Genomic DNA, 57,671 nt, shown 5'->3' on the forward strand with positions numbered 1-57,671 from the left:
GGATTGGGCTTCCTCCAGACCCCACCTCGCGATGACGCCCTTGCCCTTCTCCTAGCCTTCGGCTCTGCGAACACCTGGCAGGAGGACTTTCACCTCCCTAGTTCTGTGCCATGCCCGGCACACACGCAGAAGGCAGCGGCGCGCTTTAGCGCGTCCGCTGGCCTGACTTGTTAGCAGAGATATCCTTGAGGCCGCCAGACACGTACTTGTGTAGGACACTAGAAACCAGGGACTGGTAAGGAAGTCCCTCTTCCAGTGCTCGGCGTTGAAGCGCCTCCAGGTCGCGACTGGAGATGCGAATATTGATCCGCTTATCTTTCTTGAACGTTTCTTCTGCTGCCTTCGTCAGGTACTCCCGACGATCGGCATCCAGATCTGACTCGAACTCCCCGGATTCGTATGCCTCCAGAAGCTCTTGCTCTTCGAGATCTAATTTGGTCTTGGCCATGCTACCCCCCTAGAAATGTCTTGGTGGCCTTGCGACTGGGAATGACCGTCTTGAGAAAGATTTCTCCATCATTCTCGACGTACGGCACCAGCCAGGCGTAATCGTCAATCCGAACTACAAGCAGGCGTTGATTCGGATACTTGTCCCTGTTGGGGTGAGGTCCATCATCAAGTAAACCACCAGACTGAAGAGCAAACAGAACATCTTCGAAGGAGACTCCGCGTTCGCTCATCAACCGCTGGTTCTTTTCAGCATTCCAGTTAATTTGCTTCATGGGACGAGTCTAGCAGAGTGTGTGCCTATTGGCATCTTGCTAACGCCGAAGCACAGCGGCGACCTTGGAATTGCGACGAAGGAGCCATGGAAAGGGCGTCCGGCGGCCATAGGCCGCGTACTGCTGCGCCTTGTTATGAGTTTTACGGGATTGGAGCATGCTTAATCCAATAAGGGGCCGTATAACCCAGTACACCCCCAATAAGCGCGCCCACGACAACGGACTCTCCGCTGCCAACAAAAATCAGCCCAATTAAGGCTCCGGCCATTGCTCCTGACGAAAGCTCGTAGGCCCATGCATGCTTGAAAGCCTTTGGCTCAATAGAGGGCGCCGCTAACAATCCCAAAAAGATCCCCACTACAGCAACTGCAAGCAATCGAGCCCAATCCCCAAAGAAGAACATTAGCGAGAGAACTGAGGCGAAACCCGCGAAGAGCAAGACGGAAATTGAAATCACTTTTAGCTTAGACATAGGACTCGTCTTTACTCATAACAGTGATTAGACCGCGTTCCGTAATATTGAATATACGAGAATTCTTCATAACATCGCCCTTCCGCATATCAGGACGCGATCAGTTTTCCATTTCAAACAGCAGCTTAGCCCGCGATTGGCGATCTTGCCATGCAATCGTTTGGATTCTTCTTTTTGTGATTTCAATATAACGGTATAGGTACAGCACAACAGGCTGGGTGAATACAGCACCGGATTCGCCATCCCTGCAATTTCGTAGTCACTCAAACCACCCTCACCAACTCCCCTTTCTCCCAACCCAACCGTCCAACCTCAGCCACCTGCCGCCGCATCCCCGGTACGGGTCGGATCATGAACAGATCCCCATTGCGCCCCAGCAGGGATTTGGGTACGCCGCAGTCCCGGGCCAGGCCGGCGTGGACGTCCATGTGTTCGGCTTCGCCGTGGACGGGGATGGCGACTTCCGGCTGCACCCACTGGTACATGGCGCGCAGTTCGTCCTGGGCCGGGTGGCCGGAGGCGTGGATGGGGAGGTCGGCGGCTTCGGCGGTGATGACTTCGACGCCCTGCTCTTTAAGGCTGGTGATCAGGGCATCGATGGCCTCCTCGTTGCCGGGGATGGCGCGGGCGCTGAAGATGACGCGGTCGCCGGGTTCCAGCTCCACGTCGGGGTGAGTGCTCATGGCCATGCGGCGCAGGGCGGTGCGGGGTTCGCCCTGGCTGCCGGTGGCGACGGCCAGCACTTCTTCCCGGGGCAGGTAGCCCAGGTGGGCGGGGTTGATGAGGTGGTCGTCGGCGTTCCAGACGCCCGCGGCCTTGGCGGCGCCGCTCATGTTGATCAGCGACCGGCCCAGCAGGCCCATGTAGCGGCCGGTGGCGCGGGCGACGTTGGCGAGGGTGTGCAGGCGGGCAATGTTGCTGCCGAAGCAGGCGACGATGACGCGGCCCGGCGCGTCCTGGGTGGCGGCCAGCAGGCCTTTTTCCAGCACGGATTCGGAGGTGGAATGGCCAGCGACGGTGGCGTTGGTGGAGTCGCAGACCATGGCGGCCACGCCCTCGTCCGCCAGCGCTTTGAACGTGCCCGGCGTGTAGCCGTGGCCCACCAGCGGCTCGTCGTCCAGTTTCCAGTCGCCGCTGTGGAAGAGGTTGCCCGCCGGGGTGCGGATCATCAGGGCGCTGGGATCGGGGATGGAATGGGTCAGGGCCAGCCATTCCACCTGGAACGGGCCGATGGTGCGGCGCTCTTCCACGTCCACCACGTGGATCGGCACCCGGTGCAGCAGGTCGAATTCCGCCAGTTTGCGGCGCAGGATCTCGGCGGTGAAGCGGCTGGTGTAGACGGGGCACTGCAACAGCGGCCACAGGTACGGCACCGCGCCCACGTGATCCTCGTGGGCGTGGGTGATGATCAGGCCCGCGAGCTGGTCCCGGCGGTCGGCGATGAACGCGGGATCGGCCATCTGCACCGGCGGTTCGCCGCGCTGGTGCACCGTGCCGTCCGCCACCACCCGCCCGGGCCGGGGAAAGGTCACCCCGCAATCCACCATCAGCCACTGGCCGTCGTGGCCGTAGAGGTTGAGGTTCATGCCGATTTCGCCGGTGCCGCCGAGCGGCAGGAACCAGAGGTCGTTGTGGTCGGGGGTCATGGCATCCTTGTGGTGGTTGTGGGTGAGCGGGCGGTGCAAGCCTGCAGTGTAACGCAGATTCCGGGTGGCACCGCGGCCTCGACTGGCCGGTCAGTGCGGGGTGCGTTACCATCACCGTTTTGGTGCAGAGCCATTTATGGCCTCGCAAATAGCTGACTTTGTTAAGTTTATCAGCCGATGTCCGCGCGTTTTGCGACAGCCGTTCCGATCTGCACGACGGCTGCGCCCGTATCACGGAGACGAATCCTGACCGGTCTCCACGTGCCGTGATCCCGATGATCGCCGATCACCCGAACCCATCTGAAGCAGAAGCCTCCTATGACCGAAGCCGCTGTAAAATCCCGGGCGCCGTCCGCCGTGCTGACGCTGACTGGCATCCTGTTTGTAGCACTCAACCTGCGCCCGGCCCTGACCAGCGTGTCGCCGGTGCTGAAACGCATCGGTGAAACCCTGGCGCTGGGCTCGTTCGGTCAGGGGATTCTCACCACGCTGCCGGTTCTGTTCCTGGGGTTGTGTGCACCGCTGGCGCCGCGGCTGGCCCAGCGCATCGGGGTGGATCGGGCCGTGCTGGTGGCCACGGCGGTGCTGGGGGCGGTGCTGGTGCTCCGGCCCTACAGCGGCACTGTGGGTCTGTTCGCCGGTACGCTGATCGCCGGTGGCTGCATCGGGGTGATGGGCGTTCTGCTGCCGGGCGTGGTGAAGCGGGACTTCCCGTCGTCCGCCAGCATCCTGACCGGGTTCTACACCGCGGTGCTCTGCCTGGGCGCGTCGGCGGCCGCGGGGACGACGGAACCCATGCGCCTGGCGTTCGGCGGCGATTGGCAGGCGGCGCTGGCAATCTGGACGATCCCGGCCTGGGTGGCGGTGGTGCTCTGGTGGCTGCAGCTCGACGGCAAGCACATTCCCAAACGCCCGACGAAACCGGCCCGCTCGCTGTTCCGGGATCCGCTGGCCTGGCAGGTGACGCTCTACATGGGCCTGCAATCGTCGCTGGCCTATTCGGTGTTTGGCTGGCTGCCGACGATTCTGCAGGATCGCGGGATGTCGGCGGTGAACGCCGGGATCGGCCTGTCGGTCTCGATCATGATCCAGATCGGCTCCGCCATCGCTGCGCCCTGGATCAGCAGCCGCATGCGGGACCAGCGGGCGATGATCGCGCTGGCCGTGCTGTTCACCGGCGCCGGGCTGATGGGCTGCATCTACGCGCCGATCGGCGGCATCTGGTTCTGGGCGGTGATCCTCGGCGTCGGCCAGGGCGGGACGTTCAGCATGGCGCTGACCCTGCTGGCCGTGCGCGCCCGGGATCACGAGACCGCCGCGCGCCTATCCGGCATGGCCCAGGGCGTCGGCTACACTATGGCGGCGGTCGGCCCGCTGGTGCTGGGATTGCTGCACGGGGCTTTTGACGACTGGCAGGTGGCCGGTGTGTTCCTGGCGGTGATTGCCCTCGCGGCGCTCGGGTTCGGTCTGGCGGCGGGCCGTCCGCTTTACGTGGGCGAAGAACGCTGATGCAATGCCTCTGACACTTTTGACCGATACGTAGACAACCGGAGCAGCGATGGAACTGACTTTTCTCGGCACCTCCGCCGGCACGCCCACCCGCCACCGCAACGTGACTGGTCTGGCCCTGCAGCACGGCGGCCCGAAAGGCTGGTACCTGATCGATTGCGGCGAAGGCACCCAGCATCAGGTGCAGAAAACCCACCACACGCTGAGCCAGTTGCGGGCGATCTTCATCACCCACGTGCACGGCGATCACACCTTTGGTCTGCCGGGGCTGCTGGCCAGTGCCTCCATGGCCGGGCGGACCGAGCCATTGCCGCTGATCGCGCCGCCTTCGATCCGCACCTTCGTGGAAACCACGCTGGGCGCAACCGACTCCAACCTGGGTTATGAGATCGAGTTTATCGAGGTGCATGCGGACGGGTTCCACTGGCAGGACGAGCACATCGACGTGACAACCGCCGCCCTGTCCCACCGCGTGCCGACGGTGGCGTATCAGGTGACCGAGCGACACCTGGAGCGGCATCTGCTGACGGAGAAACTGCAGGAAGACGGCGTACCCGCCGGGCCCGCCTGGGGCGAGCTGCAACGGGGTCAGGACGTGACGCTGGAAGACGGCCGGGTGCTGCGCAGCGCAGACTATGTAACGGTCAACCGGTCGCCCCGCCGGATTGTGGTGGGGGGCGACAACGACACCCCCGAGCTGCTGACGGACGCCTGCCGCGGGGCGCAGGTTCTGGTCCACGAATCCACCTACACCCAGGAAGTCTCCGACCGGGTCGGCCCCTGGCCGCAGCACAGTTCGGCGGAACAGGTGGCGCGCTTTGCCGAGGCGGCGGGCCTGCCCAATCTGGTGCTGACGCATTTCAGTTCCCGCTACCAGTTCAACCACCCGTCCGCACCGCTGATCGACGAAATCGAGCAGGAGGCCCGTCGATTCTACTCGGGCAACCTCAACCTGGCGCGGGATCTGGCGACCTACGTGCTGGACCGGGACGGCCGGCTGGCGCCGGTCCCGTCCGGTGAATGACCCAGGTTGGCTGGCCTCGCAGACATGCCATCAGGCCCGTGTTAGGGTCGAAAATCGATCCGCATGAACACGACGACTGCCGGGGTTAACGATGGAAGAATTTATTGACGGCTTCCGCCGCTACGGCGACTTTACCGGTCGCGCCACACGCCGACAGTACTGGATGTTCTTCCTCTACTATTTCCTCTTCTCGATTGCCGCAAACCTGATCGATCTGGCGATGGGTTCCTTCGTGGTGTCGCTGCTGTTCAGCGTGGTGACGATCATCCCCACCATCAGCCTGGGCACACGCCGGCTGCACGACATCGGCCGCTCCGGCTGGTGGCAGTTGCTGATGTTCCTGATCCTGATCGGCTGGATTATTCTGGCGGTGATGTTTGCGCGGGAAGGTGAAGGGGATAACGCATTCGGGCCCGAACCTGCGCGCCCCTGAGCGTTAGCGCCAACCACCCAGCACAATCCGCCGACGGCCTTTGACCCCGGGGTTATAGAGGTACACCCAGGCGGGTCCAAGCGGCGTGGCCAGCCAGCGCCGGTCGTAGGTGCCGCTGGCCGGATCTTGCGGGTTGTATTCCTCCAGCCAGTCGACCCGGCGCAGGCCGGCGTCCGTGACCGCAAAGAGTTCCACCTCTACACCCCGCGAGGGCTCCAGTTTGGCGCCCGGATAGGCGCCCAGATCGTAGAGCGCAATGGTGTTTAATCGGGTCCGGCCCAGGAAGCGGGCGCCCCGCAGGAACCGGTGATTGCTGCGGCCCCGCTTGAGCGTGCCGTAGACCGCCACACAATGGGGGTGTAGACGGGTGGTTCTTGCGTGGGTCGGTTCGTCGGGCATCGATGCCTCCGGGTCGGTTCAAGGGTCCGGGGGAGATTCCCCGGACCATTGAAACATCACTCGCGGACTAAGAGCGACTCGCCGCCGGCTCCGGCGCACCGATGAGTCCCTGCTGCCGGGCCATCGCTGCAGCCGCCTGGGGACCGGTCCACAGGGACGGCAGGATCACCAGCGACACCGGGATCGCCGTCAGCACGATGAACTGCTGCAACACGCCGATCTGGCCGGCGCCCATGTACAGCAGCAGCGCCGCCATCACCGACATGGCACCGCCCCAGAACACGCGGGAGCCGGGGCTCGGCTCGTCGTGGCCTGCGCCGACCATGGCGATGGCGTAGCTCATGGAGTCGCCAGTGGTGGCCACAAAGATCGTCGTCAGCACCAGGATCGCCGCCGCCATGAATGAGCCACCGGGCAAGGCCTGCGCCACGGTCAGGGTCGCGACGTCGAACTGGAAGTTGTTGAGCGCTTCGGTCAGGTCGAAGGTGCCCGCCAGCTGGTGGTAGATGCCGGTGCCGCCCAGCAGGGTGAACCAGATGGTGGTGGCGATGGGCGCCAGTACGGACACTGCCAGCACCATTTCACGCACCGTCCGACCGCGGGAGATGCGCGCCACGAAGATCGCCATCAGCGGCGTGTAACCGATGAACCAGGCGAAGAAGAACACGGTCCACCACTTCATCCACCAGGCCGGTGCGGTCTGGGCCGTCTGGGTCGCCATGGTAAAGAACGAGGTGACGTATTCGCCCATGGACTGCAGGTAGGTGTCGACCAGGAACAGCGTCGGGCCGAACACGACAATCACGGCGGCGATGGCCAGTGCCAGTACCACGTTGAAGCGGCTCAGCAGCTGGATGCCCTTGTGCAGGCCGGTCAGCGCGGAGGTCATGTAGACCGCGGCCAGGATCGCCAGGATCACCAGTTGGGTGCCGAAGCCATCGGGCAGGCCGAACAGTTCGTGCAGGCCGAAGCTCATCTGGGTGGCCAGGAAGCCGATGGGGCCGACCGTGCCGGCGACGACCGCGATGACACAGACGGCGTCCACCACGCTGCCCAGCCAGCCGCTGACCACTTTTTCACCCAGTACCGGGTACAGCAGAGTGCGGGGCTGGAGCGGTTTGCCCAGGGAATAGTGGGCGTAGGCCAGGACCAGCGCCGTCAGAGAACCCAGCACCGCCCAGGCCAGGAAGCCCCAGTGCATGAAGGCCTGCGCCAGTGCGGGCGCCACCGCTTCCGGCGTGGCCGCAGCGGCATCGAACGCCGGCGGCGAGACGACAAAGTGATAGACCGGCTCACCGGCAGCAAAGAACACGCCGCCGCCGGCCAGCAGAGTACAGAGAATCATCGACAGCCAGCGGAAAGTGCTGATTTCCGGCTTGTCCAGGTTGCCGATACGGGCTTCGCCGCTGCGGGTGAACGCGACGCCCAGGGCAATGAAGAACGTCAGCAGAAGCAGCAGCTGGAAAAAGCTGCCCATGGTGCGCGCGGTCCAGGCGAAACCGTCGCCGATCCAGGCGGTCATGGCGTCGGCGTCGAACAGCGACAGGGCGACAAACGCGACGATAAACGTCATGGTCAGGGCGGCCACGAGCGGATCGCCCAGCCGGTTGGAACGGGGGGAAGAAGCCTCGCTTACAGCTTCTTGGGACAATTCAGGAGGCATAGGATCCACATCGTTAAGGACTTTAAAGGGCCGCGCACCCTACAGGACTGTCGCCGTTGTGGCCATCCGTTCTACCCGAGTCGCGGGAAAGCTTTGGGCTGGTGTCCCATTCGCTTTAGACTGACCGCCTGAAACCCATCTGCCGGAGCCTCATGAACGGTCGCATCACCACCGCATCACTGGATGATCCGCTGTACTACCTGGCCAACTTCGAGACCGTCGTCCACTGGGTCGCCACCCACCACGGTGACCTGCTGACCTACGACGAGCGGACCCGACTGGATCGGCTGCAGTCACTGTCGCAGGCCGCCCGTGCGCTACTGGTCCGGCTGGTGATGCGCAGCGGCGAGCTGTTTCGCCTGAGCAAGCTCAACTACCCGGAGCTGGGCGTCCCCGAGAGCGAAGCGCTGGACGAACTGGCCGCCGACGGCTGGACTGAAGACGATCCGGAACTGGCGATCGACGAGCTGTTCCGCCTGCTGACGGTGGCCGAATGTCGCCACGCCCTCGCGCCGATCCTCGCCGACTGCGGCCTGCCCCGCGCCGCCAGCAAAAAGGCCATGCTCACCGATTGCCTGGAGCTGGCCCCGGCGCCACGCCGGTTCACCGACTGGTGGCCCGACACCGACGACCGCCTGGTCGCCCTCCACCACATGGCCCTGTTCGATCGCATCCGCCTGATGTTCTTCGGCAACCTGCGCCAGAGCTGGTCGGACTTTGTTCTGGTGGAGCTGGGCCATCACCAGTACGAGACGGTCCCGTTCACGCCGGACTCCCGGGCTTTCCAGCAGCGGGAGGCGGTGGACCGGTATCTGTTGATGCAGGCCTGCCGGGACCGGCTGGAGGGCGGCGAACCGCCCGCGGACATCTGGCCGGACATCCCCGCCCGGGACGACAGCAACCCCTGGCTGGAAAGCCGTCGCGGCCGGCTTTTGATGGAGTTGGGGCGTCAGGCGGACCGGCAGGGGGACGCCGAGTTGGCTCTGGCCGCCTGGTCCGATAGCGGCCACCGGGAAGCGCGGCTGCGCCACTTACGCCTGCTGGAACGACAGGGACGACACCAGGAGGCCTGGGACATTGCCCTGTCGGCGCAGGCAGAACCCCGCGGCGACGGCGAGGCCCAGGGCCTGGAACGGCTGATGCGTCGCCTCGCCCGCAAGGTGGACCAGGCGCCTCCGGAACGTCCGAAACGGCCGTCGATCCCGGAAATGCATCTGACGCTGCCCCAGCCCGCAGCCGCGTCGGTGGAGTGGGCGGTGTTGCAGGATCTCGACAGCGAGCAGACGCCCGTCTGCTACGTGGAGAACACGCTGATCAACGGCCTGTTCGGCCTGCTCTGCTGGCCGGCCCTGTTTGCCCCGCTGCCAGGGGCGTTCTTTCACCCGTTCCACATCGCGCCGGCGGACCTGCACCGGGAGGATTTCGTCAGCCGCCGGCAAGCGTTGTTCGATGACTGTCTGGCGGCCCTCGACAGTGACGAGTACAAAGACCGGATCCGCCGGACCTGGGGCGAAAAGCACGGTATCACCTCTGCCTTCGTCGCCTGGCCGGCGCTGAGCGAGCCGGTGCTGGAACTGGCGCTGCACTGCATCCCCGCCGCGGATCTCAAGCTCATTTTCCAGCGCCTGCTGCGGGACCTGCGGGATCATCGCAGCGGCCTGCCGGACCTGATCCGCTTTCACCCCGAACAGGCCCGCTACGACCTGATCGAGGTGAAGGGTCCGGGCGACCGGCTGCAGGACCACCAGATCCGCTGGCTGGAGTTCTGCCTGGCGCACGACATCGCCGTGTCCGTCTGTTACGTGCGCTGGCAGGAGGCCGACTGATGCGGGTGGCGGTGCGCACATTGTGCGAGTTCGCGGCCCGGCGCGGCGATCTGGACCATCGCTACACGCCGGCGCCCACGGCGGAAGACGGCATCGCCGGCCACGCGAAGGTGCAATCCCGGCGCGGTCCACAGTATCAGCCGGAGCTGTCGTTGAATGGCGAGTGCGCCGGCCTGACGCTCAGCGGCCGGGCCGACGGCTACGATCCGCTGGCCAACCGCATCGAGGAGATCAAGACCCACCGGGGCGACCTGTCGCGCCTGTCGTCCGACCAGCGGGCGCTGCACCGGGCGCAACTGCGGGCCTACGGCGCCCTCCACTGCCGCGAGACCGGGCGCGACAGCGTGGAGCTGGCGCTGGTCTACTACGACATCGGCCGGGACCGGGAAACCGTGGAACGGGAGAGCGCCAGCGCCGACACCCTGTGGGACGAACTGACCGCCCTGTGCGACGCCTATCGCCAGTGGGCCCAGCAGGAAGCGGCCCATCGCCGGCAACGGGACAACGCCCTGCAGACGTTGCAGTTTCCCTTCAGCGATTTCCGCAAAGGCCAGCGGGCTCTGGCTGAAACCGTCTACCGCAACAGCTGCCGCCAGCAGAGCCTGATGCTGCAGGCGCCCACCGGGCTCGGCAAAACCCTCGGCACCCTGTACCCGGCGCTGATGGCCCTGCCCCGCACCGGGCAGGATCGGCTGTTCTACCTCACCACCCGCAACCCGGGTAAACAGCTGGCGCTGGATGGTCTGCAAGCCCTGAGCGATCACCAAAGTGCCGCGCTACCGCTGCGGGTGCTGGAACTGAGCGCCAAGGATCACGTCTGCGAACATCCGGACAAGGCCTGCCACGGGGAAGCCTGTCCATTGGCCGCTGGCTTCTTCGACCGGCTGCCCGCCGCCCGGCAGGCCGCCGTCGACCAGGACGGCCCGCTGACCCGAGAAGCGCTGCGCCAGATCGCCGCCGCCCACGGCATCTGCCCCTATTTCCTGGCCCAGGAAATGGCGCGCTGGAGCGATGTGGTGGTGGCGGACGTCAATCGCCTGTTCGATCAGCACGCCCTGCTCTACGGCCTGACCCAACAGAACGACTGGCGCGTCAGCCTGCTGGTGGACGAGGCCCACAACCTAGTGGACCGGGCCCGGGGCATGTACTCGGCGACCCTGAACCAGGCGCGGCTGCTGAAGGTCAAAAAGCAGGTGCCCGCCCCGCTGAAACCGTCACTGAACCGGGTGGCCAAACAATGGCAGGCGTTGGCCCGTGAGGTGGATCCGGACAGCGACCGGCCCGTCTTCCTGAAAGCCATTCCCAAGGCGCTGCTGCCCAGTCTGAACGGTCTGGTGTCGTCCATCACCGAGTACCTGACCGACAACCCGCCGGATCTGGCGTTGCAGGAGCTGATGTTCGACTGCCTGGCGTTCACCCGCCTGGCGGAAGCCTTTGGCGACCACTCGCTGTGCGAATACGAGAATCACGGGCGGGGCAAGGCGCAACTGGCGATCCAGAACCTGATCCCGGCGGACTTCCTGGCGCCGCGCTTCGAGACCGTCGACAGCACGCTGCTGTTCTCGGCCACCCTGTCGCCGGGGGTCTATCACCGCGACCTGCTGGGCCTGCCGGACGACACCTTCTGGCAGAAGGTGGAGAGTCCGTTCCGGGCCGAGCAGGTGCAGGTGCGTTTTGCCGACCGGATCAGCACCCGGCGGCCGGATCGCGAGGCCTCACGAACGCCCATCGCCACCCTGATCGCCGAGCAGTTTCGCGAGCAACCCGGCAACTACCTGGCCTACTTCAGCAGCTTCGCCTACCTGCGGGCGGTGCTGGAGACCCTGATCGAGCAGGCACCGGACATTCCCGTCTGGCACCAGCACGGCGGCATGTCCACGGACGAACGGCAGGCCTTTATCGATCGTTTCACCGGCGATGGCGAAGGCGTAGGCTTTGCGGTTTTGGGCGGGGCGTTCGGCGAGGGCATCGACCTGCCCGGCCGGCGACTGATCGGTGCCTTTGTCGCCACCCTCGGACTGCCGCCGTTCGACCCCTGGCACGAGATCCTGCGCCAGCGACTGGATGCCAGGTTTGGCCAGGGCTACGAATACACCTACCTCTACCCCGGCCTGCAAAAGGTCACCCAGGCGGCCGGCCGGGTCATCCGCACCCCGGAAGATCAGGGCACCATCTGGCTGATCGACGACCGGTTTGCCCGCCCGGACACCCGTAAGTTATTGCCCGATTGGTGGTTCCCGGAACATGACCATCTCCTTGCCCCGATGTAACTCAAACGCCACCAACAATGTTTTAGACTGAGCCCCGTCCGGTCGAACTGAACCGGCGTGCACAACGGCTTCTGCGCCCCGATTTGGCGCAACCGTGCGCTTCTTTATGGCCGCTACCTGCCAGGTTGTCCGTCAGGGTGACAGCTTGAGCCCATGTCGTCAGGTAGTCATATCGCGGCCTGACAATTGCATCGAACAATCCAGAACGTCTTCCTGTCCGGCTACTCGGTCGGGTCGTCCGTTCACGAAAGCTTCCGAGCAAGGATGTGATTATGGACCTGAGTATCGTTGTCGCAGCCTACAATATTTCCGACTACGTCGAGGACTGTGTCTTGTCGATCCTGAATCAGGACACGCAGGCCCGCTTCGAACTGATTGCGGTGGATGACGGTTCCACCGATGACACCGGCGCCCAACTCGACGGGCTTGCGGCCAGATATCCAGAGCAGTTGGTGGTCATCCACCAGAACAACGGCGGTCTTTCGGCCGCCCGCAATACCGGTTTCGAACACGCCACCGGCAACTTTATCTGGTTCGTGGACGGTGATGACCTGCTGGCGCCCGGCGCCATCGAAGCGGTCGTCAGCGCCCTCAAGCATCAGGCGCTGGACTGCGTCCACGTCGGCTTCCGGGAAATCGATGAGCAGGGCCAGCCCCTGCCCGGCGAGCACCAACCCCTGGATACCGGCCTGACTACCGGCACGGCGTTTTTCCACGAAGGTGTGAAAACCTTCCACATCGCCACCACCGCGTGGACGTTTATCTATCGCCGCGCCTTGCTGGAGCAGTCCGGCCTGCGCTTCGAGCCCAACCTGCTGCACGAAGACATGCTGCACACCCCGTTGCTGCTGCAGGAGGCCACCCGGTTTACGACGCTGGAACTGCAGCCGTACCTGTACCGGCAGCGGACCGGCTCAATCACCCAGGGCATCAATCCGAAGAAGGCCAAGGCCCGCATCGACAGCCTGATCCGGATTTACCTGGACCTGCACCTGGTGCGCCGGGACAACCCGGACGCCCGGTTCCGCGAAGCACTCGGCTGGTACGCCTACCACGTCTACCGCAAGGCGGTGAAGGAAGCCCAGGCCGCGGACCTCAAGCAAAGCCAGCAACAGCTCGCCAAACTGAACCGCACCACCCGCGCCTGGCGCCTGTTCCCGGACCACGATCTGGTCGGCGGCCTAAAGAAAGCGGCGTTGAGCGCGGTATATGGCCCGACCCAATATTTTCAGCGGAGTCAGTCTCAGGGATGAAACTCAGTCAGCACGATTTTGAAGCCATCATGCAGCAGGCGTGCGGTTCCTCTCCGCTCACCCTCGCCAGCTTTCCGGGCAATGCCGGCGACCACCTGATCACCATGAGTTCGCTGACGGCCCTGGAGAAACTGGGCCTCAAGGTGCGACTGGCCCTGCCCGGTGCCCGCCTCGATGACACGGCGAAAGACGGCACCCTGCTGGTGGCGGGGGGCGGCAACCTGGTCCCGCTCTACAACGATGTCGCCGAATTGATCCAACGGATGAAAGGTGCCTGCCAGCGCCTGATCGTGCTGCCCCATACCATTGCCGGTCATGAGCCGCTGCTGCGGGAGCTGCCGGACAACACGCTGATCTTCTGCCGTGAACAGACGTCCTTCAACTACGTCAGCCAGCAGGCGGAAGCCCAAACGTACCTGTGTGACGACATGGTGTTCTACGGCGATATGTCGGTGTTCCGGGAGTCCAACCTGCCGCTGACCTGGCTGCGGGAACTGCTCGCAGCGCCCGGCGCCAAAGGGCTGAACCGTCGCAAATACCTGCAGGCCAAAGGCCGGCTGCTGGCCAGCTGGTTCAGCCGTAAACTGGGTAAAGGCCGCATTCGTGACGGTCATTTCTTCCGCACGGATCGGGAAAGCGCCGGCAAACCCATCCCCAGCGACAACTGCGATGCGTCGGTGGTCTTCGACTACGGCCAGGCCTCCCTGGAACGGGTGCGCGAATCAGCCCGGGATTTCGTCAACTACATCGACCAGTTCGACATCGTCCGCACGGACCGTCTGCACGTCTGCATCGCCGCCGCCCGCCTCGGCAAGACGGTGTACTTCAGCGGCGGCAGCTACCACAAGTGCCGGTCGGTGTATGAAAACTCCATCGCCAACCAATTCCACAACGTGATCTGGACATGACAGACGAGTCGCGCGCGGCCGCCACACCCCGCTCCGGGGTCAGCAGCCGGTCGCTGATTCCGCTGATGCTGCGCAGCAGTACGATCAATATCCTGATCGTACTGGTCTCTACGCTGAATGCCGCCCTGGTGGCGCGCATCCTCGGCGTGGAAGGCCGTGGCCATCTGTTCCTGTTGTTCCTGCCGCTGTACTTCGCGCCGCTGGTCTGCAACCTCGGCATCCAGCGTCTGGCGGTGTACCTGGCCAAGCGCGAGCACACCCAGGCGCTGCGCCCCCATTTGCTGGTGGTTGCCGGGACTGGCGTGCTCTTCGCGCTCATCTGGTGCGGCATCTACCCGTTCTATATCGCGGACAAGTACACCACGCTGGATCTGGCGATTGTCGGCGTCACCCTGGCGGGCAGCGTGTCGTTTGCCTGCGCCACCTATTTGCAGACCCTTGCGGCCGTCGACAGCCGATTCCTGATTCCCGACATCGCCAAGGTGATCCTGCCGCTGCTCAACGGTCTGCTTCTCGGCGTCGCTTTTTTTATGCATGTGGGCAGCCCTGAGCTGCTGCTGGGCTTCCAGATCGTCTGTCGGGTCGCGGAAATCGTGTTTATTTCCTGGGCCCTGCGCCGGCTGTTCCATCGCCAGTCCTTCGAGCGTCGGTCCCGGGTGCCCAAACCCGATCGTCAGTACGCCCTGCGCTTCTGGCAGTCCGATCTGATGATGCTGCTGCAGCAGCACCTGGACAAGATTCTGGTGTCGTTGATTGCCACCACCAGCGAGATGGGGATCTACGCGGTGTCCGTGACGCTCGCCATGTCCGCGCGGCAAGTGGTGGGCAACGTCACCAACGTCATCATCGCCCGGGTGAACGCCCGGGACGATCACGAGATGAAACGCACCTTCGGCCGCTGGACGCTGATCTACTTCCTGCTGGCGCTGGTGCTGTGGCCGCTGTGCCTGGTGCTGCTGGAGTATCCGGTGGCCTGGTTCTTCGGCAAGGATTTCACGGGCGTGGCCCACATCACCTCCCTGCTGCTGCTCAACGTGATTCTCGGATCGCTGGGCTGGCTGGCGATCCAGCCGATGCTGCTCAGCGGCAATAACCGACTGCTGGTGCGGGCCCAACTGGCCGGCACCGTGATCTTCGTGGCCGGCTCGATCTGGGCCGTGAAGATTTCCAGCCTGGAGTTTTTCCTCTATTCGATGATTGTCGGCGGGCTGGTGAAATGTCTGATGTGCCTGGGATCGATGTACTTCTCCGATCCCGGAAAACGGGAAGGAGACCCGACATGACCCTGCTCCATGCCGTGCCGGCGTATTCGCGGATCAACGAGGAATACATCTACCTGCACCTGAAGGCGCTGATGGCGCGCGGTTACGACTGCCGGCTGATCACCTCGCGCCTGCTCAATACACCGGGCCGGACTTTGCCGGGACTGGAGGTGCATATTGTGCCGGGCCGGGAATCCGGCGGCTGGTCCCGCCAGCTGACGCGCATCGAATCCAAACTGCTGCGCCAGTACCGGGAATTCGAAATGGGCACGCTGGCCCTGGCGCGACCCATGCGGGGCGTGGATGCCATCCAGGCCCAGTTCGGCATGTCGGCCACCAACTTCCTGCGGGCACCGGTGCCCGTGATCACGTCCATGCACGGCTATGACGGCAACGTGGCCCTGCACAGCCACCGGGAATTCCGCAGCGCCATGCAGCGCCTGAGCGCCGGTGACGACCGCATCTTCACCTTCCCCAGTCAGCACTTCGCCGACAAGGTCGCCAACACCCTGTCGCTGGCGCAGAGTCAGGTGCGGGTGGTACGCAACTACGTGAACCAGGACTTCTTCCCGTGGCGCGCCCGGGAATTCACCGGCGGCCCACTGCGGCTGTGCTGCATTGGCCGGTTCGAAGGCTTCAAGGATCAGATCACGCTGCTGGAGGCGGTGCGTCAGCTCCGGGACCAGGGCGTGGATGTGCGGCTCGACCTGGTGGGCTTCGGTCCAACCCAGGACCGGCTGACGTCGTTCGTCGGCATCCACAGCCTGGCCGACCGCGTGACCCTGCATGCCAACCTCAGCCGGGAAGGCATCCGCGACCTGCTCTACCAGAGTCACGTGTACGTGCAGCCCTCCCACGTCGACCCCCAGTCAGGGGCCGAGGAAAGCTTCTGTATTGCGATCATGGAAGCGCTGGCCACAGGCCTGCCGGTGATTGCCTCGGATTACGGGGCGCTGGAGGAGATCTATCGTCCCATGGCAGATGCGCCGGACGGGGCCTTCCGCTTCTTCGAGGCGGGCAATCCCGAGGCGCTGGCCCATGCCATTGATGACAGCCTGGACGATTACCACAGCCCGGCCGAGAGCCGCGTGCAGCAGTTTATTGGCGGGTTTTCCGAGCAATCGGTCGGTGAAGCCTGGTACGACATCCTGACCGGACTCGGTGTGATGCCAGAGGGGGCAGGTGCGGCTGCCCCCTCCGTCACCGACGCCGCGGTCTGAGTACCGCGCCGCCCGGCTCAGGGCGGCGACTCCCCTACCGCTTTTTGCCCAGCAGTATCCGGCGACTCCAGTAATAGCGCGAAGCCAGCTTGTCGACGATGATCGGACCGATCACGCCCACCAGAATTCCCACCACCATCAGCAGGAACGTATCCGACACGCCCAGCTTCTGCAGGATGATGCGGGAGCCGGACGTGCCGAACACGTGGAAAATATAGATGCTGTAGGCGTAGGCGCCGATAAACACCAGCCAGCGCTGCTTGAACTGGGACACCATCAGCAGGAGTGACACCCCACAACCAACGATCAGCGCCGGCAGTGATTGCGGCATGAACCGGTAGTCGATGACATCCACCAGCGTCAGACCCACCAGCACCGAGCAGACCGCCGTCACCAGCCCGACCGGCCACAACACCGCCGGCTGGAAAATGGCCTCACGGTAGCGGTAACAAGCCACGCCGAACAGGAACGACGGCAGCAGGAAGATCACGCCGGCAAAGCTGAAGTAGATCGGCGGATCCTGCCAGGCCAGATGGATGGCACAGGCGACGACCGCCACGATGGCGAATTGACGGCCGCTGGCGATCAGTTTCGAACCGTCCAGTAGCATCATCAGCAGGAAGATCCAGAACAGCGATTCCACAAACCAGAAGTGCTGGACCGGGATGATGTGCAGGGTCAGGAAATCGCTGGCCGACAGCGGCGTGTTGGTCCCCGGCGCCATGGCCTTGACGATGGCAAAAACGGTACCCACCACCAGCATCGGTACCAGCAGGCGTTGGGCCTTGCTCTTGACGAAGGCGCCCGCGCCACCGCTGAACGGCCGGATCGCATAGACGTAGCCGGCCAGGAACGAGAACAGGGGCATCTGCAGGTAATCGAAAATATCCGTGACCAGGTGGTAGAGCGACCCCGGCTCCTGGATCTGCAGCCCCTCATAGGGCTTGGGGCCAATGACGTGGAAAATGACCACCATCAGGATGGCCATGCCCCGCAGGGTCTCCACGTTGAGATCGAGTTGGCGCGTGGCCTGGACCCGCTCGAACGCATCGTTGCGTTCGCGGGCCGGCACGCTGCTGACAGCCTCGGACATCGGGCTTCCTCCTTGAAAACGGTTAATCGAGACCGACGACCAGGCCGTCCGGTGAATCGGTACCGGCCCGGGCTTCCAGCAGCTCTTCGAACAGCGCCAGATAGCGGTCGATGACCACGTCGGACAGCATTTCATTCGACCGGGTACGGGCGTTGAGGGTCATGTCCGCCAGACGTTCCGGCGTGAGGTCGGCCAACGCCGCGTGGATGTTGTCGACGGTGGGGGTGAACACCAGGCCGTCCACCTCGTGACGCACCATCTCAGGCTGCCCGCCCAGGTTGCAGGCGAGCACCGGCAGGCCGTTGAGATAGCTTTCGCTGACCACGCGGGACAGCGGCTCTTCCCAGGTGGACGGCACGACCGTCACGTCCACACTCGGATAGAACACGTCCGGCGTGGTGCGGCCCAGATAGGTGATGCGCGGATCGCCGTCGATCAGGGTTTCGAGGCGGGCCACGTCCTCATCGTTGCCGGTGCCGGCAATGGCGAGGGTCATGTCCTGGCGATCGAGCCTGCGGAAGGCTTCAACCAACCGGAACGTGCCTTTGTTCTCCGCTACCCGGCCGATAAAGCCGACCCGGACCGGACCGTCGTGCGCCCGCGGCTGACGGTCGAAGCGAAGATGGTCACCGGGGCGGTTGTGGATCGCGGCGGTGCGCTGGGCGTTGGGGAAAAAGCCGGCCTGCAGGTGGTGCTGGAGCATGTAATCGCTCACCCCCACGGCCGCGTCAACACACTCGCTGTGACGGCGACGGGTGACTTCCGCCGGACGGCAGGCGGCGCAGGTTTTCTCGCAGGTGTGGCCGTTGCGATAGCGGTTCGAGCGCTGACAACGCAGGTAGAAATCGCGGATGTTGTGGACCAGCACGGCGCCTTCGCGACGCTCCCGCCGGATGGTTTTCCACAGCTGGGTGGAAAAGCCCAGCAGGTTGTTGGTGTGGATGATGTCGAACTCCGACAGGTCCACGTACTTGGCGGCGTCCCCGCCCTGGAAGATGTCGATCAGGTGCCAGCGGGTGCGCTCGCTCAGCGAGCCCTGCTGGACCAGCGGAATGTGGTGATTGTAACTGGGCACGCGGATCACGGTCACGCCGTTGATCTCTTCCCGGTCGCCGACGCCGTCCCGGGCCAGGGTCATCACGCCCACCGTGTGGCCGCGCCGGGCAAAGCCCTCGGCCAGCTGTTGCACCGACAGTTCAGCGCCGCCGACCTGGGTGGGCGCGTAGAAGGTGTTCACCATCAGTATCTTCATGACAGCTCCCCCGCCGTTCCGAGGAACCGGTTGACGGTCCGGTTCAGGTTGCGAGCGAGACGGTCCCGCTCCTTGTGATAGGCCTCCGGTCTCTGCTCACCGGACAGCACCTCTTCCAGCACGGCCCCCAATTGCGATTCGTCGTAAACCACGCGGGCCAGGCCCCGGGACTCCACCTGGCGGGCCGTGGCAATCTGGTGATCGTTGCGGTGCTCGCCAAGGTCGAAACGCCGGGGCACCACCACCACCGGAATGCCCTGGTCGTTGCAGGACAGGATGGTACCGATGCCGCAGTGCCCCACCACCACCTGGGCGGCCTGCAGGTACTTCTGGTAGGCCTCCGGATCCAGGTAGCGGTCGTAGCTGATGTGCTCGGGCAGGTATTCCCCCCGGCCGATCTGGGCAAACGCCGGGTAGCGCTGCTCCGGGCCGACCCACGCGTCCAGGCTGCGCACCAGGCGATCGAAGGCCAGCTGGGTTCCTACAGTCATAAAAATCAAAACAGACTCCTTGCCGGCCTTACAGGACGCTGCCCAGGTAGACCGGACCGCGCGCGTTGTCGTTGTCCGCCAGGTGCTCCCACTGGGTGCAGCACAGGTCGACGAACTTCGCCGCCATGCGACCGGAGGTGGACAGGCATTCGGCGTTGGCCACGCTGTCCACCCAGATTACCCGGGTGCCGGTGAGTTTGGCGGCCACCGCCAGCAACAGGCCCGGCAGCGCACCGGTGGTGATCAACAGATCCGGACGCAGGCGAAGCATCAGCCCCAGCCCGCTGCTGAGGCAGCGCAGGGCGTTAAAGCGTTCGCCGGCGTTGCAGTCGGGAATGCGGTAGTAATCCGCACCGATGGCTTCCGGCGGGGTTTCCCGGGAAGTCGAGACAAAACTCAGACGCCGATCGCCCTGATCCAGCAGGTCTTCCAGCACCATCAGCTGTTTCCAGTGGCCACCGAACGAGGCGGCAAGCATCAGGTGCTGGGCTTTTTGCCGCGTCGTCGGACGGGCGGTTTCCGCAGTCGTCATGCTGTCCTCCTAAGATGCCAGGCCGGCGCGACTTTGCTGGTACTGGGCCAGCATGGCGTTCACTTTTTCATCCCAGGAATAGCCGCGCACGCTGCGCTGCAGCGATTCACCCAGGGTGTCGAGCTCCGGTGACCGACGGGCGGCTTCCAGGACCGGAGTGAGGCTCCCGGGCGCGTTGAAATCGATCAGGTAGCCGCCGTGGCCTTCCACCAGCTCACGGAACGGTGGGATGTCGTTGAGGATCGGGATCAGGCCGGCACCCATGGCTTCCACCGCGGACAAGCCAAATCCTTCGAAGGACGACGCGCTGACGAAGTAGCGGCAGCGGGCCACCAGTTCGGCAATGGCGTCCGTGTCGATGGCGCCGTGGAAAACGATGCTCTCGGGCAGGTTACGGGCCTGCAGCCGCTCCAGGGTGCCGTCGAAGTCCCGCCCCACCAAGTGCAGTCGGGCACCGGTGTCCGCTTCCAGGAAGCGGTCCACCAGGGCATCCACGTTCTTGTGGCTGGCCATGCGGCCGATGTAGACCAGGTCTTCGGTACGTTCGGCGGGCGCGGCCGGCAGGAACTTGTCCAGCGCCACGCCGTTTTCCACCAGCATCAGCCGCTCGGGATCGGGAATGATCTTGCCAATCAACTCGTAGTCGTTGCGGCTGCAGGCAAACACCTTGTCCACCTTCGCCAGCGCCCGGGGCGTAATGAAGCGGTAGAACAGCTGCTTGATACGGGCGAACTTCTCGGTGTGGAAATACAGACCGTGGGTGGTCAGGAACACCGATCCGCGGATGCGGTGCCGCAGGTAGATCATCTTGTCCAGCATCGAGTCCACGCAGTGGATGTGGAACACGTCGAAGCGGTTGACGGTGTCCAGATCGAGCGTCAGCAGTGGGTACTGGCGAATGCCCCGAAACGGCACGCGGGTGATCGGGATGCCGTCCACCTCGTCCGTAGCCGGCAGCTTTTCATTGTCGGCAAAGATACGGTCCAGGGTCATGACTTCCACATGATGCCCAGCCGCCTTCTGGCGCCGTGCGATCTGGAGAACCACGTCCTGGATGCCACCGACGGACGGGTGGAACTGCCTAACGTAATGCAGGATGCGCATGGGCCCCTCCCCGGAAATATTCCAGCAATTGCCGGTGATACAGGAACAGCATCACGAAATGCAGCCACACCAGCGGATAACGAATGAAGTTGTTGGACATGCAGTTGAGGATGAAATAGAGCAGTCCCAGCACCAGGAACAGCGCCACGTCCCGTTGCACGTCCAGCTTGGCGTCACGGGCCGTCCGATAGCTGCGCAACCCGGTTCGGAACAACACGAACACCAGCACGATCACCACCAGGAGCCCCAGGATGCCGGAGTCGAACAGACTGGTCAGGAACAGGTTGGTGCCGCCCCGCCCGGCGTTCATGATGCCCCCGTGGGCGTATTTCTCCCGCAGGTCCATGCGGTCCACCAGAGCCTGGATGCTGCCGGCGCCGTTGCCCCAGAACGGTTCCTGCTTGACGAAGTACCAGGTCATTTCCAGCGCAAACAGACGGGAGTCCAGGGCACCGGCATCCTCACTGCTGTCTTCCAGCGTCTCCATGATGTTGAAACGCTCAATCAGTGAGTCCGGCACGAACGGCGCCTTGAGCTGGATCGACAGGCCCATCATGAACACCAACACGACGCCCACGGCGATGATGCCAAACCGCCGGCGGACCAGCAGGAACAACCCCAGGCAACCGAGATAGGCAAAGGTAGCGGTACGCCCGAACGACAGGATCAGGGACATCACGCAACCGACCAGGGCGATCTGGAAATGCAGCGGCTGGCGAATCAGGTGCTTGCCGCAAATCGTGAGCAGCAGGGCCACGTAGCCCATAAACATGGCGTGCCAGTCGGTTTCGGTGAAAATCGACTCTGCGCGCGGGAAACCGACGGTTTCCGCGTGGGAGACCCCCAGGTCGATGCCCACGAAATAGCCCGCAATCTGGGCGAAAGACAGGGCCGCACAGAACACGCCGATGACGATCAGCGCATTGAGGGCCTTGATGACGCCATTCTCCCGGTCGTAGAGGTAGGTGTAGGTCAGCGTCAGATAGCCCAGCAGCAGAAGCTGCCCCAGGATGATCACGATGTAGTGATGCATCGAGATGATGGTGCCGCCGATGGCGGGTATAAACAGACTGAGCCACCAGGCCACGAAGACATTGAACTCCGGCCGCCAGCGGAAACGCCGCACCATGATGCCGTAATGGAAAGCAAGCATCAGGATGACGATGATAAACGGCTTCAGATTCGCCATCCGGCCGATATCGATCTTGACGCTCTCCAGGATCGTCATGAAGACGAAGAACAGCACCATGCCGTCCCGCGCCCGCTGGATCAGCAGGCGCGAGCGGTAGTTCGGGGCCGCATAGCGGTAGGGCGTGGCAATGTTCGCCGGCATGGTCGGGCCTAGTACTTGTACTGGTAAACGTAGTTGCCACGCTGCTGGTTCTGGCGATGCAACTGCACATCGTTGAAGACGACGCCGCTGACCGACACACCGGCCTGCTGCAATTGCTTGGCCGACTGTTCCAGCTCGCGCATGGGATGGTTACGGTCCTTGACCACCATCAGCGAGGTGCCGGCAAGGCGACCGATGATCGCGGCGTCCGTCACCGCCAGGATCGGCGGCGCATCCAGCAGCACGTAGTCGAAGTGCTCGGCCAACTCCAGCACCTTGCGGCCAAAGGATTCGTGCAGCAGCAGTTCCGCCGGGTTCGGCGGCAGCTGGCCGCCGCTCAGCAGGTGCAGTCCCGGGATGGTGGTCTTGCGCACGTAGTCCATGGGATGGCCGTCGCGGGTGATCATTTCGGTCACGCCCTGGTCGCGGCGCATGCCCAGCATCTGGTGCAGGCGGCCCTTGCGGATGTCCGCGTCGATCAGCAGGATCCGCTTGCCGGACTGGGCCAGCACGGCGCCCAGGTTGAGGGTCACGAAACTCTTACCGATCTGCGGACTGGGACCGGTCATCATGATCAGGTTGTTCTTGGCGCCCAGCAGCGAGAAGTGCAGCGTCGTGCGCAGACTGCGCAGACTTTCCACCGCCTTGTCGTCCGGCGCCACGTCGGCCAGGATGCGCGGCTGACGCGAGGTCTTGCGGTTCATCTTGGTCTGGCGATCGCTGTGGATCACGGTCGCGTAGACCGGCAAGCCCAGGTTGCGCTCGATCTCGTCCGGATCCTCGACGCCGCCGCGCAGGGCGCGCAGGACCAGCACCAGGATCACACCGAGAAAGGCACCGGTGACACCGGCCAGGATGACAATCAGCTTGCGCTTGGGCGCAACGGCACTGTGCATCGGAACCGCATGATCGATGATGCGCACGTTACCCACGGTGCCGGCCTTGGCCACCCTCAGTTCCTGCGCCGTTGAAAGTAGCCGCGTATAGAGCCCCTTGTTGACCTCAACATCCTGTCTCAGACGCAGCAGTTTCTGCTGGGCCTTGGGCAGGGTTGCCGATCGTTTGTCCAGCTCAGCCTGTTTGGCCTGCAGGCGATTGATCTTCTGGCTGATCGCAACCATCGTCGGATGTTCGGGCGTGAAGCGCTGACGCATTTCATCCCATTTCTGGCGCAGCTCCAGCAGTTGCTGATCCACCTTCACGGCACTGTCCAGCATGACCTTGGTTTCTTCATCCAGGTTGACCGAGCCGTACTCGATCCGATAGTCGTTGTAAGCCTCTTCCGCCGCGGTCAGCTTTTTCTTCAGTTCCGGCAGTTGATGCTCAAGGAACTCCAGAGACTGCTGGGCCTCGGCCGAATTGCGGGCGATGTTTTGCTTGACGTAAACTTGGGAAATCTCGTTCAGAATCCGGCTGGCCTGCTCCGGATCGGTGCCGGTCAGCGACAGACCGAGAATGCCGGAGTTCTTGCTTCGCTCGTAAACCGAGAAGCTACCCTCGACGTGCTTGATCGCATCCAGCGGCGTCACCCGTTCCATGGTGAAGCGGGTACCGGGCCGGGCTACCAACTCGGAGATCGAGACCTTCAGACTCTCCTGATCGCCGTAGCGGGTTTCGGACACCTGGCCCACTTCGCCCGTCATCAGCAGCTTGCCGTCCGGGTCCATGACCTTGTACTGGCCGTTCTGGCCCGCCACCACAGTCAGCGGCGTACCCACCAGGCCATCCGGAACTTCGAGGTTGTCGAGGGTGATGGATTCACCCCCCCAGGCGTATTGCCCCATCCCGAACATCGGGTCGGCCAATCCCTTGTTGTGCTTTTCAAAGTAACGCGCATAGGCGGATCCAACCACCGGCATGTACTGAGGCCAGGCGCTGTACTCCAGTCCCAGATTCTTGACCGCGGTCCCCAGAACCATGCGCGATTTAAGGATCTCCACGTCGGCGACGATGGGCGGCTCCTGTGCCATCAGCGACGACGGGTCGTTGCCCAACTGGCGCAGCCCGATGGGCTTCTGCTGCTCGATCTGCAGCAGGGCGTCGGTCTTGTAGACCGGCGGTGCCGTGACTGCGTAGCCGATTCCTACCAGGGTCGCTAGCAGCGTCACCAGCAGGATCAGTCCCTTGCGCTCCATCAGGATGGCGAAGTAATCCCCCAGCCTGATGTTCTCGTCACCCAGCGTGTCCTGATGCAAGACCGGCACGGGCGCGGCTTGCGCCTGCCCTGCCGCCCCCGGGCGCTCCGAGGTAAAGTTATCCGAGTTCTGCATCGTCATCCCTGCCTATTGCCGGTTATTGAAAATCGGGTATTTGGTGTTACTGGCCGATTCAAGCGTGCTGACGGTGTTCATCAGGTTGCTGATGACACGGTTCCAGCGCACGATGCCAGCGGTTTCCACATAGACCAGGTCACGCTTCTCCAGCTGGAAGCGGTCCGCCAGCAGCATGGCGTCCACGGAACTGGCGTCCAGGTGGAAGATCTTCGGATCCGGTCCCGGGCGCAGCACGAAGATCTGTCCCGGATCGGAGGTCGCCGGGTTCACACCGCCGGCGTCACCCAGGGCTTCGGCCAGGGTCTTGCGGCTGTTCTCGATCTGGTAACCACCGGGATAGACCACTTCGCCCATCACGAAGACCTTGTCGTTCTTGATGTCCGGCACGCTGATCACGTCGCCGTTCTTGAGCATGAAGTCCGGCGGCGTTTCGGCGTCTTCATACAGCGCCTGCAGATCCACCCGATAGGTCTTGCCATCGCGACTGAGGGTGACCTCGCGCTTGTCGGCCAGCTCGGAAAAACCGCCGGCGCGGTTGACCATTTCCAGCAGGGTCGGCGGCACGTCATCGATGGTCTGGACACCGGGCGCTTCCACCTCACCCACGACGTACACCCGCTGACTGCGGTACGACACCACGCGCACATCCAACTGGATGTTCTCGATGTAGGGTTTCAGGGCCACCGTCAGTGCTTCGCGGATTTCCTGGATGGTCTTGCCCTTGACGTAGAGTCGCCCGGCGTAGGGGAAAAAGATGTAGCCGTCGCTGTCCACCAGGTTGCCGGCCTGCTCCGCGGAGCGGAACGAGCCCGCCGGGATGGTCAGTTCCGGGTGCTCCCAGACGGTAATGGACAGAACATCGCCCGTCCCCACTTCATACTCGTAATCGGTCTTGGCGACATTGCCGTCCGGGGCGATCGTGGGCACGTCCCGGGGCTGACTGGCCATCGACGCAATCAGGTTGGCGGTAATGGGCTGGACCTGCACCCGAACCGGCGACTGGTCCTCGTCCGTGCGCAGGGTCACCGAATCCGGTACGCCGGTGCCCGCCATTTCCATACCGGGAGCCACGGCACAGCCCTGCAGCACCAGCGCTACGGCGACTACCGCCCAAAATCGTCGATCAAACATCACGTCGCGCAACATACGTTCCTTCCCTACTCAAACATTGAAAACGGTCTTGCCGGCGCCCCTCAGGCATCGGCCAGCGCCACCGACAGCCGCTGCACCCAGTCCGTAGAGCACTGGTTCAGCAACTGATAGGACGCTTCAAACAGCGAGTAATTGCCCCGGTAGGGATCCGGCACCTGCACCCGGCGCCAGTGGCCGATCAGGAACACCTTGCCCCGGGCTTCGGGGAACTCGCTCTCGATGTACTGTTTCTGGAAATCCTCCATCACCAGGATCAGCTCTGCCCAGGCGATCATTTTCCACGCCACCCGCTGACTCCGGTGCTGGCTCCCGTCCAGACCATTGTTCTGCAGCACACGCTGGGCATTGGGATCGGCGGGCCGACCGTCGATCGTGGAAATTCCGGCCGAGCGCACCTGCACCTTGGCCATACCCTGCTTCTGGAAACCGTCCCGGAGCATGACCTCCGCCATCGGGCTTCGGCAGATGTTGCCGACGCACAGCACCAGGACTCGGGAAATCGTCAACGCCGAACTCACGTCTTGCACCCTGACCTAATCAGTAGGCCTGTTGACCGGTGAAGCCACGGAAGATGGTCCACCAGATGATTTTCAGGTCGAGCCACAGGGACCAGGCGCGGATGTACTCCAGGTCGTAGTCGATCCGACCGCTCATCAGATCCATGGTGTCGGTTTCACCACGGAACCCGTTGATCTGGGCCAGTCCGGTAATGCCCGGTTTGACCTTGTGGCGCAGCATGTAGCCCTGGATCTGGCCGCGGTAGTACTCGTTGTGCGCCACCGCGTGAGGGCGCGGGCCGACGATGGACATGGTGCCGGCGAGCACATTGAAGAACTGGGGCAGCTCATCCAGGGAAGTGCGGCGCAGGAACGCGCCGAACGGGGTGATCCTCGGGTCGGACTTACGCGCCTGGGGCACGTCCGGACCGTCCTCGCACACGCTCATGGAGCGGAATTTCCAGACCTTGATCTTCTCGCCCCGCATGCCGTAGCGGGTCTGCTTGAAGAACACCGGCCCGGGCGACGACAGCTTTACGCCGATGGCGATCAGCAGCATGGGAATGGCAATGAGGGCCAGGATGCCCAGCGACAGCACCACGTCTTCGAGGCGCTTGCTCCAACCGTGATCCACCAGCGGTGTGTCGTAGATGCTCAGGGCCGGAATGCCCTGGATGCCGGTCATCCGCGAGTGCAGCAGGTTGAAGCTGAAGACATCCGGAATCAGGTAGACCGACACCGTGGTGTCGGCGAGCCGATCGATCAGCGCATGAATACGTTCTTCGGCGCGCATCGGCAGGGTGACGTAGACAATATCGATCTGGCCATCGCGAGCATCACGATAGAGCTGCTCCAGCCCGCCCTTGACGTTGACCTCATCGCCCTCGAGGCGGCGATCCGGATCGCCCGTCGGCTCCCGGTCGTCGTAGTAACCGGCCACCCGATAGCCCATCCAGGGCACCCCCTGCATGGACTGCACCAGACGGCTGCCCAGTCGGTTGGCACCGACCACGGCCACCCGGCGAGGCTGGGTACGCTGGGCGCGGTACAGAGACAGGAATTCACGCCGAGCCCAGTGCAGGAACACCATCACCAGCGGGGTCAGTGCAATCCAGGTCAGCACGGCACTTTGGTCCACGACCTGCACCAGGCCGAGCAGCAGGGCTACGGTGAAGGTGACCAGCGCCGTGGCCGCCCAGGCCCCCAACAGGCGGTAGGCCAGCTTGGGCGTCGACAGGCCACGCCACATGTAATACACCTCGTTGCTTTCGGCGAAAAAGCCAAAGCTGATCACCGCCAGCATGCCGAGGAAGGTGTAGGTATTGCCCCAGGCCGCACCAGTCAGGTTCAGCACGCCCCAGAGCATGAAGAGCACAAGAACACAGTCAAATGCCCGGAAAAAGGCCAGAATCCGGGAATGGTGCAGCCTGATCACAGGTGGCTGCCGATCCATAACCACGGACTGCGGCGTAACGTCTTTTAAGTGGTGCCCACCCATAACGCGCTCCATGTGTTTTAGGAGCCTGTCATTAGCTCCTTTAGGTCTGCACTCCAGGAACTTCCGGAGCTTGCTTCTGTCCACACGCTTTGGAGCGACATGCATCGAAACCAATCGCGCGTGTCGCTTAATACGTCAGACAGGAAACTCACAGACATTCCTGGAATTGCGGCTGCATAATCCAGACCAGTCACGCCAGCACCATTTTGTTTTCAGGCAATATGTCGCTGGACCGCTGATCTCCCGGGCCTTGTCGGCTGAGGCCATTTACGGTGCGCGAGCAGGCACTAACCGGTCAATGTAGGCAGCGTAGGCATATCGCCTTTGTTAAACGGTGCAAAACAGCGCAAAGCCCCGTCTCATGCGCCCCAAAAGCATGCGCTAAAAGCCATGAAGATCAGACTACAATGCGATGAAATTCGCGTAAGGAAGATGTAACGCGTTAAAAGCTGCGGAAAGGGCTGGAAACGCGTAATCTATGCGGCACTTTGGGCGCCCCTTGACCTCTTTCCCGTGCCCTCCTGACAGCATTTTCGATCTGCGATATCTTTCCACGCCCCTACGACGCTCTCCGCTGCCTGATCCGAGACGGATACCCTGTCGAACCGACGCCCGACATTCGGAGGATTGACGCCGTCCGGGGTTCGGGCGAGGATAGCCGGCAGGGAAATAACAGGGCAGGCTGCGCCGCAGACCTCCCATAATCACAAAAGCCCCATCGGTTTTACCCGTCCGGCTGTATTCCCGCCCTCCTCGCACAGGCAAGAAAAGCCCTCCATCGTTGAATGGGGAAGGCTCGCGCCTGCCTGATTACCGGGCCGGTTCAGGAGTTCATCAGAAGCTCCCTAACGACTGTAAGGAGTCACGCACCATGTCAGACAAACCCAGCATCCTGATCGTCGGCGCCGGCGCCATCGGCAGTTTCTACGGCGCCATCCTCAAGCGCGCCGGTTGCCCGGTCAGCGTCGTGATGCGCTCGGAATACGACGCCGTGAAGGCCAACGGCATCCAGATTGAAAGCGAACTCGGCGACCTCTCCTACCGGCCGGACCATGTCTACCGCGACGGCGATTCTCCGGAAACCGCACCCGATTACCTGATCCTCTGCGTCAAGGTGCTGCCAGGCGTCGACCGGACCGCGTTGATTCGTCCCTGGCTGGGCGACAACACCCGCATCGTGCTGATCGAGAACGGCCTGGATATCGAGCGCGAGATCGCCGACGCCTTCCCGAAGAATCCGGTGATCAGTTGCCTGGCCTTTATCGGCGTCAGCCGTGTGGCTCCGGGCCAGATTCACCACAATTCCTACGGCCGGCTGGTAATGGGGCAGTTCCCGAAAGGCATCAGCGAGGACTGCCAGACCCTGTCCGACCTGTTCAATGCCGGGGGCATAAACGTCAAGCTGACGGAGGAAGTGGTGGGCGAACGCTGGCGCAAGTGCCTGTGGAACACGCCGTTCAACCCGCTGTCGGTACTGGCCGAAGGGGCGGACACCGACACCATCCTGGACAGCGACGGCGGCGAAGACCTGATCCGTGCGCTGACCGAGGAAGTGATCCAGGTGGCCGAGGCCGACGGCTATCCCATGGACCGTTCGATCATCGACAAGCAGATCGCCGGCACCCGCAAGATGACCGCCTACAAGAACAGCATGGCGCTGGATTACCTCAACGACCGGCCCATCGAGCTGGATGCGGTGCTGGGCAACGTTGTGGCCATCGCCAAGCAACACGGCGTGGCGGTGCCGCACCTGAACACCATGCTGGTGGCCCTGCGCATGCGCGAGCACCTGAAGGCCAGGGAAGCCTCAGCCTGACAACTGCGTTTTGAGATGCGCCACCGCCTGCCGGAACAGCGCCTCGTCGAAGTAATCGGCAGGCGCAAAACCGGTAGGCGGATACGCCCGCTTTCCCTGCAGCATCACGCCGCCGGCCCGGGCGAGGCCACAATCCAGCATCAGGTTGTCCGCCAGCCCGAAAGGTTCGATGGCCGCGCCGTTCGGGTCGATGCCTTCACCCTCCACGCGCGCGTTGTAGGGCGTATGGCACACCGTAAACCCGACCGCCGGCTTCCCCTGCCCCAGCATGTACCCCAGCTCGTACACGGTACCGGCGTCCGCACTGGGGCCCCTGAACGGCGTCAGGTTGGCAATCAGGTCGTCCGCCTGCTCCATCAGGGTAAGATTGGCGTCGTAGATGGCCCGGGCAGGATCGGCGTCATGCTCGATGTCGATCGCGTTATCCGACGGCGACAGGCCGACCAGTCCGGCCTCCGACAACAGCGCCTTCTTGCGCTGGTCGATCTCGTCACGGACGGCCGCCGGAAAAAAGACCTCTGGCCCGGCCAGGTACACGCTCGGTTGTGACGCCATGCAAACCTCCGATCTCAGTTGCGCCCCTTGGTCAGGCGAAATAGCATTTCCGGTGCGATGCGTTTGACCCACAGCGCCGCCATTTCCTTGCCTTTGCCGACCGGGATTTCCCGCTTCTTCGCGTTGAGCCCGTTCACCACGACTTCGGCGCATTCATCCACATCCATGCCGCCGGCGATGTCGTCGTCCACCCGGCCAAACGCAGAACCGTCGGCGGCCAGGGCGTTCTCCGCGATGGCCGTCCGAATGAAGCCGGGCACGATGGTCGAGACGTGAATGCCGGCGTCTTCCACTTCCGCCCGCAGGGCATCGAAGAAGCCCATCACCGCATGCTTGGCGGCGCAGTAGCCGGTGCGTTGAGGCACGCCCACCTTGCCGGCCACGCTGGCGGTGACGGCGATGCGGCCCGCCCCGCGTTCCAGCATGTGCGGCAGGACGGCCTTGGTGAGGGCGATCTGGCCCATGACGTCGACATCCATCAGTTTCTGGTAGACGCTCATGTCCGTGTCCTTGCACAGTGACCGCTGGGACAGGCCAGCGTTGTTGATCAGCAGGTCGATGGCGCCGAACCAGTCCCGCACCGTCTGCACGGCCTTGGGCAGGGCGTCCCAATCCGTAACGTCCAGCGGCAGGACCAGCACCTGTTGTTCGCCGAGCCCAGCTTCGATACAGCGAGTGGCCACGCGCTGGAGCTCGGGCTCGCGCCGGGCCGACAGCACCAGGTTGGCGCCGTCCCGCGCAAAGCGTACGGCCAGGGCTTCGCCGATGCCGGACGACGCGCCGGTAATCCAAACGGTTCGGGTGGTCATGAAAGCTCCTTGTTATGCTTTTATTGAGGTGTCCAATGTAACTGAAGCGCCCGGATCAACACAGGGCCGCCCGTCACTAGCCCGCCTACGGGCCGCGGTCTCAATACCTGTCACACCGCTCTGAACGGGCACTTCGGCACGCCAGTGCGAATGTGCTTTACCCCATGCACCGCTTGCCCGAGAATACCGGCTGGCTGTCACCACCCATTGATTCAGAGAACCTCGCCATGGCCCTGAAATCCACGGTCTTCAAGGCTCATATCAACATTGCGGATATGGACCGGGATCACTACGCCGACCACGCCCTGACCCTGGCCCGGCATCCGTCGGAGACCGACGAGCGGCTGATGCTGCGCCTGCTGGCGTTCGCGCTTTACGCCGACGAGTCGCTGCAGTTCACCAAGGGTTTGAGCACCGATGATGAACCGGATCTGTGGCAGAAGAGCCTGAGTGACGAGATCGAGCTGTGGATCGAGCTGGGGCTGCCGGACGAGAGCCGTATCCGCAAAGCCTGCGGCCGTTCGGAGAAGGTGGTGATCCTGGCTTACGGCGGGCGCGCCGTGCCGATCTGGTGGGACAAGCTGCAGGGCAAGGTCTCGCGCTTCGACAACCTGGTGATCCTGCAGATCGATGCGGAAGACAGTCAGGCGCTTGCGGCCCTCGCGGAGCGCTCGATGCATTTCCAGTGCACCATCCAGGATGGGCAGGCGAGCTTTGGCGACGGTGAGCAGATCGTCACGATTGATCCGGTGCGCCTCTACCCGGAAGCCTGAACAGCCCTCATTGCAGCTACTTGAGCCGCTTTACCTGTGCCTTGAGCACGGCCAGTGGCTGACCGGACTTGTTGAGCAGGAGCAGTTCGTCGTTGTCCTGTTTCACGCCAACGGTCTGGCGCATCGCCTTCATGTAGGGCCCTTCCACCGGATCGTTTGGACACACGTCACGGGTCGCCGCCATCTCGGTGAAACGGAACTCCCCGTTTACCACCGCGTAGGTGCCCTTGAAGTGATTACAGCCGGCAAAACCGCCCACGCGGCCATCGTCGAGGAAGATGATAAACGGGGCCTGACCGTCCGGCTCGGGAGGTGCCACCTTGTTGCCGCCCACATGCACCAGGCGCCAGATGGTGTTGGTAAAGCTGACTTTCGGTGCCGTGGATTCATCCTCCACCGGCACCGTGGTGCAGGCACTCAGCAGGCCGGCGGCCAGCACGATGGCAAGCCATCCGGTGCCCCGGCCTGGCCGTCCCGATCTCCCCTGCCACAACCCATGAGAGGCCGATGCCCGGTCTTGCAGGCCGCGCATCATCCACAGTCCGAGCTGTGCCAGAGGGTTTCGGGTCATCGCTGTCTACTCACTGTCTTCCCTGGATGCGTTCAGTAATGAGGGCTTCTTGAGGGCTTTCTGGAACAGGTCCTTTTCCTGGGCAATGCTCAGGGCACACTGCTCGGCCAGGTCGTCCGACAAACCCTCAACCCGGGACTGAAGAAATACCATAATTTCCTCGGACAACTCCAGCATCCGGTCACGGGCATCGGCATCCGCCTTGTTGGTGAAGAGCATCTTGTCGGGGTTCTTCAATGCCATCTCTTGCCCGTCCCTCTCCGAGAAATACAACGCTTGAACAGCCATACTGCGTTTCTCCTGTTATCGCTACGTGAGCAGCGTTCAACGAAAAAGTAGAGGCAAGAATAGCACCCAAATACTGTATATAAAAACAGTATTCCGATTATTCCCGGAACTCGGCCTTGTCGAGTCCGTGCTTCTTCATCTTGTCGTACAGCGTTTTTCGCGCAATGCCCAGCTGCACCATGGTGTCCTTGAGGCTGCCCTGGCAGGCGTTCAGGGCGCTGACGATGGCCGACCGTTCGAAGGCGTCCATCATCTCGCTCAGGGTGCGCCGGCCGGGAACATTGTCGGAAACCGCCACACCGGTTTCATCCAGCGCCGGCGCGCCCAGCAGCACGTAGCGTTCCGCCAGGTTCCGCAACTCCCGCACGTTGCCCGGCCAGGTGTGCTGCATCAGTCGGGCGGCCTGCTCGGCGTCCAGCGGCACGCTCTCCCGGTCGTAACGCGCGGCGGCAATCAGTACGAAGTGGTGGAACAGCACCGGGATGTCTTCCTTGCGCTCACGCAGGGGTGGGATGTCCACCTTCACCACGTTGAGGCGGTAGTAGAGATCGGCGCGGAATTCGCCTTCGTCGCTGAGCTGCTTCAGATCGGACTTGGTGGCCGCGATCACCCGCACGTCCACATCCAGCGGCGTGTTGCTGCCCAGGCGCTCCACCTTGCGCTCCTCCAGCACCCGCAGCAGTTTCACCTGCAGGGCCATCGGCATGCTCTCGACTTCATCCAGAAACAGGGTGCCCTTGTCGGCGTGTTCGATCTTGCCGATGCGGCGCTTGTCGGCCCCGGTGAACGCCCCCGCCTCGTGCCCGAACAGCTCGCTCTCGATCAGGTTTTCCGGCACTGCGCCGCAGTTGATGGCAACAAAGTTGTGGGTGCTGCGCGGGCTGTTCTCATGAATGAAACGGGCCAGCGCGTCCTTGCCCGAGCCGGTCTCACCGAACACCAGGATGTTGGCGGAGATGTCCAGCAGGGGTTCTACCGTGGCGATCACCTTCTGCATGGCCGGAGAGTCGCCGAGAATCCGCGGCCCCGGCCGGGCCAGTTGGCGCAGTTGGGCCTTGAGCCGGCGGTTCTCCAGCGCCAGGTGGCGCTTCTCCAGGGCGTGGCGCAGCAGTTCGATCAGCTCGTCGTGGTCGAACGGCTTCTCGATGAAATCGTAGGCACCGCGCTGCATGGCGGACACGGCGGTGCTGATGTCCCCCTGGCCGGTGAGGATGATGACGGGAATGGCCGCATCCATCGCCTGGACCTGGTCCAGCAGTTCCAGCCCGTCCATGCCCGGCATGTTGTAGTCGCACAGGATCACCCCGGTGTAGTCCGGATCGATCTGGCGCAGGGCCGAAGGCGCATCGGCGTAGCAGGCCACCCCCAGGTCTTCCAGCGATAGGGTCTGGGCCATGGCGTGGCGAATGGAATCCTCATCGTCGATAAAGATCACGTCGGTCTGGGTCATTCCACGGTCTCCCGTCGGGTCAGAGTGAGGATGAATTCAGCACCGTCGCCGTCGTTGCGATTGTGCCCAGTCAGGCGACCGCCCTGCGCGTCCACGATCTGGCGCGAGATGGACAGACCAAGGCCCAGCCCCTGCTTCATGGATTTGGTGGTAAAGAACGGTTCGAAGACCTGCTCGGTGTTGGCCGGCAGGCCCGACCCGTTATCCCGAATCCGGCACTGCCAGCCGTCGTCGTCCGAGCGGATGTCGATGGTGATGCGCGGGTCGTCCACGCCCTCCACCGCCTGCACGGCGTTGGCGATCAGGTTCACCATCACCTGCTCGATGCGGATCAGGTCGCCGTGGATCATGACGGGCTCGCCCGGGCGCCGCCAGTCGATGGTGACGCCCTCGCTGTTCTCCTGGGCGGTGATGATCTTCAACGCCGCGTCGATGGGCTGGCGCAGGTCAATGGACGACGGCGGGCCTTCGGACTTGCGGGCGAAGACTTTGAACTGCCGGGTCAGCTCCGCCATCTTCAGGCACAGACTGGCGATTTCCTGCAGGTTGGCGTCCACCATCGCCGTCTCGCCCCGCTCCAGGAAGCGGCGACTGTTGCGGGCGTAGGTCTGGATGGCGGTGAGCGGCTGGTTCATCTCGTGATTCAAACCCGCGGACATCTGCCCCAATACCGCCAGCTTGGCCGCCTGGATCAGCTCCTGCTGGGTTTCCTTGAGTTCGTCCTGGGCCTCTTCCCGCTGGCGAATCTCTTCCAGCAGCTGCTGGTTGGTGTTCTCTAGGTCAGCGGTGCGCTCGGCCACCCGTTTCTCCAGCTGCTCGCCTCGCTGGGCGAGCTCCGCCTCCCGGCGATAGCGCTCCCGCAAATACAGCCAGGTCAGGAAAATCCCGAGGAACAGCATGAAGCCGCCGATCAGGAACTGGATGCGGATCCACAGGATCGGCTGGGTGCTGACCATGACCTGCAGGGTCCAGTCCATCCGCGGCAGCGGGGTACGCAATTGCAGGTAGTCCTGGTCGACGCCCGGTTCGCTGACGTGGATGCGAGCCACCTTGGCCGACACGCCCCAGGGCTGACCCAGCGGCGTGATCGCCATGGGCGCCAGGTCCCGGTTGGGGTAACGCAGGCTCGGCGCGGGATTGGGCGACTTGCGATCGAAATCCCGGTACAGCCAGTCCTTCCGGCTCGACAGGAAGCTGATGCCGTCATCGTCCAGCACCACCATTTCCGCATCGTGCAGGGAGGCCGGCCGCTGCCATTGGGACTCCAGTTCGTTCACCTGCACCTTCACAGCGATAACCCCGAGAATGTCGCCCCGTCCGTTTTTCACCGGGTGGGAAAAATACAGGCCCCGGATATCGGACGTGGTGCCCAACGCAAAATACACCGCCGAGTCGCCGGTGCGCATGGCGTCCTGGAAATAGGGGCGGAAATCGAATACCCGGCCGATAAAGCTGTCCCGACGCTGGTAATTGTTGGCGGCGATGGTGAAGCCGGTGCGGTCCATCAGGTACACGTCGGAACTGCCGACGATGTTGGCCATACGCTTCATTTCCTCGTTGGCCTCGAGGATCAGGCGCTGGTTGTCCGGGTTCAGCAGGACGTTTTCCATCAGCGGATGTTCGGCCATGAGTTCGGGAATCGGCCGATAGCGCTTGAGCTCGTTGGCCACGAGCTGGGTGTAGCGGAAGGATTCCTCGTGGGCTTCCTGTTCCAGCATCCGATAGCCGGCCCAGCCGCCGAGCAGCCAGGAAAAGCCGATCGTCACGAGGAAAAGGAGTACTGCCCAGAGTCGGTAGGTCATGGATGCCTGCTTATGAATGTCCGAGGCAAGCCTACCCCTGAGGCGGGCAAGGAACAACCGGCCGGGTGCGGCCGACCGGTTGTTGCCCGTGTGGTGACGGGTCACCGGAGGATCACGAGGCTCCCACGGTCTTGCCATGATCCGGACGCCGCTGCTTCTGCATGAAGTAGGTGACCACCGCCAGGGCGATGCCCGCCAGGTCGGAGATCCAGCCACCGGCGATCATCATCAGGGCCGCCGCCAGCAACAGCAGACGGGTCAGGCGGGGTGCGCCGGCCTGGAAGATCCAGCCTTGCACCGCACCTGACAGCAGGTACACCCCGAAGGTGGCGGTGATCAGCGCGCGGGCGATGGCCAGGACGCTCGCGTCCATCAGCAGGGCGCCGTTGTAGAAGAACATGAACGGCACGATGAACGCGGCCAGGCCGATCCGGAACGACGCCACCGATGTCTCCATCGCATTGGCGCCGGATATCCCGGCGGCGGCGTAGGACGCGAGCGCCACCGGCGGCGTGATCGCCGACACCACCGCGAAGTAGAACACGAAGAAGTGCGCGGTCAGCGGCTCGATACCCAGCTGCACCAGACCCGGTGCGACCACCGAGGCGGCGACGGCGTAGGCGGCCGTGGTCGGCATGCCCATCCCCAGCATGATGGAAATCAGCATGGCGAAGACCAGCGCCAGCAGCTGACTGTGTTCAGCCACGCTCAGCAGCAGTGCCGAGAAACGGGCACCGACGCCGGTCAGCGAGATGACGCCGACGATCACACCGGCGCAGGCACACACCGCGATGATCTGGATCGACATGATGCCGGCCAGTTCCAGCGCGTGCAGGATCGAGCGAATACCCATCTTGTGAGGCGACAGCCAGCTCACCACCACGGCCGAGACCATCGCCAGGGTACCGGCGCGGATCACCGAGTAGCCCATGAACAGGGCCACCACCAGGATCAGGATGGGCGCGAACAGGTAGATCTGCTTGGCCAACGTCTTGAACCGCGGCAGTTCGTCGGAGCGCATACCGCGCATGCCCAGCTTGGCGGCTTCGAAGTCCACCATGAAGAACACGGAGGCGAAGTAGAGGATCGCCGGGATGATCGCCGCGATGGCAATGTCGGTGTAGGGGATACCGGTGATTTCCGCCATGATGAAGGCGCCGGCGCCCATGATCGGAGGCATGATCTGCCCGCCGGTGGAGGCCGCGGCTTCGACCGCACCGGCGGTCTGTTTACGGTAACCCACTCGCTTCATCAGCGGGATGGTCAGCGAACCGGTGGAGACCACGTTACCGGCACTGGTGCCGTTGATCATGCCCATCAGACCGGACGCGAAGATCGCCACCTTGGCGGGGCCACCGCGGGAACGGCCGGCGCAGGCAAAGGCGAAGTTGACGAAATAATCACCCACCTTGGACGCCTGCAGGAAGGCGGCAAAGATGATGAACAGGATAATGTAGGTCGACGACACGGCGGTGGTCGGCCCAAGCACACCTGCATCGGTGTAGACCTGGCTGAAGAAGCGCTGGATCGACAGACCCGGATAGCTCAGGAAGCCCGGCAGATAGGGGCCGAGGAACACGTAGGCCAGGAAAATCAGGGCGATAACCACCAGAGCCAGGCCCGCGACCCGACGGGTCATTTCCATGATCAGTGCCGTGCCGGCAATCGCCGCGAAAGAGATGCCGATCGGGGCAAAGGAGGTGCCGGTACTCATGCGCATGGAGGTGTTGTAGACCTCCAGGAAGTATGCCGCCGTGGCGATGGAACACAGGATCAGTACCAGGTCCGGCAGGCTGAAGGCGGCCCGGTCACGCTGATGGAACCAGCTCAGGACGATCGCACCGGCGGTCGCGACGAGCAGCGGCCAGCCGAAATGCCAGGTTTCCAGGTCCGGCGGCAGCCGCATGGTGCCGGCGGCAATCATCTGGTGAAAATTGAAGGTCTGGTACAGGGTATACAGCGCCGGCAACATCAGGACCGCAGCGATCCAGGTGGTCCAGCGATGACGGGCCTCACCCTCTTGCCCGGACACGAACTGGGCGCCGGTGTAGAGGAGGAAGCCGAGAATCAGGGCGCCACAGACGTGCACGATCCGGAAGGACCAGGTCTCCATCGGCGCGATGTTCAGGGAATACAGGTGGAAAGCCGAGTAGGCAATCGACAGGACGATAACGGCCTGCAACATCCAGCCGGTGTAAAGGCGGCGGTTGGACTCAACCGGTTCTTCATCCACACCATGGGCCAGCATGTGATCGTCTTCCGGTGCGGCCGGAGACGGATTCTTGTCGTGGGTATCAGTAGTCATGATGCAACCTGATCGAAAAGAAAAATGACCGGGAGGCGGCCAGAGCGGACCGGTCGGGCGGCCGGTCCTTCGACTGTCGCGGGCGCGACAGGGGGCTTACTTGATCTGGCTGTCGTCGATCTTGTAGCCGTGCTCGTTGAACCAGCGAGCGGCACCCGGATGCCACGGCAGAACGGTGTTCTTGCTGTAGTTCTCCGGAATGGACGACTTGGCGGCCTTGTGGATGCCCACCATCTTGTCGTTGTTTTCCATGGTCAGCTTGGTCATCTCGTACACGAAGTCTTCCGGTACGTCACAGTTGGCGATGGCGAAGTTCCACATGGAAACGACGTTGGACGGCTTGTCCAGCGACTGGTAGGTGCTGGCCGGGATCTCGAACTTGGACACCGGGAAGTTCTTCAGGATTTTCGCCTGTTCCTCGTCCGTCATACCGATGATGTTCACGTCGGTCTGCACTTCCAGCTGGCTGACCGCCGGAATCGGGATACCGGCCGCGAAAGCCACCACGTCGATCAGGCCGTCCTGCAGCTGACCGCCCAGATCCGACCAGCTACCGTTACGACGCTCGTACTTCACGCCCAGGGCATCCATCATCTTCGGGAAGTAGGTGTCGGAGGTGGAGCCAGCCGGGCCGAAACCAATCTTGGCACCGTCGGGGATATCGGAAATGGACTTGATGCCGGAGCCGGCCAGTGCGGTGACCGAGAACGGCGTCTGGTACATCGGGAACATGGCACAGACGTTGTCCATCTTCATGCCCGGTGCCAGCGGACTGTTGCCGTCGATGGATTCCTTTGCGGGGCCCAGCGTGGTCAGACCGAATTTAAGGTCGCCGGTGTGGACCAGCGCCATATTCTGCATCGGGCCACCGGTGATTTCAGCACCGCCGGAGACGCCCAGGTTTTCGGAAATGAAGTGAGCCCAGCCAGAACCATAGGCGAAGTAAGTACCGCCCTGGCTGGCTGTACCGACGGTGAACTTTTCGGGCCAGTCGGAACGGTCCTGCGCGGACGCGGAAGCGGATACGATCAGTGCCGAGGCGAACGAAGCCGCCAGCAGGGACTGTAATTTCATTGTTTTTGCTCCTGAATGTCATTGTCATTATTCGAGAACGTCTGAAGTCGAAGTCGTCGAGTGCTTCAGAGGCTCTCCAGTCATGCGCAGTCCACTCACAGCAAACTACAGGCCAGATCCGTAGAATTCGCGACTTTCCTGGCCCCAGCGGAAACCGTCACAATAGAACATAGTCAGCAATGGGTCATTTTTCACCCACCCCTGACAGGGCAATGTGTGGGAACCCACCCATTACTGCTCGGAGAGAATGATCCGGGCAAACGGCCGACGACGCGATCACCCAACAGGGGCCCCCAAGACGCGCCGTTTTCGGCTACAATGTGTACCGGTTTCCGCAAGTGTCTTTCGGGGCAAAGCGAACCTTTTCCCCTGCGGTCTGTCCCCAAACACGCCCCTCTTGGGCTTTGCAGCGGACAGACTGAAAAGGGCGCTGTGAAAACGGCGGCACCCGGCGAAAGGCTGTGTTGCTCCATCCCGGCCTGACCGGCGCTCGCCACGTGTCACACCACCCTTTGCAACATCCGCGTCATCCGAAGGCGCAATCCTGACCGGGCAACGTCGCCCTGTACTGGCATCGCCGCCGGCATTAGTGTAGCCACTGTAGACATATACGTTTGGCTACTGGACGGCGCGGAATGTGAACAAAACGACGGCAGTTATGGTACGAATGGGGATGGCCCAAAGGAGGGACTCTCTGAAAACGCCCTGACGTTTCCCGCGTCGGGCAGGACGTTTTCAGCGGTTTCCTGGTCTGGGGAACGCCTGAATACCCACTGAATCACCTCTGGCTCGCCAAGCGGTTCAGGGGTTGTTCGACGTTTCCCCTGTTCATCCCGAGTAGGACCAGCAGAAGTAGCCCACAAGGCCGCTTCTGGACCATCCGTCCTGATCCACAACGACGACCTGAAGACGAAACATGACTGACTCCAAATCCAAGATTATCTATACCCTGACCGACGAAGCCCCCGCGCTGGCTACCCGCTCGCTCCTGCCGATCCTGGAGACGTTTGCGGCGCCAGCCGGAATCGAGTTCGAAACCAGCGACATTTCCCTGGCCGCCCGTATCCTCGCGGCCTTCCCGGACCGCCTCAGCGATGACCAGAAGGTTCCGGATCACCTGGCCGAACTGGGCGAATACACCAAGAACCCGCACGCCAACATCATCAAACTGCCGAACATCAGTGCCTCCATCCCGCAGCTGCGTGCAGCCATCAAAGAGCTGAACGAACAGGGCTACGACGTTCCTGAATACAAGGAGCATCCGGAGACCGACGAGGAGAAGGAAGCTCAGGCGCGTTACGCCAAGGTCCTCGGCAGTGCCGTGAACCCGGTTCTGCGTGAAGGCAACTCCGACCGTCGCGCTCCGGCCGCGGTCAAGGCCTTCGCCCGCAAATACCCGCACTCCATGGGCGAGTGGAGCCCGGCGTCCCGCACGCACGTCGCCCACATGCGCGGCGGCGACTTCTACTCCAGCGAGCAATCCCTGACCCTGGACAAGGCCACCACCGCCCGCATCGTCTTTGAGAACACCAAGGGCGAACAGACCGTCCTGAAACCGGAGCTGCCGCTGCAGGAAGGCGAAGTCCTGGACGGCATGTTCATGAGCTGCAAGGCCCTGCGCAAGTTCTTCTCCGATGCGATCGAAGACTGCCAGAACACCGGCGTCATGTTCTCCCTGCACGTCAAGGCGACCATGATGAAGATCTCCCACCCGATCGTGTTCGGTCACGCGGTGAAGATCTTCTACAAGGAGCTGTTCGACAAGTACGGCGACCTGTTCGACGAGATCGGCGTGAATCCGAACAACGGCCTGTCTTCCGTCGTCGAGAAGATCAAGCAGCTGCCGGAATCCAAGCAGGAAGAAATCCAGGAAGACCTGCACGCCTGCTACGAGCACCGTCCGGAAATCGCCATGGTCGATTCCGTCAAGGGCATCACCAACCTGCACGTGCCCAGCGACGTCATTGTCGACGCCTCCATGCCGGCCATGATCCGTAACTCCGGCAAGATGTGGGCCCGTGACGGCAAGCTGAAGGACACCAAGGCGGTCATGCCGGAGTCCACCTACGCCACCATCTACCAGGAAGTGATCAACTTCTGTAAGACCCACGGCGCCTTCGACCCGACCAAGATGGGTACCGTGCCGAACGTGGGCCTGATGGCGCAGAAAGCTGAAGAGTACGGCTCCCACGACAAGACCTTCGAAATCCCGGAAGACGGCGTTGTCCGTGTGATCGACGGCGACGGCAAGGTGCTGACCGAGCACAAGGTCGAGAAAGGCGACATCTGGCGCGCCTGCCAGACCAAGGACCTGCCGATCCGTGACTGGGTCAAGCTGGCCGTCAACCGTGCCCGCGCCACCGGCATGCCGGCGGTTTTCTGGCTGGACGATGAGCGTGCCCACGACGCACAGCTGATCAAGAAGGTCGAAAAATACCTGCAGGAACACGACACCGACGGCCTGGACATCCGCATCATGTCGCCGGTTCGCGCCATCCGCTGGACCATGGAGCGCCTGCTCCGCGGCCTGGACACCATCTCCGTCACCGGTAACGTCCTGCGGGATTACCTGACTGACCTGTTCCCGATCCTGGAACTGGGCACCAGTGCCAAGATGCTGTCCATCGTTCCGCTGCTCAACGGCGGCGGCCTGTACGAAACCGGTGCCGGCGGTTCCGCACCGAAGCACGTGCAGCAGCTGCTGGAAGAGAACCACCTGCGCTGGGATTCCCTCGGCGAGTTCCTCGCCATCGCCGTCTCACTTGAGGAACTGGGCGATAAGGAGCACAACGAGCGTGCGCGCATCCTTGGCCTGAGCCTCGACAAGGCGACCGAGCGTCTGCTGGAAAACAACCAGTCCCCGTCCCGCGTGACCGGCGAGCTGGACAACCGCGGCAGCCACTTCCACCTGGCCCGCTACTGGGCCGAGGAATTGGCCAACCAGGACGACGACCCCAAGCTGAAGGAATTCTTCGCCAAGCTGAGCAAGCAACTCGAAGACAACAAGGACACCATCCTGGAAGAAATGAGCGTGATCCAGGGCCATCCGGCCGACATCGGGGGCTACTACCACCCGCCGGCGGACAAGGTCTGCAAGATCATGCAACCGAGCGAGACGCTGAACAGCATCCTCGCCAAGGCCCGCGAAGACGCCCAGTCGGCGTAATCGCAGCGGCCTGAAAAAGCCCGGTCAGGGAAACCTGACCGGGCTTTTTTGTGGGCGGTGACCGGTCGGCACGCCGGTTACCAGGGCAACTCCTCGCCATTGCTGTGCCAGAAGGAACCGGTGTTCTCCAGGTTCAGTGCCTCGATGCGGGTCGCCAGGCCCAGCGCGGATTCTTCCGGCGTGATCAGGCCACCGAAGTTCACCATGCGGGTCTTCACATAGCCCGGATGCAGTTGGGCCACGGCGATACCGCGCGGTTTCAGGTCCATCGCCAGGGAGCGGCCGAGGGCGTTCAACGCCGCCTTGGAAGCGCGATAACCGTAACGTCCACCGGAGTCGTTGTCGGCCATCGAACCCATACGGCTGGTGATGTTGGCGATCTTCGCACCCTCGCGCAGATACGGCAGTAAGGCTTCAGTCACCCGCAGGGGCGCGTAGGCGTTCACTTCCATCTGGAAACGCAGGGAGTCGTAGTCGATACGGCCCAGCTCTTCGTCCTGTAACACCCCGGCATTGTTGATCAGCAGGTCGATCCCGTCGGTCTGCTTTACGGCCTCGACGATGCGAGCCACGCCAGAGTCGGTCGTCACATCGACGCCTTCAACCACCTGTTCGGCCACGTCCGCCAGCTCGTCGGACGCGCTCCGGCATACGCCGATGACCGACCAGTCATGACGGGCGTAATAGCGCGCCAGTTCCAGCCCCACACCGCGGTTAGCGCCGGTAATCAGCACTCGCAACATATGTGTCCCCCTCCCGATAAAACGTTGTTATTGGCGAGGACCATATAACAGGGTGTCGTCCGTGGCCAAGCAAAGGCGTAATATATGAACTCTTGTTCAGGATGGGTTAAGCATACCGGCGGTGGTTTCCCGCAGGGTACCGGGCGCCACCTGGGCCCCGCTCCACTGATCCTGCACCAGATGCACGAACACCGCCAGCTCCGGAAGCTGATGACGCCGGTCCCGCCGCACCACCAGATAGAGTGGTACACGCCCACCGGTGTCCGGATACACCCGAACTTCATTCCGGCATTCCGCCATGTCCGCCAGGTGGGCCTCTACCAGCGCCAGTCCGAGGCCTGCCTTGACCATGGTGATGGTGGAATATTCATCGTCCGAGGTGGCGACAATATGGGCGTCATCGTAATGCGGGCTCAGGATCTGGCGCATCAGGTCGCTGTAGGGGCATTCCATGCTCGGCGAAATCCAGGCTCGGCCGGCCAGTTCGTCGGCGGCGGCCGGCAGCGGTCCGCTTTGCCCGGTCGGCGGCCCGACGGTGACGATGTTGACGTGCCCCAGCTCGGTCCGCTCCAGATCCGGATGATCCCGGCCGCCAAACACGAAGCCCGCGTCCAGATCGCCGGCCAGCACCGCCCGCTGGTTGTCGCCGGAATTCCCCGAACGCACCACCAACGAGACGTCCGGCAATTCCCTCGAGGCCGCTTCCAGCACCTGTTCGAAGCGCAGCAGCTCCGGCAGGGCATTGAGGCCAAACAGCAGCTGGCTGCGGGCCCGGTCGGCAACGGCCCGGGCAGTCGTCTCGAATTCCGCCAGATTACCCAGGATGCGATTGGCCAGCGGCAACAGGCGCCGGCCGGCATCGGTCAGCAGCATGCCTTTGCTGGTGCGTTCGAACAGCGTGAGGTTGAGCGCGTCTTCCAGTTGCTTGAGCTGGGCACTGACCGCCGCCGGTGTGGAAAACCGGCGCTCCGCCGCACGGGTCAGGTTCTTCTCCTCGGCGATCAGGACAAACGAACGCAACTTCTCGATCTGGATATTCATGGGGACTCTCCATGGCAATACGCTGCGATGACGCCATCCATTGCGACCGGCCACAGCCTGGCGCCGGTCATACAACACGACAGCATATCAGGAGCGCTCTTCCCAGGCAGCTTTGCGCGCGTTCAGGTTTTCTTAACGCGGCGTGAAAAATTAATAGATTCCGCACCTTTCGGGACTTTTCTAGCATCAGGGTTCGAGTCGGCGAATACCATCGCCACGGCACCGGGAGGACACCGCCATGCAACATACCCTGACGCTCAAGCCCCGCAAGATTCACTGGCCAACCCTGCCAGCTTTGGCCCGGCTGCGCCGTTGGCGCAAACGTCTGGCCAACCGCCGCTCCCTGCGGCGTGAGTTCGGTGGTGCCAGCCCGGCCTGGCTGGCGCATATGGAGCGGGATATCGGCCTGGAGCCGGGCGACCTGCAGCGGGAGATGAACAAGCCGTTCTGGGCCGAGTAATCCCGGCCTCGACGACGCGAATCCTGCCATTGGGGATGGCCTTCAAGCCATCCCCTTTTTTGTGGCCGTGGCCGGCCCTGCGTTGACCGGCGTCATTGCGCTCGCGCAACACGGGTGTCACATTCAGCATGCTATCCTGCTCTGGCCTATGATGGACTCAGCATGCATGAAACACCTTTTCCTGATTCGACACGGCAAATCCAGCTGGTCCGACGCCTCGCTGGAGGATTGGGAGCGCCCGCTGAACAAGCGCGGCCTACGGCAGATCGCCGACATGGCCCCGGTTCTTCAACGGATCGGTGCGTTTGATGGCGCGGTGTATTCGAGCAACGCCCTGCGCGCGCGCAAGACCATCGAGGGGATGCTGGCCAGCCTGGAAGACAGGACGCTGGCCGAACGGGTCGCCGTCAAGTCTCGCCTCTATACCTTCAGTGGCGATGTCCTCTGGAAATGGCTGCGCAAGCAACAGGACGATGGCGCGATCACCCTGGTCGGTCACAACCCGGCCCTGCTGGAACTGGCCAATCGCCTCCTGCGCCACCCCATCGACGCCCTGCCGACATCCGGTTGCGTGCACATCCTGTTGCCGATCCAGCGCTGGAAGGAGATGGAGCCGGACACCGGCGCACTGGCCCTCTATCTTAAGCCGGCCTGGGTCAGCTACGCCGAATTCCAGCGCAAGCAATCCGGCGATCCGGGCAAGAAAGAAGAAGGGCATGCCCTGCGCGGGCTGGCGCTGTCCCTGCCGCACATGCTGGACCGATTGAGCGAACTGGAAGCACCGGCGGCCCTGGGTTTCGATCCCGAATTCCTGCACCAGTACCGGATCACCATCCGCAAGGTCCGCGCCGTGATGGAAACCCTCTACGCGCTCTCCGGCGACAAGGCGCTGAAGGCCCCCATCAAGCGTTTGCGCCGTCACGCTCAGGCCACCAGCGCCTTGCGCGATCTGGACGTGTTCAATGAGACCCTGTTGGCGTGGCTGAACGACCCGGAATTTCAGGATGCTCTAAAGACCACGGGGGTTCCGCAGGCCTTTCGGGCCAGGCAGCGGGAGGCCCAGCTGGCCTTTGCCCAACACATCGACGCGCGGGACTACCTGGATGACCGGGAAAACCTGCAGTCCTTCGTCCGCTCCAACCGCTTGAAGGCGATTCTCGACAGCCTGGACAAGCACCGTACCCGCGAAGCCCTGGATGCCCGCATTGCCGACCACAACGCCCGGCTGGTCGCGCTGTCTGACCTGTCTCCGGGCGAGGATTTCCACCGCCTGCGCAAATGCCTCAAACGCATCCGCTATCTGGCGGATCTGGATCGGGCGCTGCCCAAAGCCTTTCGCAAGGACCTGAAACAGCGCCAGACGATTCTGGGAGACTTCCAGGACCGGCATATTCAGCTGGTCTTCATGCAGACCTATCAGGCGGAAGCGGATCCAGAGGGACGGTTGACGCCGTTGATTGAACGGCTGTCGGGCCAGAAACAGGCGGATCGCCAGCGCATACTGACCCTCGACGTGATCGACGCGCCAGAGCCACTCACCCGCACCGGAAAACCGCGGACCCAGGAAGCCTGATCAGCGGTCCAGCAGTTCGATCCAGTGCTGCACCGGCCGATCCGCCTTACTGCCGATGTGCAGCTGGCAGCCGATGTTGGCGGTGACGATGCGGTCCGGATTGTCGATGGTCAGCGCCTTGAGCTTGTTGCCCAGCAGGCGCTGACTCATCTCCGGTTGGAGAATGGAATAGGTGCCGGCGGAGCCACAGCACAGGTGCTTGTCGCGGGTTTCCGCCAGATCGATGCCCACCTTGCGCAGCACCTGCTCCATCACCCCGTTCTGCTTCATCGCGTGTTGCAGGGTGCAAGGGCAATGCACCGCCACCTTGCCGGATGACTCGGCCGGGCGCAGGGTGGACAAGTCCTCCTGCAGCAGGAATTCACCCAGATCCCGGGTCATGTCGCTGATGCGGGCGGCCTTGTGGGCGTAGTCCGGATCGTCCCGCAGCAGGTGGCCGTAGTCCTGAACCATCGCACCGCAGCCGGAGGCGGTCATGACGATGGCTTCCGCCCCGCCCTCGATCATCGGCCACCAGGCGTCGATATTGCGGCGCATGTCGTCCAGACCGTCGTCGTGGGCGGACAGGTGGTAATTGATGGCCCCGCAGCAGCCGGCTTCCGATGCCTCGATGAGCGAAATGCCCAGACGATCCAGCACCCGGGCCGCGGCGGCGTTGGTGTTGGGCGTCGCGGCCGACTGCACGCAGCCGGCGAGGGCGATCACCACCCGCTCGTGCCGGGCGGCGGGCCAGGGCCGGGTGGCTTGCCGGGGCGGCACCTTCGAGCGCAGCGCTTCCGGCAACAGCGGCCGGAACATCTGCCCCAAGGCCAGCAGCGGCGTGAACAATGCGCGTTTGGGCACGATAGTACGCAGCGCCCAGCGAATCATCCGCTCGCGGCGAGGGCGCTCCAGTTTTTCATCCACCAGGCCCCGGGTGATGTCCACCAGGCGGCCATACTGCACCCCCGACGGGCAGGTGGTCTCGCAACTGCGGCACGTCAGGCAGCGGTCCAGGTGCGTGCGGGTTTTTTCCGTCACCTCGTTGCCTTCCAGGAACTGTTTCATCAGGTAGATCCGGCCGCGCGGGCCGTCCCGCTCGTCGTTCAGCTCTTGGTAGGTGGGACAGGTGGCGGTACAGAAACCGCAGTGCACACAGGCGCGCAGGATGGCTTCGGCTTCCTGGCCCTCGGTGGTGTTGGCAAATTCCTTGACGAGATTGGTCTGCATACGGGTTACAACCAGCTGTAGAGTCGACCGGGATTAAAGACGCCGTCGGGATCGAAGGCCTGCTTCAGGCGTTGTTGGATCTGCTGCAACGGCTGGGCCTGACGATGCATCACCTCGCCGCGGCGATCGCCGCCGCGGAACAGGCTCACCTGGCCGCCGGCGGCCTCTGCCAGCGGCTCCATGTCGCCCATCGTGGCTTCGCCCCGATACCAGCGCTGGGCGCCGCCCCAATCCACCAGCCAGTCGCCCTCCATCGGCGGGTTGGCGGCGGTGCTGTTCACCGAAAAACGCCATAGCGGCGCGTCGCCGGCGAAGAAATCAAGCTTCTGGTCCCGCAGTGCGGCCCAGAAATCGCCGGCGTCTTCGAGTACATCGCCGTCCCAGTGATGCGCCGTGGCTTCCACCGCGGACTGGGCGCCGGCGAGGCGCAGGTACAGCTTGCCGTCGACCCAGCAGGCGCCGGTCAGCGGCTTGGGTTCACCGGCGCGTTGGTTCATGTAGGGTATGGCGTCTTCCAGGTCCATGGCCTGCACCAGCGTCAGGCTCGACGCCGGCCGCGGCATCACCTTGAGGCTGACTTCGGTGATCACGCCCAGGCAGCCCAGGGCGCCGGCCTGCAGACGCGAAACGTCGTAGCCGGCCACGTTTTTCATCACCTGGCCGCCAAAATGCAGGTGTTCGGCCTTGCCGTTGATCAACCTTAGGCCCAGCACCTGATCCCGCACGGAATAGGTCCAGGGCCGGCCGGGGCCGGACTGGTTGCAGGCCAGGGTGCCGCCGATGGTGCTGCGGGCCGAGAAGTGCGGCGGCTCGAACGACAGGCACTGATTGTGCTCCGCCAGGGCGGCATCAATCTCTTTCAACGGCGTGCCGGCACGGACCGTCAGGACCAGCTCGACCGGCTGGTAATCCACGATGCCGGTGTGCTCGGACAGGTTCAGGGGCGTGGTTTCCACATCGGTCTGGCGCCCCATGAAGGCCTTGCTGCCACCGCCGACGATCGACAGTTTGCGTTCTTCGGCCAGTGCCGCGTAAACCTGCTGCTGCAGGGCTTGAGTCTTGTCTGCCATCAGGCCTCCGCCGCGTGGGCTTTGTGTTCCAGGGACCGGTACTCCTGGCAATGGCGCAAAGCCGGCACGCCCTTGCCCGGATTCAGCAGGCCGTCCGGATCGAAGGCCGCCTTGAGGGCGTGGAACTGGGCCAGTTCCAGGTCGTCGAACTGGATCGCCATCTGGCGGATTTTCTCGACGCCCACGCCGTGCTCCCCGGTGATACAGCCGCCGACGTTGACGCACATGGACAGGATGGCGCCGCCGAATTCCTCGGTGCGCTCAAATTCGCCCGGCACGTTGGCATCGAACAGGATCAGCGGGTGCATGTTGCCGTCGCCGGCGTGGAATACGTTGGCAACCCGCAGTCCGTAATGCTCGGACATCTTCTGCATTTCCGTGAGCACGTAGGCCAGGTGGCGCCGGGGAATGGTGCCGTCCATGCAGTAATAGTCCGGCGAGATCCGGCCCACCGCCGGGAACGCCGACTTGCGACCTTTCCAGAGCAACGCCCGCTCCTCTTCGCTCTGGGACACACGAATGGACGTTGCCCCGAAGGAGCGGAACAGGTTGCTCGCCTGTTCGATGTGTTCCTGCACTTCCTCGGCGGTCCCGTCCACTTCGCACAGCAGCAGGGCCGCGGCGTCTCGGGGATAGCCGGCCTGGGCAAAGTCCTCGGCGGCGACAATGGCAAAGCCGTCCATCATTTCCAGCCCGCCGGGAATGATACCGTGGGCGATAACGCCGCCGACCGCGTCGCCGGCGTTCTGCACCGAATCGAACCCGGCCATGACCACCTGGGCCTGTTCCGGTTTGGGCAGCAGCCTGACCTTCACTTCGGTGACGATCCCCAGCAAGCCCTCGGAGCCGGTCATCAGCGCCAGCATGTCCATGCCGCAGCCGTCCAGCGCATCGCTGCCCACCACCAGCTTCTCGCCCTCGACGGTCACCATCTCGACACTGAGGATGTTGTGGACGGTCAGCCCGTACTTGAGGCAGTGAACGCCGCCGGAGTTCTCGGCGACGTTGCCACCGATGGTGCAGGCAATCTGGGAGGAGGGATCGGGACCGTAGTAGAGGCCGTATTGCGCCGCTTCCTCGCTGATCGCCAGGTTGCGGACGCCGGGCTGCAGGCGCGCGGTGCGGGCCAGCGGATCGATCTGAAGGATGCGGTTGAACTTGGCCAGCGACAGCACGACGCCTTCGGCATGGGGCATGGCCCCGGCACTCAGGCCGGTTCCGGCGCCGCGGGCGACCACCGGCACCTTGTGCTCGTGACACAGGCGCATGGCCTGCTGTACCTGCTCAACGGTCTCCGGCAACACCACCAGCCACGGCATCTCGCAGTACATGGACAGGCCGTCGCACTCGTAGGGGCGGATGGTTTCGTCATCCTCGATGACGAACGCCGGATCGATAAACGTGCGGAACTGGCGCGCCAGCTCGGCACGATCGATCGTGGGTGTGGACATGATCTCTCTCCCGGTCCGATCGGACCGACTTCTTATACTTGTTCTAACTTATGCCCGGCACTGACCGCGGATCAACCCCGTTTTGCGAGGAAATAATCCAGCCCGGCCTGGGCGCACTCCATATCCTGCTGCGGCGTGCCGGAACTCAGGCCGATACCACCGACCACTTCCCCATCGACCGTCACCGGCAGGCCACCGCCTACGGAACTGATACGACCGCCCACCTCGGTATGGATGCCGAAGGCCAGCTGGCCGGGTACGTTGGCGGCGTTGTACTCGTGGGTCGCCTTGCGCGCGGCGGCGGCGGTGTAGGCCTTGTCCTGGGCGATGATGACACTGGAGGTCTTGCCGCCGTCCATGCGTTCGAACGCCACCAGGTTGCCGGACTCGTCGGTGATCGCGATGCACATCGGCACGCCGATCTCGCGGGCTTTCTCGGCGGCGCCTTCGATCAGCAGTCGGGCGTCGGCACTATCCAGGCGTTTCAGGGTAAGCATGAGGGATCTCCTTTAACCGGTTGGGAACTCCCCCGGTTATAACCGGGGGCGCCCCGCGTCGGCCATGCGACTTTCATCGGGTGGGGTTAACCATAGACCTTATCCGGCAGCCAGGTGATGATCGCCGGGAACAGGATGCACAGCACCAATCCCAGGCACTGCAGCCCGAGGAACACCAGGGACGAGCGGAAGATCGTCGCCATGGAAATCTCCGGCGGGCACACGCCGCGGATGTAGAACAGCGCATAACCGAACGGCGGGCTGAGGAAGGACATCTGCATATTCACCAGGTAGAGCACCCCGAACCAGAGCACCACGTCTTCCCCCGGCACCGCCGGCAGGCCGAACAGGCCGTCGAAGGTCAACGACTTCACGATGGGAATGAAAATCGGCACCGCGAGCAGCAGGATGCCGACCCAGTCCAGGAACATGCCCAGGATCACCAGCAAGGCCATCAGCAGGAACAGGATGCCGTAGGACGACAGGCCCGTCCCGAGAATGGCGTTGGTAATGAACTCCTGACCGCCCTGGAGGATGTAGAAGCCCACGAACACCGAGGCGCCGAACATGATCCACAGCACCATGGCCGAGGCCTTGGCGGTGGTAATGGAGGCTTCCTTGAGGGTCTTGATGGAAAACGACTTGTGCATCGCGGCCACCACCATGGCGCCAAACGAGCCGATGCCGGCCGCCTCCACCGGCGTGGCAATGCCGCCGAACAGCAGACCCAGAACCAGCGCCACCAGGATGAAGGGCGCGATCAGGTCCTTCAGCAACAGCAGCTTGTCCTTGAAAGAGATGCGTTCCTCTTTCGAGATCGGTGGCCCCAGCTTGGGATTGATGGCCGTGCGGATCAGTACGTAGGCGATGTACATCCCGGACAGCATCAACCCCGGCACCACGGAACCCAGGTAGAGTTCGCCCACCGACTGCTGCGCCACCACGGCGTAGAGGATCGCCAGGATCGAGGGCGGGATCAGGATGCCCAGTGTGCCGCCGGCCATGATCGAACCGAGCGCAATCTGGTGATCGTACCCGCGCCGCAGCATGGCCGGCAGCGCGATGATACCCATGGTGACCACTGCGGCCCCGATCACGCCCACCATGGCGGCGAGGATGGTCGACGCCAGGATGGTGGCCGACGCCAGACCGCCGCTCAGGCCGCCCATCCACTTGTAGACCACGTTGAACATTTCCTCGATCAACCCGGCCCGCTCCAGCATCGACGCCATGAAAATGAACAGCGGGATGGCGGCCAGGTCCGAGTTGGTCATCATCGGGAAGATGCGGCTGGGGACGATGTTGAGCATCAGCGCATCGCCCACCAGGTAGATGAACGCGACGCCCAGACCGCCGGTAACGAACGCCAAGGGCAGCCCCATCATCAGCGCGACCAGCAGCGAGCCGAACATCAGGTAGGTGAGCGGTCCGATACCAATGCCGTACAGGCTGCCGGCCAGTCGGAACAGGAAGTATTCGTCGCTGTAGGGGTCGTAGAACAGGATGTTGATGGTCTCGACCACAATGATGAAGCCCAGCGCCACCGTGGCGATGATCATCAGCCAGGTGCCGATCTGGCCGATCATGGTCTTCATCGCGCTGTCTGCCGTATCGGGTTTGGCGGTGTTGACGCTCATGCGTTGCCCTCCTTACCCAGGCGGATAAACAGGGCAATGTCCTTGATCAGCTTGGACAGGCCTGCCAGCAGAATCAGGATGGCGCCCAGCAGCATCATGAACTTCACCGGGTAATACTGGATACCCCAGGTTTCCACGGTGGTTTCGTGCATGGAATAGCTGTTCTGGAAGAAGGTCCAGGAGGTGATCGCCAGTACCAGCGCAAACATGAAGAAGAACATGGACGTGAAGATGTCCATGCCGATCTGGCCCCGTTCGGGCAACAAGTTGTAGAGCACATCGACCCGCACGTGGGCCCCGTGCAGCATGGCGAAAGCGCCGGCCAGCAGGTACTGCATCCCCAGCAGCAGGAAGCTCGCCTCATGCACCCAGATGGTGGGCATGTTGAAGATGTAGCGCATGACCACTTCGAAGAAATAGAAGCACACGGCGTTGACGGTCCAGAACGCCACGAAGACGCCCGAGTGCTCACTGATCCAGTCGATCGCTTTGGTAAACCCGTTCACCCCCGCATCCGGATGTCGGGTGTACACGGTTTCCTCAGCATCCTGCCCTTCGCCGGGTGTATAGGCGGTTTCCTCCGTTGCCGCGCCCTGACGCTTCCGCTGCCAGCGATCCAGCGCCATCATCAACAGCGGCATCACCGCCAGCCAGCCCCAGTACAGCCAGTGGGGCAACACAAAACCAAACCCTTCCAGTTCGTCGGACATACTTCACCCCGCAACACGCCAAAAACCCCCGGAGCTCACCCCGGGGGCCAAAGGGGAAGGCGCCGCCCTCCCCGATTCAACACCCCTGACGGGGTCTATTCCATCCCCTTGAGGTCGTCCGGGCTCAAATAGCCCATGATCTCGTTCTCCATGTACTTGACCTGAAGATCGAACACCTTGCGGGCATCGTCATCCTTGTTGGCCCAGCGGTACCAGATGGGAATGGCGGCCTTCCGGAATCGTTGCAGATCCTCCTGGCTCAGGCGGGACACCACGTTGCCATCCGCCTTGAACTTCTCCATGGCCTCGATGTTGCGCTTCTGGATGGTCAGGTAGTGCTTCTGGGAATAGATCCGCAACTCGTCCTCAACCAGTTGCTGGAGCTCCGGCGAGAGGCTGTTCCAGGCGCGCAGGTTGACGGTCAGGTCCATCAGGTCCACCGGCTGGTAGATGGACATGACGCCCGGAGGTCCGAACAGGATGTACTTGGTCACCTGGGAGAAACCCAGCTCGTAATTCACCGCCGGCCCCACATAATCCGCCGCGTCGATGGTGCCCTTCTCCAGGGCCGGGAAGATGTCCGAGCCCGGCAGGCTCACCGTGGACACCCCGAACTGCTGGAATACCTCGGCGACCATACCGCCGGGCACCCGGATCTTCATGCCCTTGAGATCGTCCAGGCTGCTGACCGGCTTCTTGGAGTGAATGATGTTGGCGTAATGCTGGATCGGGCCGACGTAGAACAGGCCGTACTTCTTGTAGATATCCCGGGTCATGTCCAGCATGCCCAGCGAATAGAACATGGTGTCCCACTGGTGCGGCTGGTCCGGACCACCGGGATAGGACGAGAGGAACACCGACGCCGGGATCTTGCCCGACCAATACAGCGTAAACGGGTTCATCCCCTGCAAGACGCCGTTGCGCACCGCCTCGAACAGGGCGTTGTTGTCTGCCGCCACGGCCTTGGCCGGGAAGCACTTGAAGATCAGCTCACCGCCGCTTTTCTTCTCCATGCTGTTGCACCACTCCTCGAACAGGGAGTAGCCCACCGTGCCCGCGTCTCAGACGGACTGGATCTTCCAGGTGGTGGCCGCCGCAACGGTGGTTGTCAGGAAAGATGCCCCCACGAACGTGGTGGCTATGGCGAGGGTTTTCAGAAAACCACGTCGATTACCCGCGGCCTTTCGGTCGATACCGCTGTCACGTGTGTTCATGATTCAGTCCCCAGCATTCATTGTTTTTGTCGGGCTCATCGCCCTTTTAAGAGGCACATCGGGACCGGAACGAGGGGCGTGCCCGTGGCCTACAAACTGTGAATGCCACTTCATCCCGGTCAGATTTGAATATCGTCACAGATTTTGAATTCGTCCAGATTTTGATCAATAAACGAAAGCTATTGCAGTTACTATCTTTTTGCTTCCTCATAATTTATTGATCGATAAAGCAATTCCAGGGTCCGGGGCCGCCTTATCCAATAGTCTAAGAAGGCGTTTCATGGCGACCTCTTCGAGCGGAAGGACCCGAACGTTCAGCACCCGGTTCCTGGCAAGACAGCGCGGTCGATACCGGCTAAAGTAAAGGGCATTGATTGCGGCAACGGACCGGTATGAAGACCGGTAACGGATTGACCGATCGCCCGCTCAGACAGGCTGTTCTGCTTCCATGACGTCATCAGACACCACCAACGCCATCCACGATCTCTTGCCCCCGACGCCCCGCTGGGCGTTCTCGGAATACGAGCGTGTTCGCCACCGCCTGCCCCGGGGACCCTCCCGGCCGGACGCTACGGTGCCGGAGGCCCAGCCGTCCCTCGGGCCGCTGGCGGATCGTTTCGACGCCTTCGTCTTTGACGCCTTCGGGGTGCTCAACACGGGCGATCGGGCGCTGACCCATGCCGTCACCCGGTTTGCCGAGCTGCAGCAGGCGGGCAAGCCGTGCCTGATCCTGTCCAACGCCGCTACAGCGTCAACGGCGCGCTTGCTGGAGAAGTACCGGCGGATGGGGTTTGGTGTCGGGGAAAGCCAGCTGATATCCAGTCGCTGGCTGCTGGAACAGGCCCTGGCCGACAATCCCCGGCAGGGATTGTGGGGCGTCATCGCACCACTGGAAGCCAACCCGCAGACGCTCGGCTTGAACTACCTCAGTATCCAGGGCGAACCCAACGCGAACCTGCGTGAGCGGATGGACCGCTGCGACGGTTTCATCTTCCTGAGTACCCGCGACTGGACCCGGAGTCACCAGGCCCTGCTGGAAGCCAGCCTGGCGTCCTATCCGCGACCGCTGGAAGTGGCCAACCCGGATCTGGTGGCCCCCCGTGACGACCGGCTGACCCTGGAGCCGGGCTTCTTCTCCCATCAACTGGCGGATCGCACGGGCATTACGCCGGTGTTCTATGGCAAGCCGTATTCGCCGGCGTTTCAGGCCGCCCTGGACCGGCTGGGCAACCCGGCGCCGGAACGGGTACTGATGGTGGGCGACACCCTGCACACCGATATCCTCGGCGGCCAGAGTGCCGGCATGGGGACACTACTGGTGACCGATTACGGCTCCCTCAACGGGCTGGATATCGGCGCCTGCATCACCCGCTCCGGCATTACGCCGGATGTCGTGGCGCCGCATATCTAACGAAACGCCGTATCAATGACGTCCCGATAGTTCCGTATCCTTGAAACGTAATTCACCGGCTCATAACCCCGAGCATAGCCATAGCGAAGCTGGGTGTAATACTCCTTGTCCGCCAGCAGCGGCAGCACTTCGCGCATGTCGGCCCAGGAATCCGGATTCTTCCCGAGCTTGCGAGCCAGGGTGCGCGCGTCCAGCAGGTGGCCACGACCGACGTTGTAACTGGCCAGGGCCAGGAAGGTGCGGTCCGGTTCCGGGATGGTTTCCGGCAGGCGGCGGTGACGATCGGCCAGGTAGCGGGCGCCGCCGTCCACGCTCTGTTCGGGATCAAGCCGGTCTTCCACACCCCAGGCTTTGGCGGTGTTCAGGGTCAGCATCATCAGCCCCCGCACGCCGGTCGGGCTCTTGGCGAGCGGATCCCAGTGAGACTCCTGATACGCCTGCGCGGCCAGCAGGTCGGCGGGCAGGCCGGTTTGCGCCTCGGCGTCGACAAACAGGTCCCGGTATTTGGGCAGGCGATCGTCAATGCGCCGCGTGAGCGCCCGCGAATCCACAAAGTCGAAATCGCCAATGTAGGCGTAGTAGCGATAATCGACCCCCGCCACCGCCAGCCGACCGTCGTCGCCGCTGAGCCACTGGCTGGTCTCCTTGGCCAGCTGTTTCTCGTCTTTCGGCAGATACCAGCCGAGGCCGTGCGTGTCCGTTAAATCCATGGCCACATCCAGGTGCGGCATAAACCGGCGATTCACCTGAACGATGTTGGAATCCGCTACGGTGCAGTCCAGCTCGCCCTGCTCCACCTGTGTCAGCAATCGCTCGGTGCTGCGCTCGGGATCTTCCTTGAACTGGATGTTGGGATTGTCGGCCGCCAGGCTCTGGAGCGTTTCCACATAGCTCGAATGAGCCGTCACCCGGATGGTCAGATCCCCAATGTCCGCCGGTTTCTTTGGCAGCGGACGCTGATTGCGGTTGCAGACCAGCTGTTCGGTAATTTGTGTATGGGTGCCGCCTCGCAGGAAATCGGCATCGCGCGAGGCCAGATGCGTGAGCCCCGCAGCGGCCAGATGCACATCGCCGGCCCGGAGCCGGTCCAGCACGGCGGCGGTGGACGGCAGGACCACCCAGTCCACAGTCCAGCCGTGCGACTTGGCAAAGGCCTCCGCCAGATCGTATTCGGGCCCGGTGGGCGTTTCCTGGCGATCCAGGTAATAGGTCGTGGAGCCGCTGCGGGTCGCTACCCGTAAAACACCGCTCTCCTGCGGTGGTTTCAGCGCGTCCGACTCAGCCGGTGCCGGGCTGGCGTCCGCCGCTTTGGCGTCGCTTTCCGCGGCGGGCTCGCTGCAAGCCGTAAGCAATCCTGACAAACACAGCGCGATCACGCAGGGAAACGTCGATCTCATGGTGGGATCTCCCCTTTTTCTGTTTTTCCTTTGCTTTATTCATAGACCGATACGGCACCGGCAGCCAGACAGATTCGATGCGCCGTGCGTCGTTCCCCGGAAGCCGTCAACGCAACTGGTTCTCGTACCAGTCCGCCTTGGCGTCGTTCCCCAGTTCCCGGTTGAAGCTGACCAGGGCTGAGAGGAATTGTCGGTTGCCCGGGAAACGGTGGTAGGCCGCTTCCAGCACATCCACCGCCTGCTGCGTCTCGCCCGTCGATTGCAGCGCCACGGCGTAAACGTAGATGTAACGGCTGGTGGCTGTGGGGGCCATGGCGGCCTTGCGCAGATGCTCCAGGGCCGCATCGTGGCGTTGCTGGCGGACCATCAGCAGACCCAGCGAGTGTTCGATGGGGGCCGGGTCGGCCACCTGATCCAACGCCTGCTCCAGGACTTGCTGGCCGTCGCCGTCGCGTCCCTGGCTTCTCAGGAAATCCGCAAAGTTCACATACGCCGGCGTATAGTCCGGCGCCAGCTCAATCGCCGTGCGGTAGTACTGAGTGGCCTCATCAAACTGTCCGGCTTGACCGCTCACATCACCGAGATTGACCAGCGACTCGGGCCGGTCGCCGTTGAAGCGCTGCGACGCGATGTACTCGTCCCGGGCCTGCTCATAGCGAACCTGGACTTCGGCCGGGTTGGCGGGAATGGTCGAGGGTGCCATGTTGCTGGCCGCCAGCGCGCGAATCACCCGGTGGGCGTCATACAGCTCCGGCAACCCGAACGCAGGCCGATATTGCTCGGGAATGCCATTCAACGCCTGTGACATTCCCAGGGC

General features: G+C 63.1%; 49 protein-coding genes and 1 pseudogene (1 of these 50 running past the window's edge). 15 read left to right on the forward strand and 35 right to left on the reverse strand.

Features of this window, described 5'->3' with window-relative positions:
• Positions 1 to 145: 145 nt before the first annotated feature.
• The 4 genes from EB809_RS16445 to EB809_RS16460 form a co-directional block, all read right to left on the reverse strand.
• Positions 146 to 448, reverse strand: a complete 303-nt coding sequence (locus EB809_RS16445) for a CopG family antitoxin (RefSeq protein ID WP_123635930.1) — start codon at positions 446 to 448, stop codon at positions 146 to 148.
• A 1-nt stretch (position 449) separates the two neighbouring features.
• Positions 450 to 722 (reverse strand): BrnT family toxin, encoded by a 273-nt coding sequence (locus EB809_RS16450; protein ID WP_123635931.1) that lies wholly within the window; start codon positions 720 to 722, stop codon positions 450 to 452.
• 142 nt (positions 723 to 864) lie between these two features.
• On the reverse strand, positions 865 to 1,194 hold the full coding sequence (locus tag EB809_RS16455) for a hypothetical protein (RefSeq protein WP_106693218.1): 330 nt from the start codon (positions 1,192 to 1,194) through the stop codon (positions 865 to 867).
• A 263-nt stretch (positions 1,195 to 1,457) separates the two neighbouring features.
• A complete protein-coding gene (locus tag EB809_RS16460; RefSeq protein WP_123635932.1) occupies positions 1,458 to 2,840 on the reverse strand; it encodes a ribonuclease J in 1,383 nt (460 codons plus the stop codon).
• A gap of 318 nt (positions 2,841 to 3,158) precedes the next feature.
• Here EB809_RS16460 and EB809_RS16465 point away from each other — a divergent pair, with 318 nt between their 5' ends.
• The 3 genes from EB809_RS16465 (at position 3,159) to EB809_RS16475 (ending at position 5,806) form a co-directional block, all read left to right on the forward strand.
• Positions 3,159 to 4,349: a CynX/NimT family MFS transporter gene (locus tag EB809_RS16465; RefSeq protein WP_123635933.1), complete on the forward strand. Its 1,191-nt coding sequence runs from the start codon at positions 3,159 to 3,161 to the stop codon at positions 4,347 to 4,349.
• A 49-nt stretch (positions 4,350 to 4,398) separates the two neighbouring features.
• Positions 4,399 to 5,373, forward strand: coding sequence for a ribonuclease Z (locus EB809_RS16470; RefSeq protein WP_123635934.1), 975 nt, complete (start codon positions 4,399 to 4,401; stop codon positions 5,371 to 5,373).
• A 91-nt stretch (positions 5,374 to 5,464) separates the two neighbouring features.
• Positions 5,465 to 5,806 carry a DUF805 domain-containing protein gene (locus EB809_RS16475; protein WP_123635935.1) on the forward strand — a complete coding sequence of 114 codons (342 nt, stop codon included), beginning with the start codon at positions 5,465 to 5,467 and terminating at the stop codon, positions 5,804 to 5,806.
• 3 nt (positions 5,807 to 5,809) lie between these two features.
• Here EB809_RS16475 and EB809_RS16480 read toward each other — a convergent pair whose 3' ends face one another.
• On the reverse strand, positions 5,810 to 6,205 hold the full coding sequence (locus EB809_RS16480; protein ID WP_123635936.1) for a gamma-glutamylcyclotransferase: 396 nt from the start codon (positions 6,203 to 6,205) through the stop codon (positions 5,810 to 5,812).
• 67 nt (positions 6,206 to 6,272) lie between these two features.
• Positions 6,273 to 7,868: a BCCT family transporter gene (locus EB809_RS16485; protein ID WP_123635937.1), complete on the reverse strand. Its 1,596-nt coding sequence runs from the start codon at positions 7,866 to 7,868 to the stop codon at positions 6,273 to 6,275.
• Between the two features lie 152 nt (positions 7,869 to 8,020).
• Here EB809_RS16485 and EB809_RS16490 point away from each other — a divergent pair, with 152 nt between their 5' ends.
• The 6 genes from EB809_RS16490 to EB809_RS16515 all read left to right on the forward strand — a co-directional run bounded on the left by EB809_RS16490 (position 8,021) and on the right by EB809_RS16515 (position 16,607).
• Positions 8,021 to 9,694, forward strand: coding sequence for a VRR-NUC domain-containing protein (locus EB809_RS16490; protein WP_123635938.1), 1,674 nt, complete (start codon positions 8,021 to 8,023; stop codon positions 9,692 to 9,694).
• Positions 9,694 to 11,964 (forward strand): ATP-dependent DNA helicase, encoded by a 2,271-nt coding sequence (locus EB809_RS16495; RefSeq protein WP_123635939.1) that lies wholly within the window; start codon positions 9,694 to 9,696, stop codon positions 11,962 to 11,964. Before EB809_RS16490 ends, EB809_RS16495 begins: the two co-directional genes overlap by 1 nt.
• Positions 11,965 to 12,236: 272 nt before the next feature.
• Positions 12,237 to 13,217: a glycosyltransferase family 2 protein gene (locus EB809_RS16500; protein WP_123635940.1), complete on the forward strand. Its 981-nt coding sequence runs from the start codon at positions 12,237 to 12,239 to the stop codon at positions 13,215 to 13,217.
• The gene (locus EB809_RS16505; protein ID WP_123635941.1) at positions 13,214 to 14,125 is read left to right on the forward strand and encodes a polysaccharide pyruvyl transferase family protein; all 912 of its coding nucleotides are present in this window, start codon (positions 13,214 to 13,216) and stop codon (positions 14,123 to 14,125) included. Before EB809_RS16500 ends, EB809_RS16505 begins: the two co-directional genes overlap by 4 nt.
• Entirely contained in the window at positions 14,122 to 15,408 is a 1,287-nt protein-coding gene (locus EB809_RS16510; RefSeq protein WP_123635942.1) for a lipopolysaccharide biosynthesis protein, read from the forward strand. The genes EB809_RS16505 and EB809_RS16510 overlap by 4 nt, the downstream gene beginning before the upstream one ends.
• A complete protein-coding gene (locus EB809_RS16515) occupies positions 15,405 to 16,607 on the forward strand; it encodes a glycosyltransferase family 4 protein (RefSeq protein ID WP_190294939.1) in 1,203 nt (400 codons plus the stop codon). Before EB809_RS16510 ends, EB809_RS16515 begins: the two co-directional genes overlap by 4 nt.
• 34 nt (positions 16,608 to 16,641) lie before the next feature.
• Here the strand turns inward: EB809_RS16515 and EB809_RS16520 are convergent, their stop codons facing one another.
• From EB809_RS16520 to EB809_RS16565, 10 genes are read right to left on the reverse strand one after another with little or no spacing between them, the layout of a single operon-like run.
• Complete coding sequence (locus EB809_RS16520) at positions 16,642 to 17,700, reverse strand: acyltransferase family protein (RefSeq protein WP_190294940.1); 1,059 nt, start codon at positions 17,698 to 17,700, stop codon at positions 16,642 to 16,644.
• 22 nt (positions 17,701 to 17,722) lie between these two features.
• Positions 17,723 to 18,952, reverse strand: a complete 1,230-nt coding sequence (locus EB809_RS16525) for a glycosyltransferase family 4 protein (protein WP_123635945.1) — start codon at positions 18,950 to 18,952, stop codon at positions 17,723 to 17,725.
• A complete protein-coding gene (locus EB809_RS16530; RefSeq protein WP_123635946.1) occupies positions 18,949 to 19,443 on the reverse strand; it encodes a glycosyltransferase in 495 nt (164 codons plus the stop codon). The genes EB809_RS16525 and EB809_RS16530 overlap by 4 nt, the downstream gene beginning before the upstream one ends.
• Before the next feature lie 28 nt (positions 19,444 to 19,471).
• Entirely contained in the window at positions 19,472 to 19,975 is a 504-nt protein-coding gene (locus EB809_RS16535) for a UDP-N-acetylglucosamine--LPS N-acetylglucosamine transferase (protein WP_123635947.1), read from the reverse strand.
• A 9-nt stretch (positions 19,976 to 19,984) separates the two neighbouring features.
• A complete protein-coding gene (locus EB809_RS16540; RefSeq protein WP_123635948.1) occupies positions 19,985 to 21,079 on the reverse strand; it encodes a glycosyltransferase family 4 protein in 1,095 nt (364 codons plus the stop codon).
• The gene (locus tag EB809_RS16545) at positions 21,057 to 22,412 is read right to left on the reverse strand and encodes an O-antigen ligase family protein (protein WP_123635949.1); all 1,356 of its coding nucleotides are present in this window, start codon (positions 22,410 to 22,412) and stop codon (positions 21,057 to 21,059) included. Before EB809_RS16545 ends, EB809_RS16540 begins: the two co-directional genes overlap by 23 nt.
• Before the next feature lie 8 nt (positions 22,413 to 22,420).
• Complete coding sequence (locus EB809_RS16550; protein ID WP_190294941.1) at positions 22,421 to 24,682, reverse strand: polysaccharide biosynthesis tyrosine autokinase; 2,262 nt, start codon at positions 24,680 to 24,682, stop codon at positions 22,421 to 22,423.
• 12 nt (positions 24,683 to 24,694) lie between these two features.
• Positions 24,695 to 25,831, reverse strand: a complete 1,137-nt coding sequence (locus EB809_RS16555) for a polysaccharide export protein (RefSeq protein ID WP_190294942.1) — start codon at positions 25,829 to 25,831, stop codon at positions 24,695 to 24,697.
• A 47-nt stretch (positions 25,832 to 25,878) separates the two neighbouring features.
• The gene (locus EB809_RS16560) at positions 25,879 to 26,355 is read right to left on the reverse strand and encodes a low molecular weight protein-tyrosine-phosphatase (protein WP_223808006.1); all 477 of its coding nucleotides are present in this window, start codon (positions 26,353 to 26,355) and stop codon (positions 25,879 to 25,881) included.
• Between the two features lie 19 nt (positions 26,356 to 26,374).
• Complete coding sequence (locus tag EB809_RS16565; protein WP_223808007.1) at positions 26,375 to 27,769, reverse strand: undecaprenyl-phosphate glucose phosphotransferase; 1,395 nt, start codon at positions 27,767 to 27,769, stop codon at positions 26,375 to 26,377.
• A gap of 934 nt (positions 27,770 to 28,703) precedes the next feature.
• On the opposite strand from EB809_RS16565, the gene EB809_RS16570 reads away from it, so the two are divergent.
• Complete coding sequence (locus EB809_RS16570) at positions 28,704 to 29,648, forward strand: ketopantoate reductase family protein (protein WP_123635952.1); 945 nt, start codon at positions 28,704 to 28,706, stop codon at positions 29,646 to 29,648.
• On the opposite strand, the gene EB809_RS16575 is transcribed toward EB809_RS16570, so the two are convergent.
• Both EB809_RS16575 and EB809_RS16580 read right to left on the reverse strand, forming a co-directional pair.
• On the reverse strand, positions 29,640 to 30,203 hold the full coding sequence (locus EB809_RS16575) for a nucleoside 2-deoxyribosyltransferase (RefSeq protein ID WP_123635953.1): 564 nt from the start codon (positions 30,201 to 30,203) through the stop codon (positions 29,640 to 29,642). The two genes, EB809_RS16570 and EB809_RS16575, sit on opposite strands and share 9 nt — an antisense overlap.
• Before the next feature lie 14 nt (positions 30,204 to 30,217).
• Positions 30,218 to 31,012, reverse strand: coding sequence for an SDR family oxidoreductase (locus EB809_RS16580; RefSeq protein WP_123635954.1), 795 nt, complete (start codon positions 31,010 to 31,012; stop codon positions 30,218 to 30,220).
• A 227-nt stretch (positions 31,013 to 31,239) separates the two neighbouring features.
• On the opposite strand from EB809_RS16580, the gene EB809_RS16585 reads away from it, so the two are divergent.
• Positions 31,240 to 31,785: a YaeQ family protein gene (locus tag EB809_RS16585; protein ID WP_123635990.1), complete on the forward strand. Its 546-nt coding sequence runs from the start codon at positions 31,240 to 31,242 to the stop codon at positions 31,783 to 31,785.
• Positions 31,786 to 31,801: 16 nt separating this feature from the next.
• Here EB809_RS16585 and EB809_RS16590 read toward each other — a convergent pair whose 3' ends face one another.
• The 6 genes from EB809_RS16590 to EB809_RS16615 form a co-directional block, all read right to left on the reverse strand.
• Positions 31,802 to 32,356, reverse strand: a complete 555-nt coding sequence (locus EB809_RS16590; RefSeq protein WP_123635955.1) for an META domain-containing protein — start codon at positions 32,354 to 32,356, stop codon at positions 31,802 to 31,804.
• A 6-nt stretch (positions 32,357 to 32,362) separates the two neighbouring features.
• Complete coding sequence (locus EB809_RS16595; RefSeq protein WP_123635956.1) at positions 32,363 to 32,644, reverse strand: YebG family protein; 282 nt, start codon at positions 32,642 to 32,644, stop codon at positions 32,363 to 32,365.
• 97 nt (positions 32,645 to 32,741) lie between these two features.
• Entirely contained in the window at positions 32,742 to 34,094 is a 1,353-nt protein-coding gene (locus EB809_RS16600) for a sigma-54-dependent transcriptional regulator (RefSeq protein ID WP_123635957.1), read from the reverse strand.
• On the reverse strand, positions 34,091 to 35,896 hold the full coding sequence (locus EB809_RS16605; protein WP_123635958.1) for an ATP-binding protein: 1,806 nt from the start codon (positions 35,894 to 35,896) through the stop codon (positions 34,091 to 34,093). Before EB809_RS16605 ends, EB809_RS16600 begins: the two co-directional genes overlap by 4 nt.
• 112 nt (positions 35,897 to 36,008) lie before the next feature.
• A complete protein-coding gene (locus EB809_RS16610) occupies positions 36,009 to 38,201 on the reverse strand; it encodes a TRAP transporter permease (RefSeq protein WP_123635959.1) in 2,193 nt (730 codons plus the stop codon).
• Positions 38,202 to 38,297: 96 nt separating this feature from the next.
• Positions 38,298 to 39,275: a TAXI family TRAP transporter solute-binding subunit gene (locus EB809_RS16615; protein ID WP_123635960.1), complete on the reverse strand. Its 978-nt coding sequence runs from the start codon at positions 39,273 to 39,275 to the stop codon at positions 38,298 to 38,300.
• A 916-nt stretch (positions 39,276 to 40,191) separates the two neighbouring features.
• On the opposite strand from EB809_RS16615, the gene EB809_RS16620 reads away from it, so the two are divergent.
• Positions 40,192 to 42,441, forward strand: a complete 2,250-nt coding sequence (locus tag EB809_RS16620; RefSeq protein ID WP_123635961.1) for an NADP-dependent isocitrate dehydrogenase — start codon at positions 40,192 to 40,194, stop codon at positions 42,439 to 42,441.
• Positions 42,442 to 42,518: 77 nt separating this feature from the next.
• Here EB809_RS16620 and EB809_RS16625 read toward each other — a convergent pair whose 3' ends face one another.
• Complete coding sequence (locus EB809_RS16625; RefSeq protein ID WP_123635962.1) at positions 42,519 to 43,184, reverse strand: SDR family oxidoreductase; 666 nt, start codon at positions 43,182 to 43,184, stop codon at positions 42,519 to 42,521.
• A gap of 96 nt (positions 43,185 to 43,280) precedes the next feature.
• Positions 43,281 to 44,225 carry a LysR family transcriptional regulator gene (locus EB809_RS16630; protein WP_123635963.1) on the reverse strand — a complete coding sequence of 315 codons (945 nt, stop codon included), beginning with the start codon at positions 44,223 to 44,225 and terminating at the stop codon, positions 43,281 to 43,283.
• Between the two features lie 238 nt (positions 44,226 to 44,463).
• On the opposite strand from EB809_RS16630, the gene EB809_RS16635 reads away from it, so the two are divergent.
• Positions 44,464 to 44,685 carry a hypothetical protein gene (locus tag EB809_RS16635; protein WP_123635964.1) on the forward strand — a complete coding sequence of 74 codons (222 nt, stop codon included), beginning with the start codon at positions 44,464 to 44,466 and terminating at the stop codon, positions 44,683 to 44,685.
• Positions 44,686 to 44,851: 166 nt separating this feature from the next.
• The gene (locus tag EB809_RS16640) at positions 44,852 to 46,258 is read left to right on the forward strand and encodes a CHAD domain-containing protein (RefSeq protein WP_190294943.1); all 1,407 of its coding nucleotides are present in this window, start codon (positions 44,852 to 44,854) and stop codon (positions 46,256 to 46,258) included.
• Here the strand turns inward: EB809_RS16640 and glcF are convergent, their stop codons facing one another.
• The 7 genes and pseudogenes from glcF to dctP form a co-directional block, all read right to left on the reverse strand.
• On the reverse strand, positions 46,259 to 47,467 hold the full coding sequence (glcF, locus tag EB809_RS16645; RefSeq protein WP_123635966.1) for a glycolate oxidase subunit GlcF: 1,209 nt from the start codon (positions 47,465 to 47,467) through the stop codon (positions 46,259 to 46,261).
• A gap of 5 nt (positions 47,468 to 47,472) precedes the next feature.
• A complete protein-coding gene (gene glcE / locus EB809_RS16650; protein ID WP_123635967.1) occupies positions 47,473 to 48,537 on the reverse strand; it encodes a glycolate oxidase subunit GlcE in 1,065 nt (354 codons plus the stop codon).
• Complete coding sequence (locus tag EB809_RS16655; protein WP_123635968.1) at positions 48,537 to 49,988, reverse strand: FAD-linked oxidase C-terminal domain-containing protein; 1,452 nt, start codon at positions 49,986 to 49,988, stop codon at positions 48,537 to 48,539. The genes glcE and EB809_RS16655 overlap by 1 nt, the downstream gene beginning before the upstream one ends.
• 71 nt (positions 49,989 to 50,059) lie before the next feature.
• On the reverse strand, positions 50,060 to 50,485 hold the full coding sequence (locus EB809_RS16660; RefSeq protein WP_123635969.1) for a GlcG/HbpS family heme-binding protein: 426 nt from the start codon (positions 50,483 to 50,485) through the stop codon (positions 50,060 to 50,062).
• Between the two features lie 86 nt (positions 50,486 to 50,571).
• A complete protein-coding gene (locus EB809_RS16665; protein ID WP_123635970.1) occupies positions 50,572 to 52,122 on the reverse strand; it encodes a TRAP transporter large permease subunit in 1,551 nt (516 codons plus the stop codon).
• The gene (locus EB809_RS16670; protein ID WP_123635971.1) at positions 52,119 to 52,832 is read right to left on the reverse strand and encodes a TRAP transporter small permease subunit; all 714 of its coding nucleotides are present in this window, start codon (positions 52,830 to 52,832) and stop codon (positions 52,119 to 52,121) included. Before EB809_RS16670 ends, EB809_RS16665 begins: the two co-directional genes overlap by 4 nt.
• 95 nt (positions 52,833 to 52,927) lie before the next feature.
• Positions 52,928 to 54,046: pseudogene (gene dctP / locus EB809_RS16675) on the reverse strand (TRAP transporter substrate-binding protein DctP).
• A gap of 448 nt (positions 54,047 to 54,494) precedes the next feature.
• On the opposite strand from dctP, the gene EB809_RS16680 reads away from it, so the two are divergent.
• A complete protein-coding gene (locus tag EB809_RS16680; RefSeq protein WP_123635972.1) occupies positions 54,495 to 55,457 on the forward strand; it encodes an HAD-IIA family hydrolase in 963 nt (320 codons plus the stop codon).
• Here the strand turns inward: EB809_RS16680 and mltF are convergent.
• Complete coding sequence (gene mltF / locus EB809_RS16685; protein WP_123635973.1) at positions 55,454 to 56,854, reverse strand: membrane-bound lytic murein transglycosylase MltF; 1,401 nt, start codon at positions 56,852 to 56,854, stop codon at positions 55,454 to 55,456. The genes EB809_RS16680 and mltF overlap by 4 nt on opposite strands.
• Positions 56,855 to 56,960: 106 nt before the next feature.
• Positions 56,961 to 57,671, reverse strand: the final stretch of a protein-coding gene (locus EB809_RS16690; protein WP_223808008.1) for a tetratricopeptide repeat protein. The gene runs 1,530 nt beyond the window's last position; 711 of the gene's 2,241 nt are visible here — the last part of the coding sequence; its start codon lies off the right edge, out of view — the gene reads right to left on this strand; its stop codon occupies positions 56,961 to 56,963.

The sequence above is a fragment of the Marinobacter sp. R17 genome, assembly GCF_003789045.1.
GTDB classification, from domain to species: domain Bacteria; phylum Pseudomonadota; class Gammaproteobacteria; order Pseudomonadales; family Oleiphilaceae; genus Marinobacter_A; species Marinobacter_A mangrovi.

What these genes read in the sequence shown, in the direction of transcription:
- EB809_RS16460 (WP_123635932.1), bottom strand. Translation starts at nt 2,840, where the DNA reads ATGACCCCCGACCACAACGACCTCTGGTTCCTGCCGCTCGGCGGCACC.
- EB809_RS16455 (WP_106693218.1), bottom strand. Translation starts at nt 1,194, where the DNA reads ATGTCTAAGCTAAAAGTGATTTCAATTTCCGTCTTGCTCTTCGCGGGT.
- EB809_RS16555 (WP_190294942.1), bottom strand. Translation starts at nt 25,831, where the DNA reads ATGTTGCGCGACGTGATGTTTGATCGACGATTTTGGGCGGTAGTCGCC.
- EB809_RS16640 (WP_190294943.1), top strand. Translation starts at nt 44,852, where the DNA reads ATGAAACACCTTTTCCTGATTCGACACGGCAAATCCAGCTGGTCCGAC.
- EB809_RS16530 (WP_123635946.1), bottom strand. Translation starts at nt 19,443, where the DNA reads ATGACTGTAGGAACCCAGCTGGCCTTCGATCGCCTGGTGCGCAGCCTG.
- EB809_RS16595 (WP_123635956.1), bottom strand. Translation starts at nt 32,644, where the DNA reads ATGGCTGTTCAAGCGTTGTATTTCTCGGAGAGGGACGGGCAAGAGATG.
- EB809_RS16680 (WP_123635972.1), top strand. Translation starts at nt 54,495, where the DNA reads ATGACGTCATCAGACACCACCAACGCCATCCACGATCTCTTGCCCCCG.
- EB809_RS16570 (WP_123635952.1), top strand. Translation starts at nt 28,704, where the DNA reads ATGTCAGACAAACCCAGCATCCTGATCGTCGGCGCCGGCGCCATCGGC.
- EB809_RS16600 (WP_123635957.1), bottom strand. Translation starts at nt 34,094, where the DNA reads ATGACCCAGACCGACGTGATCTTTATCGACGATGAGGATTCCATTCGC.
- EB809_RS16585 (WP_123635990.1), top strand. Translation starts at nt 31,240, where the DNA reads ATGGCCCTGAAATCCACGGTCTTCAAGGCTCATATCAACATTGCGGAT.
- EB809_RS16485 (WP_123635937.1), bottom strand. Translation starts at nt 7,868, where the DNA reads ATGCCTCCTGAATTGTCCCAAGAAGCTGTAAGCGAGGCTTCTTCCCCC.
- EB809_RS16670 (WP_123635971.1), bottom strand. Translation starts at nt 52,832, where the DNA reads ATGTCCGACGAACTGGAAGGGTTTGGTTTTGTGTTGCCCCACTGGCTG.
- EB809_RS16590 (WP_123635955.1), bottom strand. Translation starts at nt 32,356, where the DNA reads ATGACCCGAAACCCTCTGGCACAGCTCGGACTGTGGATGATGCGCGGC.
- EB809_RS16535 (WP_123635947.1), bottom strand. Translation starts at nt 19,975, where the DNA reads ATGACGACTGCGGAAACCGCCCGTCCGACGACGCGGCAAAAAGCCCAG.
- EB809_RS16505 (WP_123635941.1), top strand. Translation starts at nt 13,214, where the DNA reads ATGAAACTCAGTCAGCACGATTTTGAAGCCATCATGCAGCAGGCGTGC.
- EB809_RS16480 (WP_123635936.1), bottom strand. Translation starts at nt 6,205, where the DNA reads ATGCCCGACGAACCGACCCACGCAAGAACCACCCGTCTACACCCCCAT.
- EB809_RS16605 (WP_123635958.1), bottom strand. Translation starts at nt 35,896, where the DNA reads ATGACCTACCGACTCTGGGCAGTACTCCTTTTCCTCGTGACGATCGGC.
- EB809_RS16630 (WP_123635963.1), bottom strand. Translation starts at nt 44,225, where the DNA reads ATGAATATCCAGATCGAGAAGTTGCGTTCGTTTGTCCTGATCGCCGAG.
- glcE (WP_123635967.1), bottom strand. Translation starts at nt 48,537, where the DNA reads ATGGCAGACAAGACTCAAGCCCTGCAGCAGCAGGTTTACGCGGCACTG.
- EB809_RS16470 (WP_123635934.1), top strand. Translation starts at nt 4,399, where the DNA reads ATGGAACTGACTTTTCTCGGCACCTCCGCCGGCACGCCCACCCGCCAC.
- EB809_RS16615 (WP_123635960.1), bottom strand. Translation starts at nt 39,275, where the DNA reads ATGAAATTACAGTCCCTGCTGGCGGCTTCGTTCGCCTCGGCACTGATC.
- EB809_RS16520 (WP_190294940.1), bottom strand. Translation starts at nt 17,700, where the DNA reads ATGTCCGAGGCTGTCAGCAGCGTGCCGGCCCGCGAACGCAACGATGCG.
- EB809_RS16495 (WP_123635939.1), top strand. Translation starts at nt 9,694, where the DNA reads ATGCGGGTGGCGGTGCGCACATTGTGCGAGTTCGCGGCCCGGCGCGGC.
- EB809_RS16655 (WP_123635968.1), bottom strand. Translation starts at nt 49,988, where the DNA reads ATGTCCACACCCACGATCGATCGTGCCGAGCTGGCGCGCCAGTTCCGC.
- EB809_RS16510 (WP_123635942.1), top strand. Translation starts at nt 14,122, where the DNA reads ATGACAGACGAGTCGCGCGCGGCCGCCACACCCCGCTCCGGGGTCAGC.
- EB809_RS16660 (WP_123635969.1), bottom strand. Translation starts at nt 50,485, where the DNA reads ATGCTTACCCTGAAACGCCTGGATAGTGCCGACGCCCGACTGCTGATC.
- EB809_RS16550 (WP_190294941.1), bottom strand. Translation starts at nt 24,682, where the DNA reads ATGCAGAACTCGGATAACTTTACCTCGGAGCGCCCGGGGGCGGCAGGG.
- EB809_RS16665 (WP_123635970.1), bottom strand. Translation starts at nt 52,122, where the DNA reads ATGAGCGTCAACACCGCCAAACCCGATACGGCAGACAGCGCGATGAAG.
- EB809_RS16515 (WP_190294939.1), top strand. Translation starts at nt 15,405, where the DNA reads ATGACCCTGCTCCATGCCGTGCCGGCGTATTCGCGGATCAACGAGGAA.
- EB809_RS16525 (WP_123635945.1), bottom strand. Translation starts at nt 18,952, where the DNA reads ATGAAGATACTGATGGTGAACACCTTCTACGCGCCCACCCAGGTCGGC.
- EB809_RS16575 (WP_123635953.1), bottom strand. Translation starts at nt 30,203, where the DNA reads ATGGCGTCACAACCGAGCGTGTACCTGGCCGGGCCAGAGGTCTTTTTT.
- EB809_RS16490 (WP_123635938.1), top strand. Translation starts at nt 8,021, where the DNA reads ATGAACGGTCGCATCACCACCGCATCACTGGATGATCCGCTGTACTAC.
- EB809_RS16620 (WP_123635961.1), top strand. Translation starts at nt 40,192, where the DNA reads ATGACTGACTCCAAATCCAAGATTATCTATACCCTGACCGACGAAGCC.
- EB809_RS16625 (WP_123635962.1), bottom strand. Translation starts at nt 43,184, where the DNA reads ATGTTGCGAGTGCTGATTACCGGCGCTAACCGCGGTGTGGGGCTGGAA.
- mltF (WP_123635973.1), bottom strand. Translation starts at nt 56,854, where the DNA reads ATGAGATCGACGTTTCCCTGCGTGATCGCGCTGTGTTTGTCAGGATTG.
- EB809_RS16540 (WP_123635948.1), bottom strand. Translation starts at nt 21,079, where the DNA reads ATGCGCATCCTGCATTACGTTAGGCAGTTCCACCCGTCCGTCGGTGGC.
- EB809_RS16475 (WP_123635935.1), top strand. Translation starts at nt 5,465, where the DNA reads ATGGAAGAATTTATTGACGGCTTCCGCCGCTACGGCGACTTTACCGGT.
- glcF (WP_123635966.1), bottom strand. Translation starts at nt 47,467, where the DNA reads ATGCAGACCAATCTCGTCAAGGAATTTGCCAACACCACCGAGGGCCAG.
- EB809_RS16500 (WP_123635940.1), top strand. Translation starts at nt 12,237, where the DNA reads ATGGACCTGAGTATCGTTGTCGCAGCCTACAATATTTCCGACTACGTC.
- EB809_RS16610 (WP_123635959.1), bottom strand. Translation starts at nt 38,201, where the DNA reads ATGACTACTGATACCCACGACAAGAATCCGTCTCCGGCCGCACCGGAA.
- EB809_RS16635 (WP_123635964.1), top strand. Translation starts at nt 44,464, where the DNA reads ATGCAACATACCCTGACGCTCAAGCCCCGCAAGATTCACTGGCCAACC.
- EB809_RS16450 (WP_123635931.1), bottom strand. Translation starts at nt 722, where the DNA reads ATGAAGCAAATTAACTGGAATGCTGAAAAGAACCAGCGGTTGATGAGC.
- EB809_RS16580 (WP_123635954.1), bottom strand. Translation starts at nt 31,012, where the DNA reads ATGACCACCCGAACCGTTTGGATTACCGGCGCGTCGTCCGGCATCGGC.
- EB809_RS16545 (WP_123635949.1), bottom strand. Translation starts at nt 22,412, where the DNA reads ATGCCGGCGAACATTGCCACGCCCTACCGCTATGCGGCCCCGAACTAC.
- EB809_RS16465 (WP_123635933.1), top strand. Translation starts at nt 3,159, where the DNA reads ATGACCGAAGCCGCTGTAAAATCCCGGGCGCCGTCCGCCGTGCTGACG.
- EB809_RS16445 (WP_123635930.1), bottom strand. Translation starts at nt 448, where the DNA reads ATGGCCAAGACCAAATTAGATCTCGAAGAGCAAGAGCTTCTGGAGGCA.